The sequence below is a fragment of the Janthinobacterium sp. 78 genome (genome assembly GCF_003096775.1).
GTDB lineage: Bacteria > Pseudomonadota > Gammaproteobacteria > Burkholderiales > Burkholderiaceae_D > Janthinobacterium > Janthinobacterium tructae.
Genome location: NZ_QENT01000001.1, coordinates 5,325,811 through 5,383,481, shown reverse-complemented (window position 1 = coordinate 5,383,481; position 57,671 = coordinate 5,325,811). Strand labels below are relative to the sequence as shown.

Genomic DNA, 57,671 nt, shown 5'->3' with positions numbered 1-57,671 from the left:
CAGACGCCGGGCGAGTACAGCCCTGACGCCCTGTCGGCCGGCAAGCGGGCGTTGAAAAACCTGGCCCTGTCGTATCTGTTGATCGCGCCCGGGGCGGCGGAGCTGGACCTGGCGCGGCTGCAGTTTGACAATGCCGGCAACATGACCGACCGCGCCGCAGCGCTGGCGGCGCTGATTCATTCCGGCTCGCTGCCGCATGCGCAGGCGGCGCTGACCAGCTTCTATACCGATTTCGAGAACGAAGCGCTGGTGGTCGACAAGTGGTTCGCCATGCAGGCGGCCGCGCCAACGACCGATGTGCGAGCCGTGCGCCAGTTGATGACGCACCCGGCCTTCACCTTGAAAAATCCGAACCGCGCGCGCAGCCTGATCTTCAATTTCACCAATGGCAATCCATCGCAGTTCCATGCGGCAGACGGTAGCGGCTACGAGTTCTGGGCCGAGCAAGTCATCGCACTCGACGCCCTGAACCCGCAAGTGGCCGCCCGCCTGGCGCGCTCGATGGACCGCTGGCGCCGTTACGTGCCCGCACTGCAAAGCCACATGCGCGACGCGCTGGAACAAGTCGCCGGCCAGGCCAGCCTGTCGAATGACGTGATGGAAGTCGTTTCCAAGGCATTGGCGAACTAGGCGCAGATTATTTACACCCCCAGGCAGAGACTGGGGTCGGACCCTCAGGGTCCGACCCCGGCCTTTCTTTTTGGGGCAATGGTTAATCATTAAAACAAAAGGGAATTCATGAAACGCATCAGTCTTACGCAATACCTGGTTGAAGAGCAGCGCTCGAATAACAGCATCCCGGCCGAACTGCGCCTGCTGATCGAAGTCGTCGCGCGTGCCTGCAAGACCATCAGCCACGCCGTCGGCAAGGGTGCGCTCGGTGAAGTGCTGGGCACGGCCGACACGGAAAACGTGCAGGGCGAAGTACAGAAAAAACTCGACATCATCTCCAACGAGATCCTGCTCGAAGCGAATGAATGGGGTGGCCATCTGGCGGCCATGGCGTCGGAAGAGATGGAATCGATCCACCCGATCCCGAACCGCTATCCGAAGGGCGAATACATGCTGCTGTTCGACCCACTCGATGGCTCGTCGAACATCGACGTCAACGTCTCGATCGGCACCATTTTTTCGGTACTGAAAGCGCCGGAAGGCATGGGGCAGCCGACCGAGCAGGACTTCATGCAGGCGGGCACCAAGCAGGTCGCCGCCGGCTACGCCGTGTACGGTCCGCAAACCATGCTGGTGCTGACCTTCGGCAATGGCGTGAACTGCTTTACCCTGGACCGGGAAATGGGTTCGTGGGTCCTCACGCAAAGCAATATGCAGATTCCGCCAACGACGAAGGAGTTCGCCATCAACATGTCGAACGCGCGCCACTGGCATCCACCCGTGAAACGCTATGTCGACGAACTGCTGGCCGGCGACACGGGCCCGCGCGGCACCAATTTCAATATGCGCTGGATCGCCTCGATGGTAGCCGACGTGCACCGCATCCTGAACCGCGGCGGCATCTTCATGTACCCGGCCGACCTGCGCGACACCTCGATGCCGGGCAAGCTGCGCCTGATGTATGAAGCGAACCCGATGGCCTTCATCGTCGAGCAAGCCGGCGGCGCGGCCACCGACGGCCAGCAGCGCATCATGGACATCGCCCCGCACAAGCTGCACCAGCGCGTGCCCGTGTTCCTTGGCTCGAAAGACGAAGTGGCCCGCGTCACGGCCTACCACGCGGAGTAAAAAGCCGCACTTTCCCGCGATTTTCCGCGGCCCGCAGCGGGGCCGCGAAAAAAATGCAAAAAAGTTCGCGTTGACACTAGCAAATTTTGTGCATTGTTTGTAGAATGTGGGTCTTCGCCGTTGTAGCTCAGTTGGTAGAGCAGCACATTCGTAATGTGAAGGTCGCCAGTTCGATTCCGGCCAACGGCACCAAGTATTCGCAGTAGAAAAAAACCACCGCACAAACGGTGGTTTTTTTTCGTCTGAAGCTTTGTTCCCCGCCCGCCTGCGCCGACGCGCGCATCTACCGCCTAAATGACGAACTCCTGGTGCTCCACCGGCTTGTGCGCCAGCAGCAGTGATAATTTCTTCAATGCGCTGGCCAGGCGCGCGCGGTCGCGGATGCTGCCCAGGGAGATGCGGATGGCGTTCGGTGGTTTGCTGGCGTGGAAGGCGTCCGAGGCCGTCACGGCCACGCCCTGGGCGCGGGCGGTGGCAGCCAGTTCGCGCGAGGTCCAGTAGCTGGGCAGTGAAAACCAGACGTGGATGCCGTTGCTGCGCGGGTGGCTGGTGCCCGTCAGAATCGTGCGGATGACGTCCTGGCGCGCGTTCGCTTCGCTGCGCACGCCGGCCAGCAGTGCGTGCGCGGAGCCGTCGTGTATCCATTGCGTCGCCAGCGCCGTCGTCAGCGGCGTGGCCATCAGGGAAAACGCGCGCAGGGCTTGCACGAAGCGTTCGCGCAGCTGCGCGTCGGGAACCAGCGCGTAGGCCATGCGCAAGCCCGGCGCCAGGCATTTCGACAGTGTGGCGATATACGACACGTTGCCCGGCGCGTAATGGGCCAGCGGTGGCGGCGCGTCCGAGGCCAGCAGCCAGTACGGGTCGTCCTCGATGATGTGCATGCCGCAGCGTATGGCCACCTGCGTGATGGCCAGGCGCCGCGCGGCTGGCATGGTGTGTGCGGTGGGGTTTTGCAGGGTGGGATTGAGGTAGACCAGGCGCGCACGGTGCTTGCGGCCGGCTTTTTCCAGCGCATCGGGCAGCATGCCATCCGCGTCCGTTTCCACGACGATGGTCTTGCGATTGAGCAGTCCCGCTGCCGAGCGCAAGCCCGGATACACGGCTGGCTCCGTCAATATGCTGTCGCCGGGCCGGCTCAGGGTCAGTATCAGCGCTGCCAGCGCCGCCTGCGCGCCGGGGCAGGCTACCACCTGCTCCGCCTCGACGTGGTCGAACATGGGCGCGAGCCAGACGGCGCCCGCTGCGCGGTCGGCCTTGCCGCCGCCGCCCAGGTGATAACTCATCAACAGATCGCTGTCCGTGCGCATCAGCACCTGTGCCACGCCCTGTTTCAGCAGGTCGTCGAAATCCACGCCCGCAGGCGGCGGCGGGATGTTCATGCTCAGGTCCAGCATCTGCGTCAATTCCACCTTCGGCGCGGCCACATAGGTGCCGCGCGCGCCGTGCCCCTCCAGCAGATTGCGGCGCTTGGCCTCGTCGTAGGCGCGCGTCACCGTCGTCAGGTCAATCTGGAACAGGGCGGCCAGGCGGCGCTGCGGCGGCAGGCGGTCGCCCGGGCGCAGGCTGCCGTCGGACAGCGCGCGCTCGAGCATGTCGGCGATCTGCAGGTAGCGCGGGCCGCCGTGCTGCGCGAATGGCGTGATCCACGCACTGGCCTGGCTATCTTCTTGTATGGCTTTTGATTTGGACATTCTGTTTATATGTATGGATATTGCCTCTCGCAATTATGCGGAAAATCCCGTTAAAAATCCATACATGTTTGTATTCCCCGCTGGCCTCACCAGGCCGGCGGAGATTGTTATTTCCATCAGGCATTTAAGTCTGGGTCACAAGGTGTGGCAGCGCACGGTGGCGCACGGCGGGCGCGGTTAAAGTAGTGCCAACAGCTTGCTGCTGATCCTGTATTTGATATGGCTCAGCCCGGCAGCGTTTAGCCGCTTCTTTTTCCCTGAAGCGAGGAGAATCATGATTCGGTCACGGCATCGAGCATGGTTGAAATTATTCACTGTTAAAGGAAACCACCATGAACGCGATTGAAAAAACCAGCTCCGATATGAACGGCACCACCCAGGATACGCGCCAGGACTTGCACCGCACCATCGACAAGGTGGCTAGCCAGGCTCAGCCCCTGGCCGACAAGATGGCCACGCGCGCCCATGACGGCGTGGACCAGGTGGGCGACCGCATCGGCCAGGTCAGCGATACCGTCAGCAAGGCTTCCGAAACCCTGATGGCGCGCGGCAAGCAATTGGGCGCCGCCTGCCAGCGCGCTGGCGAGACGGGACGCGGTTATGTGCGCGAGCGCCCGGCCATGTCGCTGCTGATTGCGGCCGCGGCCGGTTATGGCCTGTCGAAACTGCTGGGTTCGCGCAAATAAGTTTTACGCCTTCCTGAAATGTACTGTCGTGGGCGCTGTTCCCTTCGCCGTCATGGCGGGGCGGGTCGGCGCCCACGCGCATAAGGTGCACAAGGTAGTAGCAAGCAGTAAAGGAGCGTGATGATGCGCTCCGTTTTGTTGTGGTTGATCGGCATACCTATTCCCATCATTGTTTTGATTGCCCTGTTCGTGCGCTCAATGAGCGAGTTGTAGCGTTGCTTCCCGGGGCAAACTACTCACAGGAGATGTCATGGCTAGCAACAAGAAAACGCCGTCCACGGACGGTGCGGGTTCCATCTTGAGCAGCATGTCCGGCCCATCCGACAGCACTGCGCCGCACAGTCTGGGTGCGGACAATGACGTGACCCGCGCGCTGCTGCAAAAAACCGCTGCCAGCCAGCAACTGGCTGCCGCCATGGCCGTCAATCCCAAGGAGGACGGCCAGTACGGCGAGGCAGCGCGCACGCCGGTCGAAGGCGTGCATGTGGCCACCGGCGAAGCGCTGGCCACGGCCAGCACTGCGGGCGAAACGATAGCTTCTGCGAAGACGGGCGCTGGCCAGCCCGCGCTGGGCGAGAACGCGCGCAGCGCTTCCCTCGATGGCGCCCGCAGCGACGACAGCGGCTGCGTGCTGACGACCAACCAGGGCGTGCCTGTGGGCGACAACCAGAATTCGCTGAAGGCGGGCTTGCGCGGTCCCACCCTGATGGAAGATTTTATCTTGCGTGAAAAGCTCACGCATTTCGACCATGAGCGCATCCCCGAGCGCGTCGTGCATGCGCGCGGTTCGGCCGCCCACGGTTACTTCGAATGCTACAAGGAGCAAAGCAAGCTGACGCGCGCGGCGCTGTTCGCCAAGGCAGGCAAGCGCACGCCCGTCTTCGTGCGCTTTTCCACCGTGGCCGGTGAACGCGGTTCGACCGATACGGCGCGCGATGTGCGCGGCTTCGCCGTGAAGTTTTATACGGACGAGGGCAACTGGGATTTGGTCGGCAATAACATCCCCGTCTTCTTCATCCAGGATGCGATGAAATTCCCTGACCTGATCCACGCCGTCAAGCCCGAGCCGCACCATGGCATGCCGCAGGCGGCCAGCGCGCACGACACCTTCTGGGATTTCGCTTCGCTGTCGCCGGAAATCACGCACATGCTGATGTGGGCCATGTCCGACCGCGCCATCCCGCGCAGTTATCGCATGATGCAGGGCTTCGGCGTGCATACCTTCCGTCTGGTGAATGCCAAGGGCCAGTCCGTGTTCTGCAAATTTCACTGGTCGCCCATGGCCGGCACGCATTCCCTCGTATGGGATGAAGCCGTCAAGATCAGCGGCGCCGATTCCGATTTTCACCGGCGCGACCTGTGGGAAGCCATCGAGTGCGGCGAGTATCCCGAGTACGAGCTGGCCTTCCAGGTCTTCACGGAAGCGCAGGCCGAAGCGTTTCCCTTCGACGTGCTCGATCCCACCAAGCTGATTCCCGAAGAACTGGTGCCGCTGGTCCCCGTCGGGAAAATGGTCTTGAACCGCAATCCTGACAATTTTTTCGCCGAGACGGAGCAGGTGGCCTTTTGCACGGCGCACATCGTGCCCGGCATCGATTTCAGTAACGACCCGCTGCTGCAGGGGCGCATCCACTCGTACGTCGACACGCAGATCACGCGCCTGGGCGGCGCCAATTTTCATGAAATCCCCATCAATGCGCCGCTGGCGCCACTGCACAACAACCAGCGCGACGGCATCCACCGCCAGGCCATCAACCGTGGCCGGGTCGCGTACGAACCCAATTCGCTGGCGGGCGGCTGTCCGTTCCAGGCAGGCGCGAAGGGTTTCAACAGTTTTCCCGCCTCCGCCGAAGGCGACAAGGTGCGCGGCAAGCCCGAGAAATTCGCCGAGCATTATGGTCAGGCGCGCCTGTTCTGGATCAGCCAGACGCCCGTCGAGCAAGATCACATTGTGCACGCGTTCCGCTTTGAGCTGAGCAAGGTGCAGACGGTGGCGATTCGCCAGCGCATCGTCGCCATGCTGCGCAATGTCGACGAAGACCTGGCGCAGGACCTGGCCGATGCCTTGGGCCTGGCGCTGCCGCCGGCCATGCCGCGCGCCTCCCTGCAGCCGCTGCCCGCGTATGCGCCGTCGCCAGCGCTGTCGCTCTTTTTCCGGCCCGGCAAGACGGGCATCCATACCCTGCGCGTGGCCATCCTGGTGGGGCCGGGCAGCGATGGCGCGCAGGTGCGCAATATCTATGCCGCGTTGCTGGCCGATGGCGCCGTGCCGCGTCTGGTGGGCAGCCAGCTTGGCCGGGTCGACACCAGCGGCGGCGCGCCGCTCGACGTGGAAATCTCGCTCGAAGCGGGACCGTCCGTGCTGTTCGACGCCGTCGTGGTGCCCGACGGCCAGGGCGCCGTGCAGCAACTGGGCGAAGACGCCAACGCGCTCGACTTCCTGCGCCTGCAATACCGCCACTGCAAGCCGCTGCTGGCCATCGGCGCGGGCAAGGGTTTGCTGGACAAGGCTGGTGTGCCGGCGGCCCTGCCCGATGGCAAGCCGGATCCCGCCGTCATCGTCGCACCGTCCGGCGACGTGGTGAAAGCCGTGGCGGCCTTTAAAAAGGCGCTGACGGCGCACCGGGCATTCGCGCGCGAAACGGACCCACCGCGGGTGTGAGTGGCTGCATCAGCAACGCGGCCGGACCCGCCGGTCCCGTTGCTTACCTTGTTTGCCTTGCCTGCGCAACGCCATGCAACAATGTAAACAATAAAAACGTCCTGCGGTGATATGCTGCTGACTAGAACTGTTCATTTGCAACTATTTCTATAACACCAGCAAAGAACGGCTTCAGCAAACCGGATCGCGATTACCGCATGGACAAGTACACACCTCGCACCTGGGGGCCGGGCGAACGCCCGACCTTGCCCGGGTCGCCATCGATGCCCGAACATTCGACGCCCAAGCGTGTCGCGTATTTCATCGTCGGCCTGATCGTCGCGCTGACGGGGGGACTGGGCAACGGCCTGGTGACGGCCAATCTGCTGAACCTGCAAGGTTCGCTGGCCGCCTATGCCTACCAGATGCAATGGCTGCCGGCCGCCTACGTGATGACCATCGTCTCCATGAATCTGCTGCTGGTGAAGTTCCGCCAGCAATTCGGCCTGCGCCTGTTTACGGAAGCGTTCCTGGTGCTGTATGCGCTCGTCACCTTCGCCCACTTGTATGCGAATACCTTGCCGTCGGCGATCGCCGTGCGCGCCGCGCATGGCATGGTGGGCGGCGCGCTGGGCGTGCTGGGGCTGTACTACACCTTGCAGGCGTTTCCCGCGCGCCACCGCCTCAAAGGCGTGGTGCTGGGCCTGGGCTTTGCCCAGTTGGCGCTGCCCCTGGCGCGCATCTTCACTTCCGAACTGCTGCAGATCGGCGAATGGCATGGCTTGTACCTGTTCGAACTGGGACTGGCGCTGCTGGCGCTGGGCTGCGTGCTGGCCCTGAAGCTGCCTCCGGGCGACCGCGTGCAGACGTTCGAGCCGCTCGACTTCCTCACCTTCATCCTGTTCGCGCCCGGCGTGGCCCTGCTGTGCGCCGTGCTGGCGCAGGGGCGCACGGCGTGGTGGATGGAGTCCGAGTGGGTGGGCGTGTGCCTGGCGTGTTCCATCGTGCTGATCGCCGCCTCGCTGGCCATCGAGCATAACCGCGCGCGCCCGCTGCTCAATACGCGCTGGCTCACCACGGGCAAGATCGCCAAGCTGTTTTTATCCGTGCTGCTGTTTCGCATCGTGCTGTCCGAGTCGACGGGAGCCGTCGGCTTCCTGCAGGCGCTGGGCTTGAACACGGACCAGATGCAGCACCTGTTCATCGTGGTCCTGCTGGGCAGCGTGGCAGGGTTGGTGGTCAGCGCGCTGACGATCAATCCGAAGACGCTGAACCGCTCGCTGATGTTCGCGCTGCTGCTGATCGCCGCCGGCGCCCTGATCGACGCGCACGCCACCAGCCAGACGCGCCCCGTCAATATGTATGTCAGCCAGTTCCTGCTGGCCTTTGGCGGCACGTATTTCCTCGGCCCCACCATGGTGGCCGGCATGGGCGCCGTAATCGCCGAACCGCGCAACCTGGTGAGTTTTTCCGTGATGTTTACCATGACGCAGAACCTGGGCGGCCTCCTTGGTTCGGCCATCGTCGGCACCATCCAGACGGCGCGCGAAAAATACCATTCCAGTTACCTGGTCGAGCACCTGACCATGCTCGACCCGCAGGTGGCCGCGCGCGTGCAGTCCGGTGCCGCAAGCTATGGCGGCGTGCTGATGGACCCCGCCCTGCGCAGCGCCCAGGGTGTGGCGCGCCTGGGCGCCATCGCCACGCGCGAAGCCAATGTGCTGGCCTACAACGACGTCTTTCTGATGATCGCCGGCGTCGCCCTCGCCACCTTGCTGTGGATGCTGGTCAGCCAGTCCTGGACCCGCATTACCACCGGCGCGCGCCGCCTGGCCGGCCCCGTGCGCGATGCGCAGACGGCCATGGCCATCGTCCCCATTACCAATTCGGAACCGAGCAATGACAGAAAATAACACTACACCACCAGCACCTCCCACTGCCCCCACACCCGCCGCCCCTTCCATGGCGCAGCCGGACCGGCGCCACCAGTGGCTGTCCGCGCTGGCCTTTGCCGCCGTGGCCCTGGTGGGCGTGCTGATCGTGCTGTACGCGTGGCGTTTGCCGCCGTTCACCAGTCCCATCGTGACGACGGAAAACGCCACCGTGCGCGGGCAGGTGACCATCATCGGCACGCAGCTGTCCGGCTATGTGGTGGAAGTGACGGTGCAGGATTTCATGGATGTGAAGGAAGGGCAGCTGCTGGTGCGCATCGATGACCGCATCTACCAGCAGCGCTACGAGCAGGCGCAGGCCCAGCTGGCGGCGCAGCAGGCGGCGCTGTCGAACTGGACGCAGCAAAAGGCCAGCGCGCAGGCGGGCATTTCCGTCAGCGAGGCCGTGATGGCGAATGCGGAAGCGCAGGCGCGCAAGGCCAGCGCCGATTTGAATCGCGTGGAGCAGCTGGTGGCTGACGGTTCGCTGTCGCAGCGCGAACACGACCAGTCGCGCGCCACGCAGGCGCAGATGGCAGCCGCGCTGGCGCAGGCGCGCGCCAATCTCGACATCGCCCAGCAAAGCGTGCATAGCGTGGTGGTCAACAAGCAGGCTTTGGAAGCGGCCGTGGCGAACGCGCAGGCGGCCGTCAAGGCGGCGAAGATCGACCTCGATAACACGCGCATCGTGGCGCCATCGGATGGACAATTGGGCCAGGTGACGGTGCGCCAGGGCGCGTACGTGAATTCGGGCGCGCAGCTGATGGCGCTGGTGCCGCGCCAGATGTGGGTCATCGCCAATTTCAAGGAAACGCAGATGAACGGCGTGCAGGAAGGGCAGAGCGCCACCTTCCACGTCGACGCGCTCGACGGTGCCGTGCTGACGGGCCAGGTGGAGCGCATTTCGCCGGCCACCGGTTCGGAATTTTCCGTGCTGCCGGCCGATAACGCGACGGGCAACTACCTCAAAATTGCCCAGCGCATTCCCGTGCGCATCCGCATCGATGCGGGGCAGGCGAATGCACGCCGGCTCGTGCCGGGCATGTCGGTGGTGGTCAGCGTCGACACGTCCGCCGTGCTGAACGACTCGGCGGAGAATCCCGCGCCTCCGCCTGCAGCGAAGAAGGCGGCCGCGAAAGCCAAGCCATGAAGCGCCGTTTATTGCTGATGGCTGGCGTGCTGGCGCTGGCCGGCTGCGCCGCCAACGCGCCACCGCAACCCGCATCGGCCCTGCAACTGCCGTCCGGCTGGCGCGCGCCAGCCGAGGGCGGCGCAGTGTCCGCGCATGGCACACAGGTGGAACAACTGTGGTGGCAAGCCTTCGGCGACCCCGTGCTAAGTGATCTGGTGGGCGAAGCGCTGGCGCGCAACGGCGACTTGCGCGTGGCGCGCGCCCGCGTACAGGAATACCGCGCCCGCCTGGCGCAGGCCGATGCGAACCGCGCGCCGAACCTGGCGTTCGATGGCTCGCCGACGCGCACGCGCACCCTGGCGTCGAGCGGCAAGCCGTATGTGACGAATATCTTCCAGGCCGAACTGCAGGCCAGCTATGAAATCGACGTGTGGGGCCGGCTGGGCAATCTGAGTGACGCGGCCGGCGAGAGTTACCGCGCCGAACAGGCCAGCCTCGATGCGGCGGCCCTGTCGATCGCCGCCAGCGTGGCGACGAGTTACCTGAATCTGCGCGGACTCGACGCGCAGCTGGCGCTGACGCAATCGACCCTGCAGCTGCGCGAACAGTCGCGCGAGCTGGCGCGCAAGCAGTTCGAGGTGGGCTACAGTTCGCGCCTGGAATGGCTGCAGGCGCAATCGGAATACCATGCAGCGGCCGAGCAGGTGCCGCAGCTGCAGCGGCAGATCTTTGAACAGGAAAACGCACTGGCGATCCTCGTCGGCGGCAATCCTGGTGCCATCGCGCGCGGCTTGCCGCTGGCCGAGCTGGCGGCGCCGGGCGTGCCTGCCGGCCTGCCGTCCGAACTGCTGCGCCGGCGGCCCGACATCGCGCGCGCGGAACACAATCTGGCGGCCGCCAACGCCAGCCTGGCCGCCACGCGCGACCAGCTGCTGCCCTCGTTCAAGCTGACGGCCATCGGCGGCGGGCAAGCGACGACCCTCACCGATTTCCTGCATGCGCCGACGGCCCTGTGGCGCCTGACGGCGCTGGCGGCCGGCCCCCTGTTCGACGGCGGGCGCGTGCAGGCGCAGACGGATGCGGCCGGCGCGCAGCGCGACCAGCTCGTGTACACGTATGAAAACGTGGTGCGCAATGCCTTCGCCGAAACGGAGAACAGCCTGGGCGCCATCTACCGGCTGCAGCAGCAAGCCGTGGAAAACGACGCGCGCCGCGCCACGGCGGCGGACACCTTGCGCATCGCGCACAACCGCTACCGCAATGGCTATGCATCCTACCTGGAAGAACTTGACGCCCAGCGTACCCTGTACAGCGCCGACGTGGGCTTGCTGCAGCTGAAGACGCGCATCCTCGTCGCCTCGGTGGACCTGTACCGGGCCATGGGCGGCGGCTGGTCGGCCAAGGTGCAATAGGCCAGCGTGCCTGGCGTGGCCGTTTGCCGCGGCCAGTGTAATATTCTGAGCAGGGAAAGCGGCGGCATGGTGCCAGCCGCTCCCATCACGAACGAACGAGGTCGCAGCATGACGATTTTTGGCATAGGCATCCACATTCTGATCGCGGTATTTTTTGCGATTCACGTGGTGCGCAACGGGCAGCAGCTGTACTGGCTGCTCATTTTATTCATGTTCCCGCTGCTGGGCAGCGTGGTGTATTTCTTCGCCATCTACCTGCCCAATTCGCGCCTGCCGCAAGGCGCGCGCAAGGTCGCTTCGGTGGCCGTGCAGGTGCTCGATCCGAATCGGGAATTGCGTGAGGCGAAGGCCGCCTTCGAGTACACGCCGACGGCGCAAAACCAGATGCGCCTGGCCAGCGCGCTGCTCGAAGCGGGCGATGCGCAGGAAGCGGCATCGACGTATGAAGCCTGCTTGCGGGGAGCGTTTTCATCGGACCTGGAAATTCGCCTGGGCGCGGCACGCGCCTACCTGGAATGCGCGCGTGGCGCCGAGGCCTTGACGCACCTGGAATTCATTCGCCGCACGGATATGCATTTCCGTCCCGAGATGGTGTCGCTGCTGACGGCGCGCGCGCTGGCGCAAAGCGGGCGCCAGGTGGAGGCGAAGGCGGAATTCGACGACGCGCTGACGCGCTACAACAGCTTCGACTGCCGCGCCGAGTGTGCGATCTGGGCGCTGCAGCAGGGCGACAAGGTGTTGTCGGAACGCCTGCTGCTCGACATCGACAGCGCCATGGCCCGCTGGAGCAGCCATACGCGGGCTATGTATGCGCCGCTGCTGGCGCGCCTGGAAGCGGCGCGCAAGTAGCTCGCTTGCGTGGGGTCAGACCCGGCGGGTCTGACCCCGGTGCTGGCCCCGGGGCTGATCTCATTACACGCCAGGCACCGTATTTTTGCCCTCAACCAGTTTATATCCCTTGCCATCGAAGCCATAACGCGCATGGCCATTCAAGGGCGTGGCGATGCGCGGCGGGTCCTGGTCCGGTTTGACCGTAACGCCTGGCTTGATCTTTTCTGATGCACCCGTGAAATCGATCAGCAAGTCGTCGTAGGCGCCGCCATTGCGCGCCGGGGCGAAGCGCCACTTGCCGTCGACCATCCAGCACTCGTCCATGTCCGGCGTGCAGGCGCCCATATTGTCCGAGTACAGGTCCATGCCGCCATCGAGCGAGGTCACTTTGCCGTCGCCGATTTCAAACAGGGCCAGTTGCGTGATGGTGTAACCCTGGCCCGTATAGCCGTGGCGGATTGCCAGCCCAGGCTTGTTCGCACCCAGCATGATCCAGTGGACTTCGCCGAGTTGTCCCGACGAACCCAGGGCGGCGATGTTTTCCAGCCGTTTCACGACTTGCCACTGGCCGTCTTCCGGCTGACCCTTGGGTGCCAGGAAAAACACGTTCAACAGCCCCGGCGAGGCGTGCGCCGATTCTGCCGTGCCTTCCGTGTTGGCCGTTTCCGCATTTGCCACCAGGATGGCGCGGCCATCGGGCAGCAGCCTGTGGCTGACGGCACTGACGACATAACTGAGTTTGTCGACGTGGTTGTCCGGATCGGGCAGGTCGGCCAGCGCATCGTCGCTGTCGCCGCGGTAGTCCTTGCCAAAGACGGCACGCATCATGCCCGCCTCGCGCTTGCGCGCCTGCGGCGTGTTCATCTCTTCCGTCTTGGGCGCGGTGGCGGCCGGTGGCGGCACGTGTTCGGCCGATGCGGCATCGTCAGCGGCAGCGGCGGCGGGGACATCGGCTACCACGTCAGCTGCCAGGTCGGCGCTGGCGGGAGTGGTCTTGTCCGAACAGGCGCCGAGCAGTGCGGATACCATTAGCAGGACGAGCGGAGTGCGGTAATTCATAGGCAGGGCAGATTGCGTTCATGGAGAATGGGCGCAGTATGCCAGATAGATGGAAGCGAGGGAGCGCGGCCTGGCGGCCGGTCCCTCGCTTCCTTGCCCGCAGGGGGCGATTTTGCAAACAATGGCGGTGCTTATTTTTCCAGCGCCGCCCTGTCATCGCGCCGCAGCGGGGCCTTCTGGCGGCGCAGTTTTGCCATGCCGCGCTTGAGCAGGTGCTCGAGGTCGTCGATATAGGTGAAGACGGCCGGCACCACCAGCAGGCTCAATAAAGTCGAGGTGATCAGGCCGCCGATGACGGTAATCGCCATCGGCGAACGGAAGCTCGGATCGGCACCCCAGCCCAGCGCCAGCGGCATCATGCCGGCGCCCATGGCAATCGTCGTCATCAGGATGGGCCGGCTGCGCTTGTGGCAGGCGTCGACCAGTGCATCGAAGCGGTTCATGCCGGCCTGGCGCGCCAGGATCGCATAGTCGACCAGCAGGATCGAGTTTTTCGTGACGATCCCCATCAGCATGATCAGGCCTATCATCGACGGCATCGACAGGGCGCTGCCCGTGATCAGCAGCGCCACGAAGGCGCCGCCGATCGACAGCGGTAGCGCCGCCAGGATCGTCACCGGCTGCATGAAGTCCTTGAACAGCAGCACCAGCACGCAGTAGATGCACAGCACGCCGATCAGCATGGCCAGGCCGAAGCTGGCAAACAGCGAAGCCATTTCCTGCGCGTCGCCCAGTTCGGCGATCTTCACGGAAGGCGGCAAATTTTTCATCGACGGCAGTGCGCGCGCTTCTTCATTCAATTCGCCGAGGGTGCGCGAACCGAGTTCCACGTCGAGCGTCACGTTGCGGCTGCGGTTCAAACGGTCGATCTGTGCCGGGCCGCTTTCCATCGTCACGCTGGCCACGTTCGCCAGGCGCACGGGACCATTCTTGCCGGGTACGCTCAGGCGCTCGATGGCGGCCAGGTCGGCGCGCACGCTGTTGGGCAGCTTGACGCGGATCGGCACTTGCCGCTCGGGCAGGTTCATTTTCGTCAGGTCCGTATCGTAGTCGCCGGCCGTGGCCACGCGCACCGTCTCGCCGATGGCTGCCGCCGTCACACCCAGGTCAGCCGCCTTGGCAAAATCGGGACGCACGATGATTTCCGGGCGTACCAGCGAGGCGCTGGAATTGACGTTGCCGATGCCTTTCAGGCCGCGCAGCTCGCGCTCGACCTTTTGCGCCGCCGCCATCAATGCCACCGGGTCTTCCGAACGCAGCACCAGCTGCATCTTGACGCCCGTGTCGGGCGGCCCCACCGTGAAGCGGGCGCCGGGGATCGTATCGAGCTTGTGGCGCAACTGCGTTTCCAGGCCCGCCATCGATTCCTTGCGTTCGGTGCGGTGCACGGTGGTCAGGGTCAGCACGGCGCGGCGCGCCTCTGCCGCCGCGCCGGGGGCGAAGGCGTCGCCGCTGGAGCCGCCGCCAATCGAACTGAAGACGCCCTTGATGCCAGGCGTCTGCATGGCCGCGTCGCGCGCCATGGCTGCCACGGCCTGCGTTTCGGCCAGGGTGGAACCGGGCGGCAGTTCCAGGTTGATCTGCGTCTGTGCGCGGTCGGCGGCCGGCACGAAGCCCGTCGGCAGCAGCGGTACCAGCAGGATGGCGCCGACAAAGAACAGGGCCGCAGCGATGGCCGTGACGCCGCGGTGGTTCAGGCACCAGCGCATCACGTGCAGGTAGCGCGTCATCAGCCAGCCATCCTGTTCTTCCTTGTGCGGCAGCGGTTTCAGGATGTAGGCGGCCATCATCGGCGTGAGCAGGCGCGCCACCACCAGGGAAGCCAGCACGGCCAGCACGGCTGTCCAGCCGAACTGCTTGAAGAACAGGCCGGGAATGCCGCTCATGAAGGCCGTCGGCAGGAATACGGCCACCAGCGCGAAGGTAGTGGCGATCACCGCCATGCCGATTTCGTCGGCCGCTTCCATGGCCGCTTGCATGGGCGACTTGCCCATGCGCAGATGGCGCTCGATGTTCTCGATTTCCACGATGGCGTCGTCGACCAGCACGCCGACGACCAGCGCCAGCGACAGCAGGGTGACGGTATTGAGCGTGTAGCCGAACCAGTAGATGCCGAGGAAAGCCGGCATCACCGACAGGGGCAGGGCGGCCGCGGCCACCAGCGTGGCGCGCCAGTCGCGCAGGAACCACCACACCACCAGCACGGCCAGCAGCGCGCCTTCGTACAGCAGCTCCATCGAGCCTTCGAAGTTTTCCTCGACGGGGAAGGCATTGTCGATCGACTGCTGCAGCACCACGTTGGGGTTTTCCTTCTGCAGGTCGGCGATGGCGTCGCGCGCGCCCTTGGCGACGGCCACTTCGCTGGCGCCCTTGGTGCGGAACACCTCGAACGCGACGACCGTCTTGCCATCCTGCTCGGCCAGCGCGCGCGGTTCGGCGACCGTGTCGCGCACGGTGGCCACCTGGTCCAGGCGCACATGGCGTCCATCCGGCAGTGGCACTTCCACGCGCGACAGTTCATCGGCCGTCTTGACGGTGGCGATGGTGCGCACCGACTGCTCGGCGCCGCTGATGTCGCCCCGGCCGCCAGGCGCTTCGCGCTGCACCAGACGCAGCTGGCGCGAGACGTCGAGGGCCGACACTTTCAATGCGGCCATGCGCGCCTCGTCGAGTTCCACCTGGATCTCGCGGTAGACGCCGCCCACGCGGGTAACGGCGCCCACACCGGGCACTGTCAAGAGGCGCTTGGCCACCGTGTTGTCGACGAACCAGGACAGGTCGGGTGAGTCGAGCGGATTATCGACACCGGGTTTCGCCGTGGCGATAAAGGTCAGCACCACGCGTCCGGCGGTGGACGCCTTGGTGACGGTGGGGTCGCGCAGCTCGGCCGGCATGTCCGCCTTCACGCGAGCGACGGCGTCGCGCACATCGTTGACGGCTTCGGCGATCTGCTTTTCCAGGATGAATTCAACGGTCACCGTGACGACGCCATCGAGCACCTTGGTGTAGATGTTTTTCACGCCTTGCAGGGTGGCGACGGAGTCTTCGATCTTGCGCGCCACTTCCGTTTCCAGCTGGGCCGGCGCGGCGCCGGGCAGCACCGCGCTGACGGTGACGATAGGCAGTTCGATGTCAGGGAAATCCTGCACCGGATTGGCCTTGTAGGCCAGCAGACCGGCCAGGGTCAGCAGCGCGAACAGCATGATGGCCGGGATCGGGTTCTTGATCGAGAGGGAGGAAAAGTTCATGGCCTCTCCTTATTTTTTCGCCGCTGCCGGCTTGGCTGCTGCCGGTGCCTGTACATTCCGTACCAGGTCGCCGTCATTGAGGAAGCCGGCGCCGCTGACGACAATCGTCGTGTCGGCCGTGATGCCGCTTACAATCTCGATGCGGTCGCTCAGGCGCCGTCCGGCCTGCACCTTGATCTGGCTGACGCGCTGGTCGGCATTGAGGCGGAAGACATAGCTGAAGCCATCGCGCACGGCAATGGCCTGCTGCGGCACCGTCAGGGCGCCCGAGGTGCCCAGTTCAAATTCGCCGCTGGCGTACATGCCGGCCTTGAACGGCGCATTGTTGCCAGTGCTGGCCGGCAGGTCCACGTACACGAGGGCGGAACGCGTCTGCGGATCGACGGTAGGGGCGATCATGCGCACCTTGCCCGTCAAAACGCTGCCATTGGCTGCCTTGACTTGCGCCAAGGTGCCCGGTTTCAGGTTCAGCAGCTCGGTGGCCGTCACTTCGGCGCGCCATTCGAGGCGGCCCTGGCGGATCATGCGGAACAGCTCCGTGCCGGCACCGACGACGGAACCGACGGTGGCCGAGCGCGAAGAGATGATGCCGCTGTCCGGCGCCACCACCTGCGTGTATTTCAGGCGCAGCTGCTGCGACGCCAGTTGCGCCTTGGCAGAGGCAATGCGCGCGTTGGCCGTCTGTTCGGCCGTCAGGTACTGGCTGATCTGCTGCGCGCTGATGGCGCCCGTGCTTTGCAGCGAGCGGGCGCGCTGGGCGTTGGCGGCGGCTTCCGCCGCATTCGCTTCCGCTTCCATCACGGCAGCCTTCGCCTGCGCCACGTCGGCGTTGACCGTGTCGTTCGAGAACACGGCCAGCACCTGGCCGGCGCGCACCACGTCGCCAACATTCACGCGTACGTCGGTGAGGCGCAAGCCGTTCGATTCGCTGCCGATGACGGCTTCCTGCCAGGCGGCCACGTTGCCGTTGGCCTTCAGCTTGATGGGCAGGCTGGCCGTCTGCGGCCTGGCCGTGGTGACGGTCAGCGCAGGCTTTGGTGCCGCGTTCTTGTCCTTGGCATCGTCGGCCGCCGTGGAGGAAGGGGAGTACAGGGCCACGCCGGCGCCCAGCACCACGCAAAGGGCGGCCAGCGCGAGCGCCATCGGTTTCAAGGTCATTTTTTTCATGTTGTCGTATCCGTCAGGGGGCATTGTTGGCGATGGCGTTGGCGCTGCTGCTGTTCCAGCCGCCACCGGCGGCGCGGTACAGCGCTACCCAGGAGGCACTGCGTTCGCGCTCCAGGTTGACCACCGTGTTTTCGGCGGCCAGGCGCGTGCGGCGCGCGTCTTCCAATTCGATCAGGCTGGCCAGGCCATTCTTGTAACGGTCTTCGGTGGCGACGAACGACACGCGGTAGCCTTCCAGCGCCGTTTTCGCGTGGCCGCTGCGCTCGTCCGTGCTGGCCAGGTTGACCAAGGCTTCTTCCACTTCGCGCACGGCCTGGCGCACGCTGGCGCGGTACTTCACCACCGCTTCGTCGTAGCGCGCCGTGGCGGCATCGACCTGGGCGCGGCGGGTGCCGCCGTCGAAGATGGGCAGGCTGACGGCCAGCGGACCGATGCTCCAGGTGCTGGCCGTGATGCTGGTGCCGCCAGCGCGGATATTGCCTTTGCCGATGGAGCCGGCCAGGCTCAGACGCGGATAGCGCTGCGCCTGGGCGCCGCGCACTTCGAAGCTGGCGGCCGCCACTTCGCGTTCGGCGCTGTAGATGTCGGGACGCTGCCCCAGGGTTTGCGCCGGCAGTTGCGCAATCGCCACGGGCGAGGGCGCAACAAAGGGGCTGGCTGCCAGCTTCTGGCGCAGCGTCTCTTCCGGCAGGGCCGACAGGGCCACCAGCGCCTTGATGTTCACATCGCAGGCGGCGCGCTGTTCGATGGCGCGGCTGGCGCCTTCGGCGGCGCTGGCGCGGGCCAGGGCGGCGTTGGCGGGCGGCTGGAAGCCGGCGCCGGCGCTCAGTTCCGTCAGGCGTGCCGAGTCGCGGCGCGAGACGGCATCCTGTTCGGCCACTGCCTGCAGTTGCTGGCAGGTGCGCAAGGCGTAGTACTGGTTCGCCACTTCGGCGGCGACCGAGACGCGGGCCTCATGCCAGAGCGCGCGGGCGCTGTCGTAGCGCTCCTGCGCCGCATCGCGCGTGGCACGGTTGGCGCCAAACACATCGATTTCCCACGACGCTTGCAAGGCCGCCTGCGAGGTGGTGCCGCCGGGCTGGGCCGATTGCTGGCTGGTGCGCACCACGCTGCCCGTCGCATCGAGCCTGGGCGCCAGCGCCGCGCCGCTGGCGATGCTGTCCGCGCGCGCCTGCACGATGCGCGTGCCGGCGGCGGCGACGGTGGGGCTGACCTGCTGCGCATCGGTGATCAATTCCACCAGCAGGCGATCACCCTGGCCCTGCCACCAACTGGCCAGGTCGGTCACCTTGCCGTTGTGCGGCAGCGGCGCCTGCCATTGCGCGGGTGCGCTGGCGGCCACGGCTGCGGGCGGACCCTGCAGGGCGCAGCCGCCCAGCGCCAGCACGATGCTGGCGGTCAGGGCGCGTTGAACGGTGCATCGAATAGTCGTCATGCTGGTCCTTCTGCTTGTCGTTGAGCGGTGGGGGGAGAGGGAGGCGTGGCCAGGCGCCGGCGCTCCACGTCGGCCATGGCCAGCGCGTAGTCGGTCATGCGCGCCAGCCAGGTATCGATGGCGTGCGGCGATTCCAGCAATTGCGGACGCAAGGTTTGCAGCACTTCGGTGCCCACCATGTGCTGCAGGGCCAGCGAAGCGATGGAAAACGCCAGGCGGTGCATGTCGTCGCTGTTGTCGGGCGCGCCCAGGTGGCGTGCCAGCACGCGCGTCAGTGCCTCGTGCTCGGGGCGGATGTTCTGGTCGATCTCGCGTGCCCACAGACCCGTCGGTTCGAGCATTTCGCGGCACCACAGGCGCATGCAGTCGCGCGCGATCTCGCCCTGCTGCATGGGCGCGAGCAATTGCGCATAAAAGCCTTCCAGGCTTTGGCGCAGGGTGAAATGGGGCTGCTCGTACAGGGCGATATTGTCTTGCGGGTCCGACGATTGCTGCGCGAAGGCGGCGCGGTACAGGCCCGCCTTGTCGCCAAAATAGTAGCTGATGGCGGCTGCGTTGGTGCCGGCCGCCTGCGCCAGTTCGCGCGTGGAGGTCTTGGCGTAGCCTTGTTCGGCAAACAGGCGGATGGCGCTATGCAGCAGCCGCTCGCGCGACTGTTCTCCATCGGAACGGGGCTTGCGTCCGTCGTCGGCGTGGGGAGTGGGGATGGCGTTTTTTTCAATCATGCCGGAGATTTAATCACATATCTCAAACGATTGATATAACTAAATCGTTTGATTTAGTTAAGGAAAGATGAAGATGCGTGGAAAACGCAGGCAAAAAAAAGCCCGCGTACTAGCGCGGGCTGAATCCAATGTTCAGGGAACGAATTGGAGGAGACAGTTCCACTATAGCGCTGAAAATGGTGCGGTGCAATACCGTAGAACTACTGTATCAATCTACTTCAGATGGCAAAAAATCCAGATTTATGCTGCGGCGCACCCGAATCAGGGCTTGCTGCGCAGGGCCAGCGTAAACGTGCTGCCCGAGCCGTAGTCGCTATTGAAGAACAGGGCCCCGCCGATGGCGTTGGCCAGGTTCTGGCACAGGTACAGGCCCAGTCCCGCGCCTTCCACGTGGCGCGTGGAGGTGGAATCGAGCTGCGAGAAGGCCTGGAACAGCTTGGCCTGGTCTTCTTCCTTGATGCCGGCGCCGCTGTCGGCGATGCTCATTTCCGTCACCAGTCCGCCGTCTTCTTCGCGCTGGGACAGGCTGATGCGCACCGTGCCCTGTTCCGTGAACTTGATGGCGTTGTTGAGCAGGTTGATGAGGATTTGCGTCAGCGCGCGGCGGTCCGTGTCGATGATGGCGGGCGGCTGGCCCGCTTCGCCCAGTGCCATTTCCAGCGCCAGGCCCTTTTGCTGGGCCAGGGGGCGCAAGGTGTCGGCCACTTCGGCCATCAGCTCCTGGCAGTGCACGGGCTCGATCGACAGGGTCAGCTTGCCCGCTTCGATCTTGGCCACGTCGAGGATGTCGTTGATCAAGGAGAGCAGATGGCGCGCGCTGGCGCGGATGGTATTGAGTTGCTTGTCCTGGTCGGACGTCAGGGGGCCGGGCAGTTTCATCAGCAGTGCGCCGGTAAACCCGATGATGGCGTTCAGCGGCGTGCGCAGTTCATGCGACATATTCGCGATGAAGGCGGACTTCATGCGGCTCGCCTCGGCCAGCTCCAGGTTTTTCAGGGCGATTTCGCGGTTGATGGTTTCCAGTTCGGCCGCATGGTGCGCTAGGCGCATGTTCAATTCAATCACCTGGCGTTCACGCGCCTGCAGTTCGCCGTTGACCTGCACTGCCTGTTCATAGGTGGAGATCAGCAAATCGAGGATTTGCTGGCGCTCCGCATTGATGAAGTGCTTCTGGTCGCCCAGGTACAGGGCGATGCCGATTTCCACATTCTGGTTCTTGCGCAGCTTCTGGTTCATCAGCATGTGGCTGATGCGGTTGAGCAGGTAGTCTTCCGCGTAGGGCTTGCGGATGAAATTGTCGGCGCCGCATTCGATGCCGCGGATGATGTCCTTCGGGTCGTTGAGCGAGGTGACGAGGATCACGGGAATGTCGCGCAGGGTCGGATCGGACTTGATGGCGCGGCAAAGGTCGTAGCCATTCATTTCAGGCATGACGATATCGGACAGCACCAGGTGCGGCTTGCGCTCGCGGATGGCGGCCAGGGCCAGCTGGCCATTCGACGCCACGCGCGCGTTGTAGTGCAGCGACTGGATCAGGCGGCGCAATCGCTCCGCCTGGGTCGGGCTGTCCTCGACGATCAGGATCTCGATTTCGTCAGGCTTGATTTGGTTGTTGGAGTCCACAGACCTCTCCTAGAATTTCAGTGTGGTGATGCTGGGCGCGGTGAGCGCGCAATATCGACATCGTACGACTATATCGGATTTAGGTCTGCAAAAGTAACTTCCAGGTAACTATTTTGGCCACAGGGAATGCTGTGGCCGCCTGTCAGTTTTCGCCCTGGAACTGGCCTGCGCGATACGTCAGCACCAGCGTATCGCGGTGGCCATGCTCGCCGATGGGCTGGATCGGCGTCGATTCGTGGATCACCGCCGCGTCGTCGAGCAGCAGCAGCGACCATGGCTCGGTCAGGGTAAAACGCTTGCCGTTGGGACCATGGGCTTCGAAGATGCGCGTCTCGCCGCCCTTCACCTGTTCGCGCCCGATCAACAGGACGGCGACGAAATCAACGCCGTCGCGGTGCGCGCCTTCCGGCGTGGGGCGGCCAATGCCATCGGTCGTATCGATGCGGAACTGGTGCGCCTCGATGAACCACGGCTGGCTGCCCTTGACCTGCGAGCAGGCGTCACCCAGCGCGCGGATCAGCTGTTGCCAGGCTGGCTGCGCGACGATGGCCGGCTCGACCGGCTCGAACAGGCGGTGCATGCCGCCATGCAAGGCGTTGTATTCCACCGGTTGCCAGTGCGGGCGGTGCGCCGTCTGCGTCAGGCGCGCGCCATCCTGCACGAAGCACGAGTGGCGCCGGCGGCGATAGCGGCCGCCATCCTTCAGGTAGTTGTCCAGCGCCAGAGCGTTCCAGCTCGGTTCGAGCGCGCGCAGCGCAGCCAGCGGGCAGCCGGCCAGCGCGGCCACGTCCTGCGGGCGCAGGACGGCATAGCCGTCATCGCGCAAGGCGTCCTTGACGTGGGACGGGTCGGTAAAGATCGGTGCGGAAGTGCTCATGGCGGTGCGGGCCGGAAGGCGCCCTGTCTCAGTTTATCCAGCCTGGCATTCTACGACTTCGTGGCGACTCGTGTGTTACGTCCGCCAGGAATTATGCTTGCCGAGTTAAAAATTCTTTACCAGGGTCAGGCGCAGCGAGCGCGATTCCACGGGATGGAAGTGGATATCGTCGACCGGCTGCGCCTCGCCGGGCAGGCGCGAGGCATAGTAGTAATCGATGGCCGAGTCGCGCCGGTTGGCCAGGTTGTAGCCTTCGAGCTCCACGCGCAAGGTCTTGTCGATCTGGTAGGCGAGGCGCCCGTTCAAGCCCACGCTGGCCGCGGAGCGCACGCTGTTGTCTTCCGTCAGGGGGCGCGGGCCGAAGTAGCGCAGGCGCAAAGAGCCTGACCATGGCCCGCGCGGCGTCAGCGTCATGGCCAGCTGGGCCACGCCCTCGATGGCGCCGGGAATGAAGTCGCCGGCCGGATCGCTGCCGCGCGAGCGCGCCCGCGCATATGCCAGGTCCAGGTCCAGCGACAGCCAGCTGGCCGCCTTGTAGTAGCTGGAAAACTCGATGCCGTAGCGGCGGCTGGGGCGGCCCGCCTCGGTGGCGCCGGCGTCGCCGATGAACAGCAGCTCGGAATCGAAGTCCAGGCGGTACAGCGACAGCGAGGTTTGCAGGCCGGCGATGGCCGCGCTGCGCAAACCGACTTCCAGGGCGCGCGAGCGCACCAGGGGCGTGACCTTGTCGGCCGCCTCGCCCGTCTTCGGGTCGAGCGTGATCGTCGTGCCGCGCGCGTCGTTGCTGTGAAAACCATTGCCAATGTTGAGATACGCTTCCGTCTCGCGCCATGGGCCGGCGATCACGCTCAGGCTGGGGCTGAACAAATGGTCGCTGGCCTGGCCCGAATTGGCGGCGCGGTCGCTGCGCACGTCGAAGCGGTAGGCGTCCGCGCGCAGGCCGGCCACTGTGCGCAGCGACCGCGACCAGCGCGTGCTGTTTTCGCCATACACGCCGATACTGGTTTCGACGATATGGTCTTGCCGCGTGGTCGACACGATCTGGCGCTGGCGCGTGTGGTACAGGCCATTGTGGATATTGTCGTTCTGTAGCTGCACGCCGATGGTGGTGTCGCTGCTGCCCCTGTCCGTGTGGCGGTGCCAGGTGTGGCTGGCATCGAGGCCGGCCGTCACGCGCCGGTCGGGCTGGGCGAACTGGTCGCCGTTGACCGGATCTTCCATCGCATACGTGAAATTCGAGAACAGGGCCAGGCGGTTGGCGATCACATACGCGCTGACCCTGGACGATATGTCGTCCGTCGTCTGGCGCCAGGCGCCCGACAGGCTGTAGCGCTGCGCCTTGCCGCCGTCGCTGGCATCGATGGCGTCGAAGCGGCCCAAGGTACCGTCCTGCACGGCGCGCAGCGGAATCTGGTCGGTGGCATGCCAGCTGGCGTCGTACGCCATGGCCGTGACGTTGAAGCCATTGTTGGCATAGCCTTGACTGTAGCGCAGCACGCCATTGAGTTTGCGGTAGCGGTCCGGCTGCGTGAACGGGCCATCGTTATGCTGCGCTTCGAGCGCGTACAGCAGGCTGCCGTCGCCCGCATCAAACGAATCGGCCAGCAGGGCGCGGCGAAAGCCGTTTTGTCCGATCCCCGCGCTGGCGATGCCCTGCGTCAGGCGGTTCGCATAGATGATGGAGGCCGCTCCCGCCGAGGAAAAATCTCCTTGCGCCGCCGCATACGGGCCCTTTTTGTAATCGAGGCGCATGGCCAGTTCGGGGATCAGGAAGTTCAGGTCCGTCCAGCCCTGGCCGTGGCCATGGCTGCGCTGGTTGACGGGCATCTCGTCGACGCTGGTGCGCAAGTCCGTGCCGTGATCGAGGTTGAAGCCGCGCAGGTAGAACTGGTTGGCCTTGCCCTCGCCGCTATGCTGGCTGACGATCAGCCCCGGCACGGCTTCGAGCAATTCGCCGGGCCGGTAGCTGGTGCGCGCGTCGAGCTGTTGTTGCGTGACGCTGCCCGCGTTGGCCGAATCGGCCACGCCCAGCTGGTTCAGGCGCGAACCGTCGACCAGCACGCGCTGGAAGATGTCGTCGGCGTGGGTGGCGGTGGCGGAAAACAGGGCGGCGAGGAGCAGGGGAAGAGAGCGTGGCGTCATGGGTGTATGGGGGAAGCGGGGATTAGCGGATCGGCAGTTCCGTGTTCTGGTGGTCGAATATCAGCGTCTGGATGGTGCCGCTGTCCTGCACGTTGAGGGTATTGCGCTGGCTGGGCAGGAAGTCGGTCAGCAACTGGTTATGGATGCGCGTGGCCGGCGCCAGGCGCGTGTGCTCGATCTCCTGGAAGATCACCACGTTGTCGGCATTGACCTTCATGCCGACCCAGTTCAGGCGCAATCGCTTGCCGTCCGGCGCCACGAGATAAAACTGTTTTTCCACATAGCGGCGCAGGGCCGCTTCGCTGTCTTCCTGGCCCAGGTCGAAGCGGCGCTGGTACAGATTTGTCAGCAGCGCCTCGACGTCATGGCCCGTGTAGGTGTGCACCACTTCCGTGCTGCCGCTGGCCGCGTTGTAGCTGATGTCGGCGATCCCCATGTGGAAATTGTGGGCGCCGGCGGCCATGCTGGCGCAGGCCAGCATGGCGGCAACCAGTGCGCGCCAGCGCGTCACGCCTCGTCGCCCTTGGCCGAGCCGCTGCCTTTCAATGGTGTATGAAAGTCGCGCATCAGGTTATCCTTGGGCGATTTTTCGCTCTTGAACAGTTCCAGGCGCGATGGCGTGATCTTTCTCGGCCAGGCATTGTTGCTGGTGTCGATGTCGGCCGTTTCCCAGTACGGGTCCTGCACCAGGCCCACCATCGGTTCATCGGTGATGACGACCTTGGTGATTTTTTTCGGCGAGTAGCGCCACACTTCGGCCGGCACGCGCTCGACGTATTTTTTGCCGCTTTTCAGTTCGATTTCCAGGATCAGGGGCATGACCATGCCGCCCAGGTTCGACAGGTCGACCAGGTACAAGTGCTTGCCCTGTTTCAGCAAGTCCTTTTCCCACGGTTCCAGAGCGGCCAGCGCTTCGGCGTAGGCGTTGCGGTCCTTGTTGGTCACCGTGAAGTCGTCGTGCTGGTTGTAGAAATCCTTCAGTTCCGGATGCGCATCGACGCGGCGCGGCATGCCCTTGTTGGCGCGGCTCGTGACCGATTCCGGCTGGGCGTCCTTCTGCGCCTTTTTCCAGGCTTTTTCCGTTTCCGGATTTTTGGAACTCACGCCGTATTCGCTGATGCCGTCGATGCTGATGTCGACCGGATCGGTGGTATAAAACCAGCCGCGCCAGAACCAGTCCAGGTCCGTGCCGGAGGCGTCTTCCATGGTGCGGAAAAAATCGGCCGGCGTGGGGCGCTTGAATTTCCAGCGCTGCGCATATTCCTTGAACGCGTAGTCGAACAGTTCGCGTCCGAGGATGGTTTCGCGCAGGATGTTCAGGCCCGCCGCCGGCTTGGCGTAGGCGTTGTTACCGAACTGCAGCAAGGATTCTGAATTGGTCATGATGGGTACCTGGTCGCGGCTACGCATGTAGTCGACGATTTCACGCGGTTCGCCGCGTGAGGCCGGGTAGTTCTCTTCCCACGCCTGCTGCGCCAGGTACTGCACGAAGGTGTTGAGGCCTTCGTCCATCCAGGTCCATTGGCGCTCGTCCGAGTTGATGATCATCGGATAGTAGTTGTGGCCCACTTCGTGGATGATGACGCCGATCAGGCCATATTTTGTGCGCTTCGAATAGGTCAGCTCGCCCGTCTTTTTGTCTTTCACCGGACGGGGACCGTTGAACGAGATCATCGGATACTCCATGCCGCCCACGGGGCCGTTGACGGAAATGGCCGTCGGGTACGGGTAGTCGATGCTGTACTTGTTGTACTGTTCGATCGTGTGCACGATGGCTTGCGTGCTGTATTTTTCCCACAGCGGATTGCCCTCTTTCGGATAGTAGGACATGGCCATCACATCGCTGCCGCCCTTCTTGTAGCCTTGCGCATCCCAGATGAACTTGCGGCTCGATGCCCAGGCGAAGTCGCGCACGTTGGCCGCCTTGAAGTGCCACGTCTTTTGCGCGCGGCTCAGCGTTTTCTCGGCCGCTTCCGCCTCTTTTTGCGTGACGATGACGACGGGCTTGTCGCTGCCGCGGGCCTGTTCCAAACGCTCGCGCTGCGCGGAAGACAGCACGTCCTGCGGGTTTTGCAGTTCGCCCGTGGCGGCGACGATATGGTCGGCAGGCACCGTCAGCTGCACGTCGTAGTCGCCAAATTCCAGCGTGAATTCTCCCGAGCCGAGGAACTGCTTGTGCTGCCAGCCAGCCGCGTCGTAATAGGCCGCCATGCGCGGGAACCACTGCGCCACTTCGAACAGGGCGTTCTTGTCGTCGAAGACTTCATAGCCGGCGCGCCCGCCCAGCACCTTCTGTTCATTGATGCGGTAATCCCAGTCGATCTGGAAGACAAAGTCCTGGCCCGGTTTCAAGGGCTGTGGCAGGTCGATGCGCATCATGGTGCGGTTGATAACGTACTTCAGCGGCTGGCCGTCCGCGCCTTTCAATGCACGGATATGGAAGCCGCCCTGGAAGTCGCCGCGCGCGAGGATGCCGCGCAAGCCTTCGAACTTCATCGTCTCGTCGCCCGCCGTTTTGGCCCACGCCTGGCGCGACGGTGCCGTGGCCATGCGGCGCGCGTCGGAATCGGGCTTGTAGATATTCTGGTCCAGCTGCAGCCACAGGTAGCCGAGCGTGTCGGGCGACTGGTTATGGTAGGTGATGCTGCCGCTGCCGGCGATCTCGCGCTTGGCTTCATCGAGGGTGGCGCGGATGGTGTAGTCGGCGCGCTGCTGCCAGTAAGCGTGGCCCGGCGCGCCGGAGGCGGTGCGGTAGGTATTCGGGGTGGGCAGCACTTCTTCGAGCTGGCGGAACTTGTCGTCGAATGGTTCGGCGGCGAAAGCCGACACGGTAAAGCACAGAGCCAACGAGGCTACGGAGCCGAAAGGTATGCGCATGGTCACCCTGATGTTGTTGTAAGGAAATAGTGGCAACTATTCTATACGCAGGGTGGGGCCATCCTTGTATCGATTTGTAATAAAGAAAGGCAGATTTTGCGCCAGCTTTTGCCTGGCGCTGCCAGGGCGATGCTTTACCTTATTTTGCTCGGAAAAGCAGCGTTTTTACTCACTTTTCATCAGGCTGTCGCGCAACTGGTTCAGTTGTTGTTTCATGTCCACAACCTGCTCCACGCTGCAGTGGCTGGCCGTCAGGATGGCTTCGGGCAGCAGGGCCGCTTCATGGCGCAACTGGTCGCCCTGTGCGGTCAGGGAAATGATGACCTGGCGCTCGTCGCTGGCGGCGCGCGTGCGCGTCAACAGGCCCGACTGCTCCATGCGTTTGAGCAAGGGTGTCAGAGTGGCCGAATCGAGGAACAGGCGCTCGCCCACTTCCGACACCGTCAAGCCGTCGCGCTCCCACAGCACCATCATCACCAGGTATTGCGAATAGGTGAGGCCGAGTTTACGCAGCAGCTTGCGGTACAGCTTGTTCATGGCGAGTGAGGTCGAGTACAGCGCAAAGCACAGCTGGCTGTCCAGGCGCGGCACCTGGTGCAGCGGGTTGGGGGAAGTGGTGGTATCCATGGGCACAGTATATATAGTGCACTACTTAGTTGCAAGCGACCTCACCGCCTGGCGCTGCTACATGGTGTTCAAAGCTGCCAGTGCCTGCGCGTCGAGCCTGAGCGCGCCCGCCGCGACGTTCTCGCGCAGATGCGCCACCGACGAGGTGCCGGGAATGACCAGCATATTCGGCGCGCGCTGCAGCAGCCAGGCCAGCGCCACCTGCATCGGCGTCGCTTGCATGGCGGCCGCCACCTGGTTCAGGGTATCGGACTGCAGCGGCGAAAAGCCGCCCAGGGGGAAGAAGGGCACATAGGCGATGCCTTGCGCGGCCAAGGTGTCGATCAGCGCATCGTCCGCGCGGTGCGCCAGGTTGTAGTGGTTCTGCACGCAGGCGATGGGGCTGAGCCGCTGTGCCTCGGCCACCTGGCCGGCATCGACATTGGACAGGCCGATATGGCGCACCAGGCCTTCGCGCTGCAACTGCACCAATGCGGACAGCGGCTCGGCAAGCGACGAGCCGTCCGGGCCGGCCATGCCCGGTGCGCGCAGGTTGACCACGTCGAGCACGTCCAGGCCCAGGTTGCGCAGGTTGTCGTGCACGGCGGCGCGCAATTGTTGTGGCGATGCGGCCGGCAGCCAGGACTGGTCGGCGCCGCGCACGAAGCCGATCTTGGTGACGATGCTCAAGCCGTCGCGGTAGGGATGCAGCGCTTCGCGGATGATCTGGTTGGTGACGTGCGGACCGTAAAAATCCGACGTGTCGATATGGTTGACGCCCAGTTCGATGGCCTCGCGCAGCACGGCGACGGCGGCGGCGCGGTCCTTCGGCGGCCCCCAGACGTGCGGGCCGGCCAGTTGCATGGCGCCGTAGCCGAGGCGGTTGAATGCGATGTCGCAGCGGGCGGGCGTGAATTGGTCGCTGGCGGGGGAATATGCGTGCATGGTAGCTCCTGTGTGGTGGTCGATTAGGGAGCAGCCATCGTAAGGCCGATTGCGCTGTATGATAATCGGGTCAATCCGGCACAGGCTGTACTCATTTACGCACAATAAAAGCTTTCCTCATGCATGCAGACATCCCTTCCATGGCCGACTTGTCCGCCTTTGCCCTGGTGGCCCGGCACCAGGGTTTTCGCCAGGCCGCGCGCGCCAGCGGACAATCCGCGTCCGCCTTGAGCGAGGCGCTGCGGCGGCTGGAGCAGCAACTGGGCATCCGCCTGCTGGAACGCACGACGCGCAGCGTCACGCCAACGGCAGCCGGTGCGCTGCTGCTGACGCGCTTGCGCCCGGCGCTCGATGAAGTGAGTAGTGCGCTCGATGTGCTGAACGACTTGCGCGACAGCCCGCGCGGCACCTTGCGCCTGAACGTGCCGGTCAACGCGGCGCGCTTCTTCCTGCAGCCCATGGTCGACCAGTTCCTGCGCGCCTATCCACAGATCAGGGTCGAGCTGGTGGTCGATAATAATTTTGTCGATGTCGTCGCCAGCGGCTGCGACGCGGGCATCCGTTATGGCGAAAGGCTGGAGCAGGACATGATCGCCATCCCGATCGGGCCGCGCACGCAGCGCTTCGCGGTGGCGGGCGCGCCGTCCTATCTGGCGCAGCGCGGCGTACCCGTGCATCCGCGCGACCTGTTGCAGCACGCCTGCCTGCTGGGAAAATTCCTCAGTGGCGCGATTCCGCCGTGGGAGTTCGAGCGCGACGGGCAAAAAGTGAGCGTCGAGCCGGACGGCCCCATGATCGTCACGCCGACGGCGGCCGATTTCGCGGTCAGCATGGCCATTGCCGGCCATGGCCTCGTCTATCTGTTTGAAGAATGGCTGCAGCCGCATATCGATGCAGGCCAGCTGCAGCCCGTGCTGGAAGACTGGGCGATGCCCTTTCCTGGTCCGTTTTTATACTATGCGGGCCGGCGCCACCTGCCCGCGCCGCTGCGCGTCTTCATCGATTTCGTGCAGGCCAATTTTGCGCAGCTTCCGCCGCTTGCTCAATCCGCCGGATAGCGCTGGCGTAAAAGCTGCAGCATGGCGACGTTCTGTTCCCATGCGTCGCTCACCGGCTGTTGCGTCCAGGGCAGCGTTTGCGTGTACGGCGCGGGGCCGAATTCCGGCGTGAACGTCATGCGCTCGGCGCCGGCCGCGCGGCGCAGGGTGACGATGGCATCCCACCACGCCAGGTGGGCGTCGAGCGCCGCCTTCGCTTCCGGCGCGCGGAAGTCGGCCACCTGCGGCCCCTGCGCGTGGCCCACGCGCGCATGCACATGGCGCACCAGCGGCAGCACTTGCGCCAGGGTCTGCGGCTGGTCTTCCAGCAAGGACTCGCAGGCGCAGCACCAGTGCGACAGGTCGGCCGTCAAGGGCAAATCCGGGTACTGCTGCAGATACGGCAGCAGCAGCATCGGGTGGCCGGAAAAACGGCTGCGGTGAATTTCATGCACGATGGGCACGCCGTGCCTGGCCGAGATGGCGGCGGCCAGGTCGAGCAACTGCGCGTTTTGCGCCTGGCTGTAGTAATCCTTGCCCGTGTGCGTGTTGACCAGCACGGGGCGCGCCAGGCAGGCATTCTCCAGCAGCTCGGCCAGGGCGGCGCGGTGCAGATCGAAGTCGCTGTGGAACACGGTTTCCCACTGCGCTGCGATCAGTTGCAGTCCCGCCTTGGCGATGCGGTCCGTCCATTCCTCGCGCAGGGCCGCGTCCAGCGGCAGCGACATCTCGATGCCGTCAAAGCCGGCTGCCAGAACCTTGTCGATGAAGACCTCGGGCGCCAGGTCGTTATTGCCCCAGTGGGCGGCGAAGACGTCGATGCGCATCAGACGAAGCCCCGCACGGGGAACGCCGCGTCGCGCTGGATCCAGTTGTGCGCCGCGTATTGCGTCTGGCCATCGGTGGCGTGCAAGGTGTAGGCGTGGCGCGAGACGGGCGAGCGGTTCGGCGCGCTGTAATGGGGCAGCAAGCCGTGGAAGCAGACGAGCGCGCCCGCCTTCACTTCGAGTGGCACGGCCGTGCTGTCGTCGGGCCAGGGCATGGCGTCGAGCTTTTCCACGCGCACGGCGTCGCCGTTGCGGATGAAGCGTTCGCGCAGGGGGCCGCGGTGGCCGCCCGGTTCGGCCCACAGGCAGCCGTTGTCCAGGGTCGCGTCTTCCAGCGCGAACCAGAACGTGGTCACGCTGATCGGCGTGGTTTCGAAGTAGGTGGCGTCCTGGTGCCAGCGCACTTCGCCGCCGATGCCGGGCTGTTTAAATATGTACATCGATTGCCAGACCTGAGCGTCCGCCAGGCCCAGGTCGCGCGCCACCTCGGCCAGTTTCGGGTCGGCCGAAAAAGCGCGGAAGACGGGGTCCAGGTCATGCATGGCATGGCCGATCTTGTTGATCGACAGGGATTTCGCCTGCTTTAATTGACCGTCCGCGCCGAACGCCTCTTCCTCGAAGAAGCAGCGGATCGTGTTGTCGGAGGCGAGAAAATAATCGTTGGTGTTCTTCGCCTGGTCGCGCGTGGTGAAGATGGACTGGCTGACGCTGGGATCGAATTCGTTGACAATCTGCTCGGCGCGCGCGCGCAAGGCGGCGATGTCGTCCGCTCCCTTGAAATCGGGCAGGATGAGGTAGCCGTCGCGTTGGTATTGTTCTTGTTGTGAGATTGTCAGCATGGCGGCGGCTCCGGAAGGTCTATGGAAAGCGCCATTGTAGGATGGGCGAGGGCGGCAAACAATCGCCCAGCGGTTGACAGATTGTCGTCAAAACGCAGACAATCTTTGACATGGATCAACTAAAAGCGATGGAAATCTTTGTCGAAGTGGCGCGCCAGCGCAGCTTCACCGTGGCCGGGCAGCGCCTGGGCCTGACGCGGGCCATGGTCAGCAAGACCATCATGCAGCTGGAAGAACGCCTGCATGCGCGCCTGCTGCACCGTTCCACGCGCGAAGTGAGTCTGACGGATGCGGGGCGCGCCTACCTGGCGCCGTGCATGGCCACCGTCAGTCAGGCGCAGGAAGCGGCGCGCATGGTGGCGCACGTGGCGCAGACGGGAGCGGGGGCGGAGCTGGCCGGACCGCTGCGCATCCAGGCGCCATCGAGTTTCGGCAGCGCGTGGCTGGCCGATGCCGTCGCCCGTTTCAGCCTGCTGCACCCGCAGGTGCGGGCCGAGTTGTTTGTCGACGATGCCCTGCTCGACCCGATACGCCACGGTTTTGATTTGACGATACGCGTGGGCGGCATCCCGGACAGCAGCGCGCTGGCCATGCGCCCGCTGGCGCCGTGCCGCGCCGTGCTGTGCGCCAGTCCCGCCTATCTGGCGCAATGGGGCGTGCCGCAGACGCCACAAGATTTATTGCAGCACCAGTGCCTGCATTTCAGCCACCTGACCGATGGCACGCACTGGCGTTTCCAGCAGGGAGAGGGAGAACAGCGCGAGGAAGTGGGCGTGCGCGTGCAGGCGGGCTTCACGGCGAACAATGGCCTTGTGCTGCACCAGGCGGCGCTGCGGGGACTGGGCATCGTCTACAGCACCACCTTCCTCGCCTGGCGCAATCTGCTCGATGGCAGCCTGCGGCCCGTGCTGCCCGGCTGGGAGCTGCCGCTGAATCATTTGAGCGCGCTGTATCCGGCCAGCCGGCAAATGTCGCCGAAGGTGCGCGCGCTGATCGATTTCCTGGTGGCCGAATACCAGCCCGTGCCGCCATGGGACCGCGAGCTGGCAGCGGCCGGATTTTTTAGTTGAAGGTGACGGGTTCCAGCGTCCATGCGCCATCCGCGTACACGCGCTCGTCGTCGAGGTAAACGGCCTCGGTGACGGCGAAGATATCGACGTGGTAGCGCGCATCCTTGCGCTTGAACTGCGGCTTGGTGTAGACGCCGTGCTTGGCGCCCAGCGACAAATGGATGCCGCACATGCGTTCATACGTGCCGATATCGTTGACCAGCTGCTCGCGCGAAAAGGCGCGGTTCATGCCGAAGCCCAGTTCGCGCACCCACACCTCGCCTTCATGCGCGCGGATGATCTCCAGCATGGCGGTAAATTCTGGCGTGGCGTTTTCCGTGCCCGTCACGCGGCCCTTGTCGATGATCAGGGTGATCGGCGTGTCGGGGCGGTTGACCATGAACTGCGTGTCGCCAAAGACGAAGATGCGCACGCGCCCGTTCACCGCTTCCAGGTCCTGCGCTTCCGTAAACACTTCGCCCAGGGGGAACTGGCCGCCGATATTGTTCATCCCCGCATAATCGCCGATATTGAGTTTGGCCGATTCGAACGGCGAGGCGAAGACCAGCTGCTCGCCGCCGCTGTCGATCATGCCATGATGGGCGCGATCGATGCGCGCTTTCAGTGCATGGCCTACGCCGCGATAATAGGCGGGATCGTAGGCCAGCGAAGCGATGTAGTGCAATCCCTGCACGCCGGGCATGCGCGACAGATGCACGTGTTCGATCACTTTCAGGCCCCGCTTGAACAGCTCGATGCGGATGCGGAACGCTTCCAGGCGGAAGCTGGTCGACTGGATCAGCACGACGAGACTGCCGGCGGGCAGTTCGGCAAACGCGGCCAGCACGGCGTCCGGCGTGACCTCGTCGAAATCGATGAAGCTCGCGTCCGGCAAGGCCTGGCGATATGCTTCCGTCAGTACCACGTTGAGCCAGCTGCGCTTGTCGCAGACGATCAGGGCCGGTTCGTCCGGGCGGTGACAGATGGCCATGGCCAGCAGGTCGGCCACGTTTTGCGCGGCCACTTCGGTGGCGGCGGCGCTGATGGCGTCGAGCCGGCTGGTGTCATTCTCGGGAAGCGTCATGGTGCGAAGGTGTCTGGCGTGAAGGAATCGCAGCATTATAAGGCGATTGCGGCTGGGCATACCATTCCCCGTCCGGCGGAGGACCTGTGGTTGCCGCGCCCTGATTATCTTGTGTAGTGCTTTATGGCAATGTATTATTTGATAAATGGTATGAAAAGGTATGGCAGCGAGCCTGGACGCGCATCGGCGCAGCGGCAAAGCCGCGCATGCGTACGGTGACACGCTTTCAGTGATGCAGGGACAACAAGCCAACAGGCGATGACTAAGAGTGTGATGTGATGAGCATAATCGGACAAGATATTCCCATGGAGCGGCCAGATACGGATGGGCGCGCTGCCGTATTCGTTCCCGTTACGGGCGTCAAGGAAGATGTCTTGCTGACCATACGCAAGGGGGCGGCGATCGTCGGCTTTGCCAATCACGACCGCACGATCACCGTGTATTTTGAAAGCAACCGCTTTGACGACCCCGTGCTGGCCAAGTGGGAGCACAAGGCGCGCAAGGCCTACGACCGCCTGGTCGACAATGCGCCCACCGTGTCGAAGCTGACCACCAGCCCCGTCAATTTCGAGCAGATTGGCTATATCAATGGCAAGGGCATCACCATTCGCCGCATGGAAAGCTTGCAGCGCTGGCTCGCGTATTCGAACGCGATGGAGACTTGCCCGGTAACGGATATCATTCCGCGCACGCTTCTCGCGAAGTCTGAAAGCGTCAAGGTGTAGGTGTGCATACGGGAGCCAACAATGGCGCCAACAATGGAGCCAACAATGTGTCGGATTACGCGCGGCTTTGCCGCGCTAATCCGACCTACGCGACCTACGCCTGACCTTGCTTATTCCTACACCACGACGATATTTGCCTGCGCCTTGAGCGGGCAGGGCAGGGTGTCGTCGAAGGTGATTTCGATGGCGCTGGCGACGAACATGCCGCCGATGTGCTGGGCGGCGATTTCCGGCGGCGTGCCCGGCTTGGTCAGGTTGACGTCTTGCGCGAAGACGAAGACTCTCCAGGTGCCGTAGACTTTTTGATCATATTGCAGCAAGGTGCGGTAAGCCCGTTTCAAGTCCAGGCTGCCTGCGTACACGCCGTCGTTGGCGCCCGGGTCGAAGCCCAGGCCATCGTCGGTCAGCGATGCGACGAAATACAGGCCCTGCGGTGCCTGGAACAGCACGAAGGCATACAGCTCCGTGCCGCGGAACACATTGCCATTGTCGCGCTGGAAGCTGGCGCGTATCCACAGCGGTTCGTACGCTTGCACGACGGCGGGCGTATCCGTTTCCACGGGCCCCGCCACGTGGATGTTGACTTGCGTTTCGGTCACCGCATGCTGGTAGGTGGCGCCCGTGGTGAAACGTTGATACTCCCAGCTGATGTCGGCCGTGTAGGGCAGGCCCGCATTCGGCGCTTCCGGCAGCACCCATTTCGCCACGACGCGCTCGGCCAGGGTCAGTTCGCCGGCGGCCGGTGGTGTTGCTTCCTGGCCACGCCAGAACGGGTCCGCGATATCGGAGCAGGCGACGGCGATGGCGCCCGAGGCGATGGCCGAGGCCACGCCCGCCACCGTGAATTCGGGCTGGCCCGAGCCGGCCCCTTCGAGCGAACAGCAATCGACGCTGGGATCGGTTTCCTCGAAGCTGCCGCCCACGCTGAAACTGGCCTTGCCGGAACCGAGTGCGGCGGCAATGATGGCGACCAGCGCGGCGATGATGGCGATGATGATGGCGAGTATCTTCCACCACGGGTCGGAAAACGGCAGCTCGCCATGCGTGCCCGCATAGGCGGGGTTCGGCGTCCAGACGAGGGTCATGCCGGTCGGCACGATGGGGCCCAGGCCGGGCGGGCAGCGGCACGCATTTGCCCCACCTTTGTCATCCGTGCCCGTGCTGCCCCAGCGCTTGCCGGGCATGTGGCCTTGTGGTTTTGACAGTTCCAGCGTGCCTTCCTCGACCGTGCAGGTATAGGTATTGGTGGCGCTGTCGAAGCGCGTCTGCGAGACGAAGATTTGCTGGATCGAGCGGCGCGGCGCATAGCCGTCCGCCTTGGCGACAAAGCTGACGAGTCTCTTGCCGGGCGCCGCATGCTGGAAGTCGGCGTCCCACATCACCAGCATGGCCGCGCCGGCCGGAATGCTGGCAAAGAAAAAGGTGCGCGCCACGGGCACGATGCCGGGGTCGCCCACGCTTTCCAGGTACACCGTGACATTCGTCAGCGCGCTGCTGGACATGTTGGTGACGTGGGCGGCGATGCGCAAGCCATAGATGGCATTGTCAAAGATGCCATCGGGCAGCATGATGTTGGTGACGGGCTCGATCGCGAACGGCCGCGTCAGCACCTGCATGGGGGTGTCGCTCATGATGCTTGCTCCTCGGGGCTGTGCTGCGCCTGCTCGTGCGCTTGTTCTTGCTCCGGAGTGGTGACGAGATACGTGACGCCGCCCAGTACCTTGCCATCCTGACTCTCCAGCACGCGCAGCAGCGCATACTGGCGTGGCGGCAAGGCTTCGGCGCGCAGGCTCAGGTACGCGGCCTGCGCCTGGCCACGCGGCACTTCCAGCGCCAGTTTTTGCTCGCCGGGCACATCGCCATTGCAGTGGGGCGTGCGTGCCAGGCCCGCGATCAGGCGCGCTTCCCTGGCCGGCTGCCATTTTTCCAGGCCCAGGGTGGCCAGCAGGCGCGGCGGCAGTTCGCCGCCCTGTTCAATGTGCAATGCCACTTTCCTGGCTGCACGAGGCAGGGCCGCCACCGTGATGGTCAGCAATTGCGCGCGCCGCGCCGCCAGCACCACGGTGACGTTGCGCTGGGCGATCTGCTCGTGCTGTTTGGGCTGGAAGGGGAAACCGTTGGGCAGCGGGTCGGGCAGCGGGTTGATGTCGCCCGCGCCGTGGGCCACGGCCAGCAGGCATTCGTGGCCACCATTGACGATGACGGGCACCCAGGGCACGAGGCACAGCACTTCCTGCGTGGCGCCGGGCGGCAAGTCGGCAAACGCGGAACCGATCTGCGTGGCGGCGCCGACGGCGATCTGGCCGGACGGGTCGGCCCAGTAAAAGTCCACGCGCACGCCGTTCGAGGCGCTGTTGCCCGTGTTGTGCACGCGGCCCCACAGGTAATTGCTGGTGCCGGCAATGGGCGCGCCGGGCGGGCCATTCGGATCATTGCCCGGCACGACCCAGATATCGGCGCTGTCCCACCACCAGGGCTGGCCGTCTTCGATGATCAGGTGGGCTGGCATGGCGTTCTCCTTGTCCTGGGCCTTGTCTGTAGCTTAGGCCGCGGTGGCGCTGGCCACTTGATCGGTATCAAGGCCATGGAACACGGCGCCGGTGCGCCGTTGGCGTGCTTGCGTGGGGTAATATTGCGGCAGAATGCAGCTGAGTAAATCCAGGAAAAGGTTGGAACGTGTCTGAAACAGTGAATGAAGTTTGCATCAACGCCGCTTGCGGCCGAACCTTGCCGCTGCGCGTGGCGCATTGCCCGTTTTGCGGCGCGCGCCAGGTGGCTGCAGCGCCGGTTCTGGAGAAACTGCCAGCGCCGCCCCCGCTGCCGCGCATGCCGCCGCCGGTGCCCGTCGCCCCGTCCGTTCCTGCACCGCAAGCCGCGCCTCAGCCCGCTCCTGCTCCCCAGCCCGTCCTGCCACCGGCTGCCGCACCTGCACCCGCAGCTGCAACTGCGCCGGCCAAGGCGCCGCCCGCCAAGCCTGCCATCAAGGGGTCGGTGCCGCCGCCACGCCCACCCGTGCGCTTGCGCACCTGGATCGCGGCGGCCGTGGTGCTGACCGGTATCTGGTTCTTCAACAAGCCGGCCGACAAGCCGGCCAGCGTGGCGGAACAGGTCGAAGCCGCCACTGCGCTGGCGGCGCAGTGCGACCTGGACGGGGCGCGCAGTGCGCTGGCCGTGCTGAAAAGCGCCAGGGCGCCCGCCGTGCAGGTCAAACGCTTGCAGGCGAACATCACCAAATCCGCCGCTACTTGCGACCGGCAACAGCAGCGGGCGCAGGCGTGGACGGCGCTGCAGGACAGCGTCAACCAGGCCCTCGATGCGGGCAAGCCGGACGTGGCCGCATCGCGCCTGGCCATCTACGTGAAACGCTGGGGCGATGATCCCGACACGCTGGAACTCGATGCCAAGGTCAAAGTGGCGCAAGCGAGCGGCCAGCTCGACCTGGCCGACGCTTGCCTGGCGAAAAGCGACCGCGTCTGCCTGGAAAACAGCCTGATCGCCGCCGAGCGCTACAAGCGGCCGGAACTGGCGGCGCGCACGCAGGCGCTGCGCACGGCGTTGTCGCAATTGCTCGAACGTTCGCTGCTGGACGCTGCGCCGGGCCAGTAGCGCACAGCTACATGGTGCCCATCGGAAAAGGCACCGTAAAAAATATCAAGATACCATTGCTTACAACTACGCCACAAAAGCCTGTTTTTATGTGCGTTAGCGCACGCTAGAAAATTTTAGGCAGGTGTATATTGCGAACTGATCTGTGTCTTTTGATAATAATGAAAGGGAATATCATGAAAGTAAGCAAAAATTGGATGACCGTGTGCGCCGCCGGGATGATGGTTGTGGCACTGGCTGCCTGCCAGAAGAAGGATGATGTCGCTGCCGGTCCTGCGGAACAAGCTGGCCAGAAGATCGATGCGGCCGCTGCCAAGGCTGAAGCCGACATCAAGGCCGCCGCTAGCAAAGCCGATGCCGCCGTGAGTCAGGCCGCTTCCGAGACGGGCGCCAAGATGGACCAGGTCGCCGCTGACGCCGACAAGAAAATGAGCGAAGCGGCCGATGCCGTCGGCAAGAAAGTGGAAAAAGCCGGCGAAAAGATGCAGGACGCCGCGCACAAGTAATACTTGCAATAAGCGCGCCAGCCCGCAGCTGCCGTCAGGTGATGGCAGCTGCCGCGACGCCATCGCTGGCGCCTGCCTGCTTGCCATGCGCCGCTGTCCCTGTATTGCTACTATCCATTCCGTCCGTTCCCCCCAGCACCACGCTCAAATCGACAAAGCCGTCGCGCCACGCGCGTTCCAGGTCTTGCTCCACCGCTTCCAGAGTCGTTCTTTCCACCTGCTGAAAACCGCGCAAGCCATATGCCCGGTTGCGCCCATGCGCCTTGGCCAGGTATAGCGCCATGTCGATCAGGTTGACGCTGCGTTCCCACGTGAGCGGCCGTCCCAGCGGCGTCAGCGGGTAGGGCGCAAAGCCCACGGACACGTGTACCTGGATGGCCTGTCCCTGGTAGCGGATGACTTGCGCCGCCATGCCGTTGAGGATGCGCCGCGCGATATCGTCGAGGCCGTCCCGCGCGACGGCGGGCAGGAAGGCGAGGAATTCCTCGCCGCCCCAGCGCACGATCATGTCCGTTTCACGCAGCACGTCGTGCAAGGTTTCGGCGATCGTCGTCAGCACCAGGTCACCCGCCGCGTGGCCGTAACGGTCGTTGATGTGCTTGAAATGGTCGACGTCGAGCAGGAACATTGCCCCCACGACATCGCCGCCGCAGGACGGCTGCGGCTTGCCCGCATGGCTGCGCATGAATTCCTGGAAATGGCGGCGGTTGTACAGCGCCGTCAGCGGGTCGCGCGAGCTTTGGCGCTTGAGTTCCTGGTTCTTCACCTTCAGTTGCACGTTCGCGTGGCGCACCTTGCGGTACAGCAAGCTGACGATGACGGATGCCATGGCCAGCACCAGCGCCAGCAGCCACCACACGCGCTGCTGCAGGCGGCGGTTGTCGATCTCCGTGCTCTTCAGCTGATTTTCGCGGCTGAGCAGCTCGATCTGGCGCTGCTTCTTTTCCGCCTCATATTTTTCTTGTAATTCATACACGGCCTTTTGCCGCTGCTTTTCGAACAGCTGGTTGGAAATGCTCCGCTCGCGGTGGTAGGCCGTGACGGCGCCGCGCATGTCGCCCGCCTTTTCCAGCGCCATGCCGTACTCCAGCAGCACGGCCTGCATGTCCGGCTGGTTGGCCGTGCGCTCGTAGTAGGCCAGGCCCGTGGCCACGCTTTGCTTGCCTTCCTGCAAGCGTCCCTGGCCGATCAGCGCCTGGCCGATGTTCAGGCGTGCCGTCGCCTCCACCTGTTCATCGTTGACCAGGCGCGCCGCCGTGATGGCTTCGTTCGCAAAGCGCAGGGCGCGCGCATAATCGCTTTCTTTCAGATAGCTGTCCGACAGATTGACGAGGGTCACGGCCACCATGCCGCTGGCGCCCAGCTGGCGTTCCAGCGCCAGAGCCGCCAGCAGGGCGCGCTGGCCCCGTTGCGGCTGCTGCGCGTCGAGCGCCAGCCCGTATTCCGTATTCTTCGCCTGCGCCATGCGGCCCGGCGATGCCAGGGTGGCGCAGACGGCGAGCAGCTCGTCGAGCACTTCGAAGCCCTTGTCGTATTCGCGCATCTGCGTGTGCAGCAGGGTGAGGGCATTCAGGGCGGCGGCCAGGCTGGAGGGGGAATTGCTCTGGCGCGCCAGGTCGACGGCCGCTTGCAGCTTGGCCAGCGCAAACGGGAAATTGCCTTCCTCGGCCCACGACTGGCCCGCGCTGATGGTGGCCTGCACGCGCACGGGCAGGTCGTCCGTGCGGTTGGCGATCTTTTCCGCTTCGAAGGCCAGCAGATGCGAAGCGCGGCCTTCGTTCCTGGCAAACGTGATGTAGGCCTTGCTGAGCATGCCTTTCGCCAGCGCCACGTCGCTCTTGTTCATGCGGGCGTAGGCGATCAGCTCCTCGGCCAGCTGCATGGCGATATCGTTCTGCCCCAGGCGCATGCGGGCGTTGCTCAGCTGGGCAAGGAATTCCGCACGCACGGGCAGGGGCGCGCTGCGCGCCTGCGTTTCCACCTCTTGCAGGCGCTGCAGGGCGCGCGCGGGCACGAAACGGCCATCTTCGCGCACGGCGGCGATATGCTGCTCAAGGTTGTCGATCTGTGCCTGGACGGCAGGCGGCAGCAGGCAGGCCAGTACCAGCAGCCAATGCGCCCTTCGCCACGATGCCCGTGTGTGTCTGCCTGCCAACTTCCCGCCCTCGCAATGACCATGCCTGTTTGCAACGATTATATGATGTTGCAATCAAGAAATATCATGCTGTGTGCAGATTTTTGCGAAAGTGCACACTTTGGCTGCATGTCAGCGCAGGGCCAGGGCGGCCGTGGCCGGCGGGCTGCCTTTCAGGCGGAAGATGGCGACGGCCTCGATCAGGGCTTGCGCCTGTTCCTGCAGGCTTTCGGCAGCAGCGGCCGCCTGCTCGACCAGGGCGGCATTCTGTTGCGTGATGTTGTCCATCTGCGTGACTGCCTGGTTGACCTCGCTGATCCCCGCGCTTTGCTCGTGGCTGGCGCTGGTGATCTCGCTCATGATGGCGGCCACCTTCTGGATCGATTCCACTACCAGCGCCATGGTGCGCCCCGCCTCGTCGACCAGTTTGCTGCCGGCGTCGACCCGTTCCACGGAGGCGCCGATCAGGGTCTTGATTTCCTGGGCGGCGGCAGCGCTGCGGTGGGCCAGGCTGCGCACCTCGCCGGCGACGACGGCGAAGCCGCGTCCCTGTTCGCCCGCCCGCGCCGCCTCGACGGCGGCGTTCAAGGCCAGGATGTTGGTCTGGAAGGCGATGCCGTCGATGACGCCGATGATGTCGGCGATCTGGCTCGAACTTTCCTTGATGGCGCCCATCGTGTTGACCACCTGGGCGACGACGGCGCCGCCCAGCACGGCGACGGCCGAGGCGGTGGCGGCCAGCTGGTTTGCCTCGCCGGCGTTGCTGGCGTTTTGCCGCACCGTCGCCGTCAGCGTTTCCATCGAACTGGCCGTTTCTTCGAGGGAACTGGCTTGCGCTTCAGTACGCGCCGACAGGTCGGCATTGCCCAGCGCGATTTCGTGCGTGGCGACCGACATTTCGCCGGTGCTGCTGCGGATGTCGCCGATCAGCCCCGTCAGGTTGGCGTTGATGGTGTTCATCGCGTGTAGCAGCACGCCGATTTCGTCGGCCCGTTCGATGACGGCATCGATGCTCAGGTCGCCGCCGGCGATCAATTGCGCCGTGGCGATCGCCTGGTCCAGGTTGCGTTTGATGTGGCGGTACACGAGGAACAGGCACAGCAGCGAAACCATGACCGACACCAGCAGCACGCCGACGGTGACGGAATAGGCCGCCATGGTGCCGCCCGTCGCCGTCTGCACGGCCGCGCTCGTGCGCTGGTCTAGCAGCGTGAGAAATTCATTCACCGGCTGCATGATCTTGCCCTTGTTGCGGTGGTATTGGGCATCGTGCATGATGGTGCGGGCCATTTCCAGGTCGGGCGGACCCTTCTTGGTAAAGTTGCCGCTGCCGTCGTCGAACAAGCCCTTGACGGCGTTCATGGCGATCACCTCGGTCTTCACCAGGCCGTCGGAATTGGTCTGGGCCTCTTGCAGTTTGGCGAATTCCTGCTCGCTGAAGCCGGCTTTGCGCATCAGCTCGGCCAGTGGCACGCTGGGGCCCGTCGACGCCGGCACCGGCATGCCCGCCGCCACGAAGTCCCAGTAGATGCGCTCGTAGTGGGCGGGGCGCGGCTTCTTGCCGTTGCGGATGTCGAGGATATCCATGTATTGCTGCTCGTAGCTGACGTCGCCCGTGACGACGTAGGTGCGGGCCAGCCGGGTCAGGTCGTCCGAGCTTTGCCGCAATTCATCGGCCAGCAGATAGGATTGGAAGCGCGTTTCAGTGACCTGGTTCGCTTCAGCCTGTTTGGTGGCGACGCGGAACAGGGCCAGCAGGCTGACGATGGAGAGCGCCAGGCTGAGAGCCTATCCCAGTAGATGAATACATCTCCTGCTGGCGCCCCTCAGAAGCGGGGACTGCGTTGATCGTCGTTGCGTGGCTCGCCACGCGTCCTCCTCACGCCTTATCCGCGCTCCTGATGCGCGGCCAGCAGAAGACGCTCCCTACTGGGATAGGCTCTAAGCAGCACCCCTTTAAAGGTGTACATTGACAGCCCCGTCTTTTAATACCCGTGCCGTTGATACGTGGCGTCTGGCAACAGCACCGGCCACGTAGCCTTTTTTCGCTGTTTTTTTCGGGCCGCGAGGGTGTTTGCGCAGCGTTTTTGGTTTGGCGTAAGCGGCAATCTGAAGCAGTAATTTGCTCAGCTCTGATGCACACATGGCGTCGTAGCGCCGCCATGCTTTGGTTGGCACAGCCATCACCATGCCGGCATAGTGCGCTCGTACCTCCACGGCCACATAAAACGGCGATAGCTCAATGCCGCTGGCAACCAAGTCATGCGCGGTGCTTACCGCGCGCTGCAAGACAGTCAGCACGTTATAGGCCAGGATCGCGGTGCCGAACGCGAACAGGGCTGCGCGCGGGTGTCCGAGAGTCTTGACTTCACTGTGCAAGACCGATTCGAGCCGCTGGAACATTGTCTCGATCCGCCAGCGCTTGCTGTATAGGCGAGCAATGGCACGTGCGCTGAAATGCTCTTTTGGTAGATTCGTCAGTAATCGGAGCATCATTTCGCCATCGTCAGTGGGCTTGTAAAGTTGCAGTTCAATACGACGTAATGCTACCTTCTGTCCTGTAGCTCCAGGGATGGCAACGCACTGTTCAAAGACGGCGCCGGTCGCGATTCTCCCTCGATATGTCAGCTCGTCGAGCGGTGCCGGATTGGGCGTACGACCGTGCTCACGCACGATGAAGGCACACCCACGGCGATCCCATTCGGACAGGATCATGCGCGTGCTGAAGTTGCGATCAGCAATCCACAGGTCGCCCGGATGCGAACGCTCTAGTAGCGGCGGCATCACGGCGCGTTCCTGCGAGTGTGCATCTTCGCAAGGCTCCATATCGACGACCAGGCCCGAATCAGGGTCATACACCACAAGGGACTGGCCAGGCAATGCGGCGCCGCGAAAGGCGCGTAAAGGCTTCAACCGCTTTTCGCTTGCAGGCAAATGGTTACCGTCCACGATTCGGGTGCGGTAACCCGGAACCAGCGGTGCATTCCCCTGCAAAAATGGCGTGATCACATCTCCAAGGCGCTCGACGCTGCCGGTGACCAGAGCCCGTACCAGGTTCGGCTCGGTATGCTTGACCTTGTCATATAAAGCTTGCACCGAAACAGGCAAATCAGGGTAAGCCTGCGCTGCAGCGTGAAGCGATGGCCGCAGCCCAACTGCGACCACGGACATCAGTTCGACTGTCGTCGAGAACAGTAGCTCCCTCTGGTATTGGGCGCCACGTTCACGCTCGAAAAGTGCATCGACCCAAGCAGGGTCGAGGGCACGTTGCAGCGCCAGCCTTGCCATTACAGTCAGCGGGCTGATTTTTGCGCAGTGCGATACCACAGCATTCATCATCATGGCAGTTTCCTCCTATCCCAGTTAGATGATGTTTGCGACAAAGAGTGCAGGTTTTATCTCATCTGTGACGACGCACCTTTAAAGGGGTGGCTCTAAGCAGGAAGATGGCGGCAAAGATATTCCTGATCGACAGTTTGCTGCGCATGGCGTCCCCCGGAAGTGTGGTTGGGGCCGTCGGCACTGCCCGCCAGATGAATATACTCCCGTCCGGTCGGCATTTTTAATGCCGTACAGAAAAAAAGTGGCGCCGCGCAACGGCGCCCTGTGCCTATCAAACTGCCAGTTGCTGCAGCAGGTACAGGCGCTGGTACAAACCGCCCTCGATCTGCATCAGTTCTTCGTGGGCTCCCGCTTCCGTGATGCGGCCGTGATTGAGCACGATGATCCGGTCGGCCTCGCGGATAGTCGACAGGCGGTGCGCGATGGCGATGATGGTGACCTTGCCGCGCAACTCGTTGAGGGCCAGCTGCACGATCTGCTCGGTCTGGCTATCGATGCGCGAGGTCGCCTCGTCCAGCAGCAAGATGCGCGGCTGGCCGGCCAGCGCGCGGGCAATCGCGATCAGCTGTTTCTGCCCCGACGACAGGCGCGAGCCGCCTTCGCCCAGCGGCGTATCGTAGCCGTGTTCCAGCGCGGCGATGAAGTCGTGCGCATGCGCGGCGCGCGCCGCCGTCTCGATCTGCTGCTGCGTGTAGCCGCGGCCCATGTCGATGTTTTCGCGCGCCGAGGCGGCCAGCAGGAAGGGGTCTTGCGGCACCAGGCCCACGTCGGCGCGGAAGTGCTCGTTGTCGATGCTGTCGAGGGCGACGCCATTGATGGCGATGCTGCCCTGCGTGACGGGGTAAAAGCGCAGCAGCAGCGAGAGCAAAGTCGACTTGCCGCTGCCCGTGTGGCCGACGATGCCAAAAAACGCGCCCTGCGGAATGCTCAGCGACAGGTCGTGCAGCACGGGCTGGTTTTCCACGTAGGCGAAGGTCAGGCGCGCGATGTCCACGGCGGGCACGTCGCTGTCCGCTGTCGCCTGCCGCAGGGCCGGTGTTTGTCTTCCCTGCGCGTGTTCCAGCGCCTGCGCTTCGTCCAGCAGGGCCGAGACGCGTGCCGTCGCCACCACCGACTGCTGCAGCTGGCTGAATTGCATGGTGATCTGGATCAGCGGCTCGATCACGCGCGCGATATAGCTGATGAACGCGTACAGCACGCCCACTTCCAGGGCGCCCATCTCGCGCTGGCCGAAGCTGAAGATGACGACGGCCAGCAGCACGATGTTGAGCATGTCGAGCGCGGGGCGCAGCAGCCAGGCGTTGGCGCGCAATTCCTGCATGCGCGCCGTGTAGTGATCCTGGTTGATGCCCGTGAAGCGCGCGCCGAAGCGTTTTTTCCGCGTTATTCGCCTGCAGCACGCTCATGCCGCCGATCGATTCGGCGATCTGCCCGTTGATCTCGCTGCGCAGGGCGCGCGCGCGCGTGACGGCCGGCGCGCTCCAGCGCTGGTACAAAAAGACGATCACCAGCACGGCCGGCAGCAGGGCCAGCACGATCAGCATCAGCCGCCAGTCGAGGAAGGCCATGGCGGCCATGGTGCCGACCAGCACGATGGAGCTGTCGAGGATGACGAACAGCACCTGCACGTACAGCGATTTCACCGCTTCCGTATCGTTGGTGACGCGGCTGACCAGCTGGCCCGTGATGGCGCGGTCGAAAAAGGCCATGGGCAGGCGCAGCACGTGTTGATACACGGTTTCGCGCAGGCGCTGCACCGAGCGCATGGCCAGGCCGGACAGGCGCACCAGCTGCAAATAGCGCAGGCCGGAAGCGACCCAGCCCGTCAGCAGGCAGCCACCCAGCAGCAGCGACATGCGCGTCCAGTCCAGGTGGCGCGGCAGCAGATGCTGGTCGATCAGGGCCTTGCCCAGAATCGGCCCCGTCACTTCCAGCGCGGCGGCGAGGATCAGCCAGAAGGTGGCCCAGTATAAATGGCGCAGGTCGGGCGCGGCGGCGCGGCGCAGCAGGCCGATGGCTTGCGCGGCCTGGCGGCGCACGGATGGCGTGGCGGTGCTGGCTTGGTCGGTCTTAGATGGCATTGAGGCTGGCCTCCAGTTGTTGATAGCGCCACTGGCTGGCGTACCAGCCGTCGCGCTGCATCAGCGCGTCGTGGCTGCCCGTTTCCGTCACGTGGCCATCGCGCAGCACCAGGATCAGGTCGGCGTTGACGACGGCGCTCAGGCGGTGGCTGGCGATGATGGCGCTGCGCTCGGGGCGCTTGCGGCGCAGCTCTTCCAGGTGCTGCAGGATGCGCGTCTCCGTGCCCGTGTCGACGGCGGATAAGGCATCGTCGAGCAGCAGCAAGCCGTTGTCGGCCAGGAGGGCGCGGGCGATCGCCACGCGCTGGCGCTGGCCGCCGGACAGGGTGATGCCCTTTTCGCCCACGTGGGTGGCATAGCCTTCGGGGAATTGCAGGATATCGTCGTGGATGTCGGCCAGCTGCGCCGCCCGTTCCACGTCTTCGCGCGTGGCGCCGGGACGGGCCAGGGCGATATTGTCGGCGATGCTGGCGGAGAATAAAAAGGACTCCTGCGGCACCCAGCTGATGGCCGCGCGCAGCGCATGCAGAGTGTACGCATCGAGCGGCTGACCGCTCCAGGTGGCCGTGCCTGATTGCGGCGTGACCTGGCGCAGCAGCACGCGCAGCAGGGTCGACTTGCCGCTGCCGGTAGGGCCCACTAAACCCAGAGTCTGGCCCGGCTGCAACAGCAGCGAAATGCCGGACAGGGCCGGCGCCGTCTGGCCCGCGTAGGCGAAGCCGATATCCTGCAATTGCAGGGGGCCGGGCGTCAGCGTATCGATCGTTCCGTGGTCGTCGATGGCCAGCGGCGCGTCTAACATGGGTTGCAAGCGCTGCCAGGCGGCGCGGCCACGTTCGATCAACGAGAGCACCCAGCCGGCGGCGAACATGGGCCAGATCAGCTGTCCCAGGTACATGGAAAAGCTCGTCAGCGCGCCGATGGTCAGCTGGTCTTGCCATACGAGGTAGCCGCCCAGGCCCAGGGTCAGCGCGGTGGCGGCCGTCAGGGTCAGGCCGACGGCCGGTTCATACGCCGCTTCCCAGCGCTGCGCCGTCAGGCTGGCGTTGGCTGCATGGCCGGCCAGGGTGGAGAACTGCTTGCTGCTGCGCTCTTCCAGACCCAGCGCGCGCAGGGTGCGCACGCCCGACAGCGATTCCTGCACATGGTCGTTCAGCGCGGAAAAGCGTTGCAGCGAATCGGTCGACGCCGTGTGGATATGGCTGGAAATGCGCCAGAAGGCCAGTCCCATCAGCGGGAAGGGCAGCAAGGCGATGCAGGCCAGGCGCCAGTCCACGCCCAGCAGCATGATGCCCAGCACCATCAGCAAGGTCAAGGTGCCGTCGAAGCCGGCCAGCATGGCTTCGCCGGCGGCCATTTCGATGGCGTCGATGTCGTTCGTCGCCAGCGCCATCAGGTCGCCCGTGCGCTGGTTCTGGTAAAAGGATGCGCCCTGCTGCGACATGCGCGTATAGAAGCGCGTGCGCAGCATCACGCCCAGCTGGTAGGCGGCCTTGAACAGGGTGATGCGCCAGCCCACGCGCAGAAAGTAAATGACGACGCCGACGGCGAGCAGGGTCAGCAGCTCCAGCCACAGTTCGGCAGCCGTCATGCGGTGCGCGGCCAGCGCGTCGATGATGGCGCCCACGCGGCGCGGGATCCAGACGGTCAGTGTCGCCACGCCGGTCAGCATGACGGCGGCGGCGGCATACGCCGGCCAATGCTGACGCACGAAGCCGGCGATGAGCCTCGATAAACTCATGGTTACCTTTTGTTTTGAGTAATGGGGTGTCGCGGGGCGGAAGGACGGGCACGCGGACGGAAAGTACGCGTAGGATACAACAAGGCGGAAAAGCGCGCTGTGGGCGGGCACGCAAAAAACGGGCCGTAGCCCGTTGTTTTGCTGCGTCAGTACCGTGCGCGCGGCTTGCAACGCGTAACAAAACCGTAGCGAGCGGAAGGAAGTTGTGGCCGAGAAGCGCAACTGTACGAAGGTACAGTGAGCATCGCAGGCCGCAAATTACGACGCGCAGTAGGTTTTGATAGGCGTTCTTATTTGCGGCCGCTGCCTTTGCCGTTGCCCAGCATGTCGAGCTGTTTCGATGGCGCGCCCTTGGGTGCTGCCTTGGCCACCGGCTTGGCGGCCGGCGCAGGAGCGTGCTTCACGGCAACCTTGGCCACGGTCTTGCCGGCGGCGCTGGCCGGCTTGGCGACTTGTTTGCTGGAAGGAAATGGTTTCGCGGCAGGCTTGACTGGCGCTGGCGCGGCGGTTTTTACTGGCGCGGCGGCGGCGGGTACAGGTGCGGGTGCGGGCTTGGCCACTGGCTTGGCTTCGACGGTTTTCACGGCGGGCTTGTCGGCGACCTTCTCGGCAACCTTGGCCGGTGCTGCCGCTGGCTTGGCTGCCGGCGCTGCAACAGGGGCGGGTGCTGCCTTGGCGGCAGGCTTGGCCACTTCGACCGGCTTGGCTGGCGCAGGCTTGGCGGCGGGCGCAGGTGCTGCTGCCACTGGCGACGGTGCCGGTGCGGCGGCCGGCTTGGGCGCAGGCGCCGCAGTAGCAGGTACAGCAGCCAGCGCCGGCTTGGCCGCTGCCGGGGCAGGGACGGCAGCAGGTGCGGCGGCATCGAGGCGGGCCTTGGCCGAGGCCAGCAATTCCGCCTGGGTGCTCGAGGCGATGCCGAACAGCTGGCGGCTATACGCCAGCACGCTTTCGATATTCGGTTGCGCCTGGCTGGTACTGTAGCTGAAGAAGTCGCGCGGGTCTTGCGTTGCCAGCAGGTGCTGCGCCGTCTCTGCCGTGTGCGACAGGGCGGCCTTGCCTGCGTTCAGGTTCAGGGCGATGATTTTCTCGGCGCTTTCGAAGACTTTGCTGGTCAGGGTGCTGAAGATTTGCAGCTGGCTTTCCAGTTGCGACTTGGCGGCGCTGGAAATGTGTTCTGGAAGCGGAAACATATTTACTCCTTTGTACGGATTAAAATGCTGGCAAAACGCTCTGCAAAATCCCGAAAACCAGAGTTGGCCGCGTTTTGTAAAGTGGGTAGCGTGCTGAACAGCTAGTCATGGACTTTTTATGATGCAACGCAATATGAATATTCTAGCGGTGATTCGAGTTAGTTGAAAGTTATTTTATTCAGGCCGTGTGGCGTGTCTTTGCCCCAATTCACGTGCCTGGCAGCATTTGTGGGAAGTTTGCGCACGCGCAAGGTGTTGTCAGCGAATCTATGGCCAGGTTTTTGCCAGCGAGTATATTCGTGCACTGCAACATCCTTGTGCGAGAAGATGGCAATGCAATGGAAGCAACAAATACCGTAGTCAACCGAAGGAGTGTCCGCATGGACTTAGTCATCCGCAATGCCAGCCTGCCCGACGGGCGCCGCGCCATCGATATCGCCATCGAGGACGGCCGCATCGCCGCCGTCGGCCCCGCCTTGCCCGTGCAGGGCGCGCAAGAGATCGACGCCGCCGGCGACCTGGTCACGCCGCCGTTCGTCGACGCCCACTTCCACATGGACGCCACGCTCAGCTACGGCTTGCCGCGCGTGAATGCCTCCGGCACCCTGCTCGAAGGCATCGCCCTGTGGGGCGAGCTGAAACCGCAGCTGACGCAGGACGCCCTGGTGCAACGCGCCTTGCAGTATTGCGACTGGGCCGTGGCGCGCGGATTGCTGGCTATCCGCTCGCACGTCGATATCTGCGACCCGCGCCTGCTGGCCGTGGAAGCGCTGCTCGACGTCAAGCGGCAAGTGGCGCCGTATCTCGACCTGCAACTGGTGGCGTTCCCGCAGGACGGCATCTTGCGCAGTCCCGGCGCCTTCGACAATTTAAAGCGCGCGATTGCCATGGGCGTCGACGTGGTGGGCGGCATTCCGCATTTCGAGCGCACCATGGCAGACGGCGCCGAATCGGTGCGCCTGCTGTGCGAATTCGCCTGCGAGCGGGGCCTGATGGTCGACATGCATTGCGATGAGTCGGATGACCCGCTGTCGCGCCACATCGAAACCCTGGCCTTCCACAGCCAGCGCCTTGGCATGCAGGGCAGGGTGACGGGCTCGCACCTGACGTCCATGCATTCGATGGACAATTATTATGTGAGCAAGCTGCTGCCGCTGATCCGCGAGGCGGGCGTGGCGGCGATTGCCAACCCCCTCATCAACATCACCCTGCAGGCGCGCCACGACACGTATCCGAAGCGGCGCGGCATGACGCGCGTGCCCGAGATGCTGGCCGCCGGCATTCCCGTCGCCTTTGGCCACGACTGCGTGATGGACCCGTGGTACAGCCTCGGCTCGGGCGACATGCTGGAAGTGGCGCACATGGGACTGCACGTGGCGCAGATGACGGGCCAGCAAGCGATGCACGACTGCTTTTTGGCCGTGACCGAGACGCCGGCGCGCATCCTGGGCCTGGACGGCTATGGCATCGCGCCCGGCTGCCATGCGGACTTGCTGATCCTCGATTGCGGCTCCACGGTCGAAGCGCTGCGCCTGCGCGCGGCGCGGCGCCTGGTACTGCGGCGCGGGAAAATCGTCAGCGAGGCGCCGCGCGCGCAATCGCGCCTGCATTTGCCGGGCCGGCCCGAAACGGTCAATTTCCGCCTGGGGCGCTGATACAATCGGCCATCACTTGTTATCGGGAGCACCGCCTTGAAAGAAATTGATATCCGCCCGGCCCAGGAAGCCGACTTCGACGCCATGTGGCCGATTTTCCAGACCCTGGTGGCCGCTGGCGACACCTATACCTTACCGGCCGATACCACGCGTGAAGCGTGCCACGCCTACTGGTTCGGCCCCGGCGTGCAAAGCTATGTGGCCGTGATGGGCAGCGAGCGCTTGCTGGGCATGTACAAGCTGGTGGCGAACCAGCCGGGGCATGGATCGCACGTGGCCAATGCCTCATTCATGGTCGACCCGGCCGCGCAGGGCGTGGGCGTGGGGCGCATGATGGGCGTGCACTGCATGGAAGAAGCGCGCCGCGCGGGCTACCTGGCGATGCAGTTCAACTTCGTCGTCAGCACCAACCTGGGCGCCGTCACCCTGTGGAAAAAGCTGGGCTTTTCCATCGTCGCTACCCTGCCGCTGGCCTACCGCCACGCGCACCTGGGTTATGTCGACGCCTACGTGATGTACCAGTTGCTGACCGATCCGATGCAGTGGCCGGCATGAGCGGCGCCGTGACAGAATCGGTGATCGTCATCGAGACGCCCCGCCTGCGCCTGCGCACCTTCACACCCGCAGACGCGCCGTTCTACCTGGCACTGATCAATGAGCCGTCGTGGATCGCCAATATCGGCGACCGCAACATCCATACCGTGGATGCGGCGCGCGCGGCGCTGGAAGCCGGTCCGATCGCGCAGTTCCGCGAGCATGGCTATTGCTTTTACATTATCGAACGCCGCAGCGACGGCGTGGCCATCGGCATGGGTGGCATGATACGCCGCGACAGCCTGCCCGGTCCCGACATCGGCTACGCCATGCTGCCCGCCTACTGGGGCCAGGGTTATGCCTGGGAGGCGACGGCGGCCATCGTGCGGCATGCCCGGTACACGCTGCGCATCCCCACCCTGTACGGCATCACCTCGCCGCGGAACCAGGCGTCGATCAATCTGCTCAATAAACTGGGGCTGCGCTTCGAGCGGTTTACGCGCATGCCGCCATCGGGCAAGGATACGAATGTCTACCGCAAGGATTTTCGCCAGCATGGTTGAACGCGCTGGCTGGCGCGTATCGGCAAAGTGTGAAAAAGTATGCGGAAAGGCGTGCTGCTGGCGCCGCCGGGCGATTACCATAACGTGAAATCGCCGCCGTGCGCGGGCGCCCATCCACTTTTCATGGAACCATCGTGACCTATCTCGGTATCGATATCGGCACTTCCGAAGTCAAGGCCATCCTGACCGACGACGCGCAAACCATCCTCGCCAGCAGCGGCGTGACCCTGCGCGTGTCGAGCCCCCATCCCGGCTGGTCGGAGCAGAACCCGGAGGACTGGTGGCACGCCACGCTGGACGTGATCGCGGCCATCCGCAGCGCCCAGCCGGTGGCGTTTTCCGGCTTGCGCGGCATCGCGCTGTCGGGCCAGATGCATGGCGCCACGCTGCTCGACAAGCAGCAGCACGTGCTGCGCGCGGCCATTTTGTGGAACGATACGCGTGCCTTTGCCGAATGCGTGGAACTCGAAGCGCTGGTGCCCGAGTCGCGCGCCATCACGGGCAACCAGGCCATGCCCGGCTTCACGGCGCCCAAGCTGCTGTGGCTGCAAAAGTACGAGCCGTCGCTGTTTCGCGCCATCAGTAAAGTCTTGCTGCCCAAGGATTACGTGGCGCTGCGCCTGACGGGCGACTGCATCTCCGACATGTCCGACGCCTCCGGCACCCTGTGGCTGGACGTGGCCAAACGCGACTGGTCCGAGCGCATGCTGGCGGCCACCGGTTTGACGCGCGAGCACATGCCGCGCCTGGTCGAAGGCAGCCATGCCGCCGCGCAGGTGCGCCCGGCGCTGTGCCAGGAATGGGGCATCGCGCATGCGGTGGTGCTGGCCGGCGGCGCGGGCGACAATGCTGCCGCCGCCGTGGGCCTGGGCGTGGTGGAGCCGGGCGCCGGCCTGCTGTCGCTGGGCACCTCGGGCGTGCTGTTCGCCGGCAGCGATGGCTACGCACCCAATCCTGGCCAGGGCGTACACGCGTTCTGCCACTGCCTGCCCGGGCGCTGGCACCAGATGAGCGTGATCCTCAGCGCCGCGTCCAGCCTGAATTGGGTGGCGCGGCTGACGCAGTCGTCCGCCATCGGAGAGTTGGTGACGCTGGCCGAAGGCGTGGAAGCGCGCACGGCGCCGATCTTTTTGCCCTACCTGAGCGGCGAGCGCACGCCGCACAACGACGCCACGGCGCGCGGCGTGTTTTTTGGCCTGTCGACGGAACATGGGCGCGCCGAACTGGCCTACAGCGTGATGGAAGGCGTGGCCTTTGCCATGGCCGACGGCAATGCGGCCCTGCGCAGCGCCGGCACGCAGCTGGAAGAAGCGTCGTTCGTCGGTGGCGGTTCGCGCAGCCGCTTCTGGGCCCAGCTATGCGCGAATGCCTCGGGCCTGAACGTGCTGCGGCACGACCATGGCGTGGCTGGCGGCACCCTCGGTGCGGCGCGCCTGGCGCAGATGGCGGTGACGGGCTTGTCGCCCGCGCAGGTGTGCACGCGTCCGCCCGTGCAGGAAACGATCGCGCCGCAAGCGTGCGCCATGCTGGAAGAGCGGCTGGCGCGCTACCGGCGTTTGTACCCGCTGCTGCGCGAAGAGTTCGCGGGCGCGGCCGCGGCGGCGCGCTGAGGCGACCGGCAAGATTGCCGGCCCGACCATGCTGCGATCCCGGCAATATGGCCAGACAGTCAACCTTCCCGTGTAATTTGTTGTTTCTGTGTTGAAAGTGTTTCTCTAGCGAAAGCACTGCTTGGTTTTTCACGGGGTGCGCGGCATGATTTCCTCATTTGGTGGGAATTGGATAGTTTTGGTGGCGCCTTTGTTGCCATCCTGTTCTTACTGCCGGGAGAAATACATGCAACTCGCGAATCTGAAAATCTCCATCCGCCTGGGTCTGTTGGGCGCCTTCTTCTTTCTTGCGCTGGTGTTCGTTGGCGTGCGCGGCTGGAGTGCGCTCGATGCGGCCAGCGCACGCAGCGCCGAGGCCATGCAGCGCTCCGTGGCCCTGACGGAAGCGGTCGACGCGGCGCGCAGCGCGCAGGTGGAATTCAAGATCCAGGTGCAGGAATGGAAAAACATCCTGCTGCGCGGCGGCGATGCGGCCGCCTTCCGGCGCTACCGCGAAGCGTTTGTCGCCAGCGGCGCGCAGACGCGCAAGGAGTTGGCCGGCTTGCAGGCCATGATGGCCGCGTTGAAACTCGATACGGCGCCCGTGGCGCAAGCGCTGCAGGCGCACGACGCGCTGGGCGTGAGCTACCTGGCGGCGCTGCAGCAGTACGACGGCGCGCGCCCCGACAGCGCCCACACGGTCGATGCGCTGGTCAAGGGCATGGACCGCGAACCGACGCGCCAGATCGACGCCATCGTCGCCACTATCGGCAAGCAGTCGCACAGCCTGATGGCGCAGATGAAGGAGCAGGACGCCACCGCGCACCGCAGCGCCAGCATCGCCATGCTGGCCACCGTGCTGGTGACCCTGGTCGTCGGGTCTATCACCGTGTGGTGGCTGATCCGCAGTATCACGGTGCCGCTGGGTGCGGCCGTCGGCATCGCCCAGCAAGTGGCGGCCGGCGACTTGCGCGCCGTGGTGGCCGACAGCAGCCGCGATGAAATCGGCGACCTGCTGCGCGCCTTGAAGGCGATGAGCGGCAACCTGGCCGACATCGTGGGACGGGTGCGCGCCGGCACGGACGCCATCGCCACGGCGTCGGGCGAAATTGCCAACGGCAACATGGATCTGTCTTCGCGCACGGAGGAGCAGGCCAGCTCGCTGGAAGAAACGGCTGCAGCGATGACCGAGCTGACCTCCACCGTACGGCAGAATAACGACAACGCGGACCAGGCGCGCCAGCTGGCCGGCGGCGCGTCCGACGTGGCGCAGCGCGGTGGCGAGGCAGTGGCGCAGGTGGTGCAGACCATGAGCCATATCAATGCTTCGTCGAAGCGTATCGTCGACATCATCGCCGTCATCGACGGCATCGCCTTCCAGACGAATATCCTGGCCCTGAACGCGGCCGTGGAAGCGGCGCGCGCGGGCGAGCAGGGACGCGGCTTTGCCGTCGTGGCCACCGAAGTGCGCAGCCTGGCGCACAGGTCGGCCGCGGCGGCCATGGAAATCAAGCAGCTGATCGGCGAATCCGTGCGCACGGTGGAAGAGGGCAGCGTGCTGGCGGGCCAGGCGGGGCGCACGATGGACGATGTGGTCAGCAGCGTGCAGCGCGTGAACGCCATCATCGGCGAGATCGCCGTGGCCAGCGTGGAGCAGCGCGATGGCATCGAGCAGATCAGCATCGCCATCAGCCAGATGGATGGCGTGACGCAGCAGAATGCGGCCCTGGTGGAGCAGGCCGCCGCCGCCGCGGACGCGCTGCAGCAGCAGGCGGCCAGCCTGGCCGACGCCGTCAGCATCTTCAAACTGCACGCCGTTCCCGGCGTGGCCGCGCCGTCCCGGAGACTGTCGCTGACCTGACGCAGGCCCGCCCCGCGCCGCTTGATGCCAGTCAAGCGGCGTCCGATCAGGCAAATATCGCGCCGAAATTCTTATACTATTTCCTTTCCGCATGGATCTGCGCCCGGCCGCATGGCGCGCGTTGCAAAGGAAAACCATGTTCTTCACTTTCCGCCTGCCGGGTGATGCATGACGGCGCTGCTGCTGGCGCTGTGCCTGTCCCTGGCCGTGGTGCTCGCCGTGCTGCTGGCCTGCCAGTGGCAGGCGGCGCGCATGTGGCGCATGCGCCATGCGACGGGCGTGGTGCTGCAGGCGGCGCAGGCGCAGCGCATGGCAGATGCGCTGGCGCTGCTGCACGCGCTGCCGGCAGCCGTCGTCGGCACCGACCACGATGGCGTGGTGCAGTACATGAATCCCCGCGCCAGCAGCATGGGTGGCTTGCTGGGCGACGATGGCCTGGGCCAGCCTGTGACCGAGCTGCTGCCGCTGTTCCATGACGGCGCGCCCGTCGATGCGGCGCGCCAGGTGCGCGACTGCGTGGCGCGGCAAGAAGTGCTGGAAGTGGCGCGCGGCGCCGTGCTGCTGCGCCATCTCGATGGCAAGCGCATCGACGTGCAGTACAGCTGCGCGCCGCTGGCGCAGGGCGGCGCGGTGCTGCTGCTGCACGATGTATCGGCCCGCCGGCGCGCCGAGCAGCAGCTGGAATTCATCGCCCACCACGACGGCTTGACGGGGCTGCCGAACCGGCTGCATTTCCAGATCCGCTTTGAGCACGGCATCGCCTACGCGCGCCGTCACCAGGCTTTGCTGGCCGTGCTGTTCGTCGATATCGACCGTTTTAAATCCATCAACGACAGCCTGGGACACGACGTGGGCGACCAGGTGCTGACGGAGTTCGCACGCAGGGTGCAACAGTGCGTGCGCAAGGTCGACACGGTGGCGCGCCAGGGCGGCGATGAATTCATCATCCTGCTGACGGAACTGCGCACGGCGCACGATGCCGAGCGGGTGGCCGAAAAAATCGTCGCCGCCATCGCCGCCCCCTTCGTCATCGGCGAATACAGCCTGTCGGTGGCGGCCAGCGTGGGCGTGGCCCTGTACCCGGACGATGACGACGACGTCAATGCACTGATCGAAAAGGCCGACCTGGCCATGTATGCGGCCAAGCGCCACGCGCCAGGTACCTGCCTGCGCTACGCGCCGCGCATGCAGACGCAGTCGTATTCGCGCACCATCCTCGAGACAGCCCTGCGCCATGCGCTCGAACGCAACGAATTCGCCCTGTTCTACCAGCCGCGCATGGACCTGAAGACGCGCACGATCACGGGCGTGAAGGCGCTGCTGCGCTGGAAGCATCCGGAACTGGGACTGATGATGCCGCTCGACTTTTTACCGGTGCTGGAAGAAAGCGCCTTGATCCTGCCGGTGGGCGCCTGGGTGCTGGCCACGGCGGTGGAACAGGCACGCAGCTGGATCGCGCAGGGGCAGAGGCTGACGGTGTCCGTCAGCCTGTCGGCGCGCCAGTTCTACCAGCGCGATATCGCGCGCAATTTCGCCGCCGCGCTGGAGGCGGCCGGCGTGCCGGGGCATTGCATCGAGCTGGAAATCGCCGCCGGCATCCTGATCGACCACAACCAGAACTGCGAACTGATACTGCGCCAGTTCCGCCAGCTGGGCATGGCGATTGCCATCAGCGATTTCGGCACGGGCGACGCCTCGCTCACATACCTGAAACGCTTTCCCACGGATGCCGTGAAGATCGAAAAGTGCTTCGTCGACGACCTGGGCAAGCCCGGTGGCGACGGCGCCATGGTGCGCGCCATCGTGGCAATGGCGCGCACGCTCGGACTGCGCACCATTGCCGGCGGCGTGGAAAGCGGCGCGCAGCTGGAACTGCTCGCCGAGATGGGCTGCGACGAGGCGTTTGGCTACTACCTGGGCCGCGCCATGGCGCCCGAGGGCATCGAGGTGCTGCTCAAAAGTAGTGAAGTCATTCAGAACTGATAGCGCAGCGACAGCATGGCGTTGCGCGGATCGCCGTAGTAGCCGCCCATGCCCGTCGAGTAGTAGCGTTTGTCGAAGACGTTGTTGACGTTCAGGGTCGCCAGCAACTGCTTGCTGACCTGATACTGCGCCATCAGTCCCGCCACCGCATACGCTTTCTGCGTGAAGCGTTCGCCGTTCGGCCCGCGGTCATCCATGTAGATATTGCTCTGCCAGTTCACGCCGCCGCCCAGCACCAGGCCCGGCACGCCCTGCGCCAGGCGCCAGGTGCTCCACAGCTTGGCCATGGCTTGCGGCTGGTTGGTCTGGATGCGTGCGCCAGCCGCGTTGCGGATGCGGCTGTAGGCATAGCTGGCCGTCAGTTGCCAGTCGGGGCGCAGCTGGCCCGAGACTTCCGCCTCGACGCCGCGCGTGGTGGCGCCCTTGACCGTGTGATAGGCGTAGGAACCGCCGCCCGTGCCGATGATCCAGACATTGCCCGGATCGGCTTCGGCCAGGTTTTCCTGCTTCAGCTGGAAGACGGCGGCGCTGGTGGTGAGCTTGCCGCCGAAGAATTC

Annotated in this window: 43 protein-coding genes, 1 tRNA gene and 1 pseudogene (2 of these 45 only partly in view); 20 read left to right on the top strand and 25 right to left on the bottom strand. The window is 64.6% G+C overall.

Translation table 11 applies throughout. From position 1 onward, the window contains the following. The 3 genes from pepN to C8C92_RS23690 all read left to right on the top strand — a co-directional run. Positions 1-630, top strand: the 3' portion of a protein-coding gene (gene pepN / locus C8C92_RS23700; RefSeq protein ID WP_116745404.1) for an aminopeptidase N. It extends 2,025 nt beyond the left edge of the window; the window shows 630 of its 2,655 coding nt (coding positions 2,026-2,655); the start codon falls outside the window, past its left edge; the stop codon is at positions 628-630. Between the two features lie 108 nt (positions 631-738). Further along, positions 739-1,740 carry a class 1 fructose-bisphosphatase gene (locus tag C8C92_RS23695; RefSeq protein ID WP_010401051.1) on the top strand — a complete coding sequence of 334 codons (1,002 nt, stop codon included), beginning with the start codon at positions 739-741 and terminating at the stop codon, positions 1,738-1,740. 116 nt (positions 1,741-1,856) lie between these two features. Next, positions 1,857-1,932, top strand: a tRNA-Thr gene (locus C8C92_RS23690). 98 nt (positions 1,933-2,030) lie between these two features. Here the strand turns inward: C8C92_RS23690 and C8C92_RS23685 are convergent. Then, positions 2,031-3,431 (bottom strand): PLP-dependent aminotransferase family protein, encoded by a 1,401-nt coding sequence (locus tag C8C92_RS23685; protein ID WP_116745403.1) that lies wholly within the window; start codon positions 3,429-3,431, stop codon positions 2,031-2,033. A 332-nt stretch (positions 3,432-3,763) separates the two neighbouring features. Between C8C92_RS23685 and C8C92_RS23680 the strand changes: the two genes are divergently transcribed. The 6 genes from C8C92_RS23680 (at position 3,764) to C8C92_RS23655 (ending at position 12,082) form a co-directional block, all read left to right on the top strand. Further along, the gene (locus C8C92_RS23680; RefSeq protein WP_116745402.1) at positions 3,764-4,117 is read left to right on the top strand and encodes a hypothetical protein; all 354 of its coding nucleotides are present in this window, start codon (positions 3,764-3,766) and stop codon (positions 4,115-4,117) included. A 250-nt stretch (positions 4,118-4,367) separates the two neighbouring features. Beyond that, on the top strand, positions 4,368-6,779 hold the full coding sequence (locus tag C8C92_RS23675; RefSeq protein ID WP_116745401.1) for a catalase: 2,412 nt from the start codon (positions 4,368-4,370) through the stop codon (positions 6,777-6,779). Between the two features lie 197 nt (positions 6,780-6,976). Continuing rightward, positions 6,977-8,671, top strand: coding sequence for an MFS transporter (locus C8C92_RS23670; protein WP_207781040.1), 1,695 nt, complete (start codon positions 6,977-6,979; stop codon positions 8,669-8,671). Continuing rightward, entirely contained in the window at positions 8,658-9,839 is a 1,182-nt protein-coding gene (locus C8C92_RS23665) for an HlyD family secretion protein (protein WP_165829530.1), read from the top strand. The genes C8C92_RS23670 and C8C92_RS23665 overlap by 14 nt, the downstream gene beginning before the upstream one ends. Then, positions 9,836-11,233, top strand: a complete 1,398-nt coding sequence (locus C8C92_RS23660; RefSeq protein ID WP_116745399.1) for an efflux transporter outer membrane subunit — start codon at positions 9,836-9,838, stop codon at positions 11,231-11,233. Before C8C92_RS23665 ends, C8C92_RS23660 begins: the two co-directional genes overlap by 4 nt. Before the next feature lie 108 nt (positions 11,234-11,341). Next, on the top strand, positions 11,342-12,082 hold the full coding sequence (locus C8C92_RS23655) for a tetratricopeptide repeat protein (RefSeq protein ID WP_165829529.1): 741 nt from the start codon (positions 11,342-11,344) through the stop codon (positions 12,080-12,082). A 63-nt stretch (positions 12,083-12,145) separates the two neighbouring features. Here C8C92_RS23655 and C8C92_RS23650 read toward each other — a convergent pair whose 3' ends face one another. From C8C92_RS23650 to C8C92_RS23595, 12 genes are all read right to left on the bottom strand, one after another. Next, a complete protein-coding gene (locus C8C92_RS23650) occupies positions 12,146-13,123 on the bottom strand; it encodes a hypothetical protein (protein ID WP_133250820.1) in 978 nt (325 codons plus the stop codon). A gap of 131 nt (positions 13,124-13,254) precedes the next feature. Beyond that, positions 13,255-16,371 (bottom strand): efflux RND transporter permease subunit, encoded by a 3,117-nt coding sequence (locus C8C92_RS23645; RefSeq protein ID WP_116745397.1) that lies wholly within the window; start codon positions 16,369-16,371, stop codon positions 13,255-13,257. Between the two features lie 9 nt (positions 16,372-16,380). After that, positions 16,381-17,538, bottom strand: coding sequence for an efflux RND transporter periplasmic adaptor subunit (locus C8C92_RS23640; protein ID WP_116746105.1), 1,158 nt, complete (start codon positions 17,536-17,538; stop codon positions 16,381-16,383). A gap of 13 nt (positions 17,539-17,551) precedes the next feature. Continuing rightward, positions 17,552-18,973 (bottom strand): efflux transporter outer membrane subunit, encoded by a 1,422-nt coding sequence (locus C8C92_RS23635; RefSeq protein ID WP_243420339.1) that lies wholly within the window; start codon positions 18,971-18,973, stop codon positions 17,552-17,554. Then, positions 18,970-19,698: a CerR family C-terminal domain-containing protein gene (locus tag C8C92_RS23630; RefSeq protein ID WP_116745396.1), complete on the bottom strand. Its 729-nt coding sequence runs from the start codon at positions 19,696-19,698 to the stop codon at positions 18,970-18,972. The genes C8C92_RS23635 and C8C92_RS23630 overlap by 4 nt, the downstream gene beginning before the upstream one ends. 261 nt (positions 19,699-19,959) lie before the next feature. Then, positions 19,960-21,321 carry a response regulator gene (locus C8C92_RS23625; RefSeq protein ID WP_116745395.1) on the bottom strand — a complete coding sequence of 454 codons (1,362 nt, stop codon included), beginning with the start codon at positions 21,319-21,321 and terminating at the stop codon, positions 19,960-19,962. A 142-nt stretch (positions 21,322-21,463) separates the two neighbouring features. Beyond that, complete coding sequence (locus tag C8C92_RS23620) at positions 21,464-22,198, bottom strand: 2OG-Fe dioxygenase family protein (protein ID WP_116745394.1); 735 nt, start codon at positions 22,196-22,198, stop codon at positions 21,464-21,466. 105 nt (positions 22,199-22,303) lie between these two features. Then, positions 22,304-24,340, bottom strand: coding sequence for a TonB-dependent receptor (locus C8C92_RS23615; RefSeq protein ID WP_116745393.1), 2,037 nt, complete (start codon positions 24,338-24,340; stop codon positions 22,304-22,306). A 22-nt stretch (positions 24,341-24,362) separates the two neighbouring features. Then, positions 24,363-24,851 carry a DUF6702 family protein gene (locus tag C8C92_RS23610; protein ID WP_099762351.1) on the bottom strand — a complete coding sequence of 163 codons (489 nt, stop codon included), beginning with the start codon at positions 24,849-24,851 and terminating at the stop codon, positions 24,363-24,365. Next, the gene (locus C8C92_RS23605) at positions 24,848-27,217 is read right to left on the bottom strand and encodes a M1 family metallopeptidase (RefSeq protein ID WP_116745392.1); all 2,370 of its coding nucleotides are present in this window, start codon (positions 27,215-27,217) and stop codon (positions 24,848-24,850) included. Before C8C92_RS23605 ends, C8C92_RS23610 begins: the two co-directional genes overlap by 4 nt. A gap of 165 nt (positions 27,218-27,382) precedes the next feature. Continuing rightward, positions 27,383-27,844: a MarR family transcriptional regulator gene (locus tag C8C92_RS23600; protein WP_099762353.1), complete on the bottom strand. Its 462-nt coding sequence runs from the start codon at positions 27,842-27,844 to the stop codon at positions 27,383-27,385. A 57-nt stretch (positions 27,845-27,901) separates the two neighbouring features. After that, a complete protein-coding gene (locus C8C92_RS23595; RefSeq protein WP_116745391.1) occupies positions 27,902-28,768 on the bottom strand; it encodes an aldo/keto reductase family oxidoreductase in 867 nt (288 codons plus the stop codon). A 119-nt stretch (positions 28,769-28,887) separates the two neighbouring features. Between C8C92_RS23595 and C8C92_RS23590 the strand changes: the two genes are divergently transcribed. Continuing rightward, a complete protein-coding gene (locus C8C92_RS23590) occupies positions 28,888-29,826 on the top strand; it encodes a LysR family transcriptional regulator (RefSeq protein WP_207781039.1) in 939 nt (312 codons plus the stop codon). Here C8C92_RS23590 and C8C92_RS23585 read toward each other — a convergent pair. Both C8C92_RS23585 and C8C92_RS23580 read right to left on the bottom strand, forming a co-directional pair. Then, positions 29,811-30,632, bottom strand: coding sequence for a TIM barrel protein (locus C8C92_RS23585; RefSeq protein ID WP_099762356.1), 822 nt, complete (start codon positions 30,630-30,632; stop codon positions 29,811-29,813). The genes C8C92_RS23590 and C8C92_RS23585 overlap by 16 nt on opposite strands. Further along, positions 30,632-31,471 carry a phytanoyl-CoA dioxygenase family protein gene (locus tag C8C92_RS23580; RefSeq protein ID WP_099762357.1) on the bottom strand — a complete coding sequence of 280 codons (840 nt, stop codon included), beginning with the start codon at positions 31,469-31,471 and terminating at the stop codon, positions 30,632-30,634. Before C8C92_RS23580 ends, C8C92_RS23585 begins: the two co-directional genes overlap by 1 nt. Before the next feature lie 110 nt (positions 31,472-31,581). Between C8C92_RS23580 and C8C92_RS23575 the strand changes: the two genes are divergently transcribed. Continuing rightward, complete coding sequence (locus C8C92_RS23575; RefSeq protein WP_243420338.1) at positions 31,582-32,541, top strand: LysR family transcriptional regulator; 960 nt, start codon at positions 31,582-31,584, stop codon at positions 32,539-32,541. Here C8C92_RS23575 and C8C92_RS23570 read toward each other — a convergent pair. Next, positions 32,534-33,604, bottom strand: a complete 1,071-nt coding sequence (locus C8C92_RS23570) for a hypothetical protein (RefSeq protein ID WP_116745389.1) — start codon at positions 33,602-33,604, stop codon at positions 32,534-32,536. The genes C8C92_RS23575 and C8C92_RS23570 overlap by 8 nt on opposite strands. 305 nt (positions 33,605-33,909) lie before the next feature. Here C8C92_RS23570 and C8C92_RS23565 point away from each other — a divergent pair, with 305 nt between their 5' ends. Next, complete coding sequence (locus C8C92_RS23565; RefSeq protein ID WP_116745388.1) at positions 33,910-34,329, top strand: hypothetical protein; 420 nt, start codon at positions 33,910-33,912, stop codon at positions 34,327-34,329. Between the two features lie 116 nt (positions 34,330-34,445). Here C8C92_RS23565 and C8C92_RS23560 read toward each other — a convergent pair whose 3' ends face one another. Further along, positions 34,446-35,960: a hypothetical protein gene (locus C8C92_RS23560; RefSeq protein WP_116745387.1), complete on the bottom strand. Its 1,515-nt coding sequence runs from the start codon at positions 35,958-35,960 to the stop codon at positions 34,446-34,448. Further along, on the bottom strand, positions 35,957-36,838 hold the full coding sequence (locus C8C92_RS23555) for a hypothetical protein (protein WP_099762362.1): 882 nt from the start codon (positions 36,836-36,838) through the stop codon (positions 35,957-35,959). The genes C8C92_RS23560 and C8C92_RS23555 overlap by 4 nt, the downstream gene beginning before the upstream one ends. Before the next feature lie 167 nt (positions 36,839-37,005). Here C8C92_RS23555 and C8C92_RS23550 point away from each other — a divergent pair, with 167 nt between their 5' ends. Together C8C92_RS23550 and C8C92_RS23545 are read left to right on the top strand one after the other, a co-directional pair. Further along, a complete protein-coding gene (locus C8C92_RS23550; protein WP_133250819.1) occupies positions 37,006-37,935 on the top strand; it encodes a hypothetical protein in 930 nt (309 codons plus the stop codon). Positions 37,936-38,111: 176 nt separating this feature from the next. Then, positions 38,112-38,441 (top strand): hypothetical protein, encoded by a 330-nt coding sequence (locus tag C8C92_RS23545; RefSeq protein WP_099762364.1) that lies wholly within the window; start codon positions 38,112-38,114, stop codon positions 38,439-38,441. 34 nt (positions 38,442-38,475) lie between these two features. Here C8C92_RS23545 and C8C92_RS23540 read toward each other — a convergent pair whose 3' ends face one another. The 6 genes and pseudogenes from C8C92_RS23540 to C8C92_RS23515 all read right to left on the bottom strand — a co-directional run bounded on the left by C8C92_RS23540 (position 38,476) and on the right by C8C92_RS23515 (position 48,929). Then, on the bottom strand, positions 38,476-40,596 hold the full coding sequence (locus tag C8C92_RS23540; RefSeq protein WP_243420337.1) for a GGDEF domain-containing protein: 2,121 nt from the start codon (positions 40,594-40,596) through the stop codon (positions 38,476-38,478). Between the two features lie 111 nt (positions 40,597-40,707). Next, positions 40,708-42,243: a methyl-accepting chemotaxis protein gene (locus C8C92_RS23535; RefSeq protein ID WP_279340945.1), complete on the bottom strand. Its 1,536-nt coding sequence runs from the start codon at positions 42,241-42,243 to the stop codon at positions 40,708-40,710. A 288-nt stretch (positions 42,244-42,531) separates the two neighbouring features. Further along, positions 42,532-43,863: an IS4 family transposase gene (locus C8C92_RS23530; protein ID WP_099764462.1), complete on the bottom strand. Its 1,332-nt coding sequence runs from the start codon at positions 43,861-43,863 to the stop codon at positions 42,532-42,534. A 325-nt stretch (positions 43,864-44,188) separates the two neighbouring features. After that, a pseudogene (locus C8C92_RS23525) lies at positions 44,189-45,998 on the bottom strand (ABC transporter transmembrane domain-containing protein). After that, on the bottom strand, positions 45,988-47,739 hold the full coding sequence (locus C8C92_RS23520) for an ABC transporter transmembrane domain-containing protein (RefSeq protein WP_116745384.1): 1,752 nt from the start codon (positions 47,737-47,739) through the stop codon (positions 45,988-45,990). The pseudogene C8C92_RS23525 and the gene C8C92_RS23520 overlap by 11 nt, the downstream one beginning before the upstream one ends. Positions 47,740-48,029: 290 nt before the next feature. Then, positions 48,030-48,929 (bottom strand): phasin family protein, encoded by a 900-nt coding sequence (locus C8C92_RS23515; protein WP_116745383.1) that lies wholly within the window; start codon positions 48,927-48,929, stop codon positions 48,030-48,032. A gap of 380 nt (positions 48,930-49,309) precedes the next feature. Here C8C92_RS23515 and C8C92_RS23510 point away from each other — a divergent pair, with 380 nt between their 5' ends. The 6 genes from C8C92_RS23510 (at position 49,310) to C8C92_RS23485 (ending at position 57,114) form a co-directional block, all read left to right on the top strand. Beyond that, positions 49,310-50,584 carry an amidohydrolase family protein gene (locus tag C8C92_RS23510; RefSeq protein WP_116745382.1) on the top strand — a complete coding sequence of 425 codons (1,275 nt, stop codon included), beginning with the start codon at positions 49,310-49,312 and terminating at the stop codon, positions 50,582-50,584. 36 nt (positions 50,585-50,620) lie between these two features. Further along, on the top strand, positions 50,621-51,139 hold the full coding sequence (locus C8C92_RS23505; RefSeq protein WP_116745381.1) for a GNAT family N-acetyltransferase: 519 nt from the start codon (positions 50,621-50,623) through the stop codon (positions 51,137-51,139). Next, the gene (locus C8C92_RS23500; RefSeq protein WP_243420336.1) at positions 51,136-51,681 is read left to right on the top strand and encodes a GNAT family N-acetyltransferase; all 546 of its coding nucleotides are present in this window, start codon (positions 51,136-51,138) and stop codon (positions 51,679-51,681) included. Before C8C92_RS23505 ends, C8C92_RS23500 begins: the two co-directional genes overlap by 4 nt. A gap of 134 nt (positions 51,682-51,815) precedes the next feature. Next, on the top strand, positions 51,816-53,291 hold the full coding sequence (xylB, locus tag C8C92_RS23495; protein ID WP_116745380.1) for a xylulokinase: 1,476 nt from the start codon (positions 51,816-51,818) through the stop codon (positions 53,289-53,291). Positions 53,292-53,517: 226 nt separating this feature from the next. Then, positions 53,518-55,131, top strand: coding sequence for a methyl-accepting chemotaxis protein (locus tag C8C92_RS23490; protein ID WP_099762372.1), 1,614 nt, complete (start codon positions 53,518-53,520; stop codon positions 55,129-55,131). Positions 55,132-55,299: 168 nt separating this feature from the next. Then, positions 55,300-57,114, top strand: coding sequence for an EAL domain-containing protein (locus C8C92_RS23485; RefSeq protein WP_116745379.1), 1,815 nt, complete (start codon positions 55,300-55,302; stop codon positions 57,112-57,114). Here C8C92_RS23485 and C8C92_RS23480 read toward each other — a convergent pair. Continuing rightward, positions 57,105-57,671, bottom strand: the 3' portion of a protein-coding gene (locus tag C8C92_RS23480; protein WP_116745378.1) for a TonB-dependent receptor. 1,884 nt of this gene lie beyond the right edge of the window; only the last 567 of its 2,451 coding nucleotides appear in the window; its start codon lies beyond the right edge, outside the window; it ends in the stop codon at positions 57,105-57,107. The genes C8C92_RS23485 and C8C92_RS23480 overlap by 10 nt on opposite strands.

What these genes read in the sequence shown, in the direction of transcription:
- C8C92_RS23555 (WP_099762362.1), bottom strand. Translation starts at nt 36,838, where the DNA reads ATGCCAGCCCACCTGATCATCGAAGACGGCCAGCCCTGGTGGTGGGAC.
- C8C92_RS23545 (WP_099762364.1), top strand. Translation starts at nt 38,112, where the DNA reads ATGAAAGTAAGCAAAAATTGGATGACCGTGTGCGCCGCCGGGATGATG.
- C8C92_RS23695 (WP_010401051.1), top strand. Translation starts at nt 739, where the DNA reads ATGAAACGCATCAGTCTTACGCAATACCTGGTTGAAGAGCAGCGCTCG.
- C8C92_RS23485 (WP_116745379.1), top strand. Translation starts at nt 55,300, where the DNA reads ATGACGGCGCTGCTGCTGGCGCTGTGCCTGTCCCTGGCCGTGGTGCTC.
- C8C92_RS23600 (WP_099762353.1), bottom strand. Translation starts at nt 27,844, where the DNA reads ATGGATACCACCACTTCCCCCAACCCGCTGCACCAGGTGCCGCGCCTG.
- C8C92_RS23585 (WP_099762356.1), bottom strand. Translation starts at nt 30,632, where the DNA reads ATGCGCATCGACGTCTTCGCCGCCCACTGGGGCAATAACGACCTGGCG.
- C8C92_RS23515 (WP_116745383.1), bottom strand. Translation starts at nt 48,929, where the DNA reads ATGTTTCCGCTTCCAGAACACATTTCCAGCGCCGCCAAGTCGCAACTG.
- C8C92_RS23655 (WP_165829529.1), top strand. Translation starts at nt 11,342, where the DNA reads ATGACGATTTTTGGCATAGGCATCCACATTCTGATCGCGGTATTTTTT.
- C8C92_RS23685 (WP_116745403.1), bottom strand. Translation starts at nt 3,431, where the DNA reads ATGTCCAAATCAAAAGCCATACAAGAAGATAGCCAGGCCAGTGCGTGG.
- C8C92_RS23660 (WP_116745399.1), top strand. Translation starts at nt 9,836, where the DNA reads ATGAAGCGCCGTTTATTGCTGATGGCTGGCGTGCTGGCGCTGGCCGGC.
- C8C92_RS23605 (WP_116745392.1), bottom strand. Translation starts at nt 27,217, where the DNA reads ATGCGCATACCTTTCGGCTCCGTAGCCTCGTTGGCTCTGTGCTTTACC.
- C8C92_RS23490 (WP_099762372.1), top strand. Translation starts at nt 53,518, where the DNA reads ATGCAACTCGCGAATCTGAAAATCTCCATCCGCCTGGGTCTGTTGGGC.
- C8C92_RS23575 (WP_243420338.1), top strand. Translation starts at nt 31,582, where the DNA reads ATGGATCAACTAAAAGCGATGGAAATCTTTGTCGAAGTGGCGCGCCAG.
- C8C92_RS23510 (WP_116745382.1), top strand. Translation starts at nt 49,310, where the DNA reads ATGGACTTAGTCATCCGCAATGCCAGCCTGCCCGACGGGCGCCGCGCC.
- C8C92_RS23560 (WP_116745387.1), bottom strand. Translation starts at nt 35,960, where the DNA reads ATGAGCGACACCCCCATGCAGGTGCTGACGCGGCCGTTCGCGATCGAG.
- C8C92_RS23675 (WP_116745401.1), top strand. Translation starts at nt 4,368, where the DNA reads ATGGCTAGCAACAAGAAAACGCCGTCCACGGACGGTGCGGGTTCCATC.
- C8C92_RS23530 (WP_099764462.1), bottom strand. Translation starts at nt 43,863, where the DNA reads ATGGCAAGGCTGGCGCTGCAACGTGCCCTCGACCCTGCTTGGGTCGAT.
- C8C92_RS23635 (WP_243420339.1), bottom strand. Translation starts at nt 18,973, where the DNA reads ATGACGACTATTCGATGCACCGTTCAACGCGCCCTGACCGCCAGCATC.
- C8C92_RS23645 (WP_116745397.1), bottom strand. Translation starts at nt 16,371, where the DNA reads ATGAACTTTTCCTCCCTCTCGATCAAGAACCCGATCCCGGCCATCATG.
- C8C92_RS23680 (WP_116745402.1), top strand. Translation starts at nt 3,764, where the DNA reads ATGAACGCGATTGAAAAAACCAGCTCCGATATGAACGGCACCACCCAG.
- C8C92_RS23595 (WP_116745391.1), bottom strand. Translation starts at nt 28,768, where the DNA reads ATGCACGCATATTCCCCCGCCAGCGACCAATTCACGCCCGCCCGCTGC.
- C8C92_RS23665 (WP_165829530.1), top strand. Translation starts at nt 8,658, where the DNA reads ATGACAGAAAATAACACTACACCACCAGCACCTCCCACTGCCCCCACA.
- C8C92_RS23565 (WP_116745388.1), top strand. Translation starts at nt 33,910, where the DNA reads ATGGAGCGGCCAGATACGGATGGGCGCGCTGCCGTATTCGTTCCCGTT.
- C8C92_RS23650 (WP_133250820.1), bottom strand. Translation starts at nt 13,123, where the DNA reads ATGAATTACCGCACTCCGCTCGTCCTGCTAATGGTATCCGCACTGCTC.
- C8C92_RS23615 (WP_116745393.1), bottom strand. Translation starts at nt 24,340, where the DNA reads ATGACGCCACGCTCTCTTCCCCTGCTCCTCGCCGCCCTGTTTTCCGCC.
- C8C92_RS23670 (WP_207781040.1), top strand. Translation starts at nt 6,977, where the DNA reads ATGGACAAGTACACACCTCGCACCTGGGGGCCGGGCGAACGCCCGACC.
- C8C92_RS23590 (WP_207781039.1), top strand. Translation starts at nt 28,888, where the DNA reads ATGCATGCAGACATCCCTTCCATGGCCGACTTGTCCGCCTTTGCCCTG.
- C8C92_RS23620 (WP_116745394.1), bottom strand. Translation starts at nt 22,198, where the DNA reads ATGAGCACTTCCGCACCGATCTTTACCGACCCGTCCCACGTCAAGGAC.
- C8C92_RS23520 (WP_116745384.1), bottom strand. Translation starts at nt 47,739, where the DNA reads ATGAGTTTATCGAGGCTCATCGCCGGCTTCGTGCGTCAGCATTGGCCG.
- C8C92_RS23580 (WP_099762357.1), bottom strand. Translation starts at nt 31,471, where the DNA reads ATGCTGACAATCTCACAACAAGAACAATACCAACGCGACGGCTACCTC.
- C8C92_RS23500 (WP_243420336.1), top strand. Translation starts at nt 51,136, where the DNA reads ATGAGCGGCGCCGTGACAGAATCGGTGATCGTCATCGAGACGCCCCGC.
- C8C92_RS23640 (WP_116746105.1), bottom strand. Translation starts at nt 17,538, where the DNA reads ATGAAAAAAATGACCTTGAAACCGATGGCGCTCGCGCTGGCCGCCCTT.
- C8C92_RS23570 (WP_116745389.1), bottom strand. Translation starts at nt 33,604, where the DNA reads ATGACGCTTCCCGAGAATGACACCAGCCGGCTCGACGCCATCAGCGCC.
- C8C92_RS23630 (WP_116745396.1), bottom strand. Translation starts at nt 19,698, where the DNA reads ATGATTGAAAAAAACGCCATCCCCACTCCCCACGCCGACGACGGACGC.